This window comes from Comamonas sp. 23, assembly GCF_049601575.1.
Taxonomy (GTDB): domain Bacteria; phylum Pseudomonadota; class Gammaproteobacteria; order Burkholderiales; family Burkholderiaceae_C; genus Comamonas; species Comamonas squillarum.
Map to the genome: position 1 here is coordinate 4,722,144 of NZ_CP187127.1, position 55,847 is coordinate 4,777,990.

The window sequence follows — 55,847 nt, forward strand, 5'->3', positions numbered from 1 at the left end:
CAGCTGCTCGGCATACAGGCCCAGCGGCGCGACCTGCGGCGAATTGCGCCCCACAGGCAGCGCGCCCGGCTCGGCCTCGGTCGCCCATTCGTTGGCAAAACCTGTCATATAGTGCCGGGGCTCGGCGTTCAAACTGCGCATGCATGTCTCCTTTCAGTCGTTGTTGGGGCGGGTGTGCCGGCCGTGCAGACCTGGCGGTGAAGCGATCACTAGGAATCCCTAGGGAAAATACTGGACGTGGGCGTGCCCTGGGCGCTTCCGCAAAGCGGGGCTCCGTGACATAGTCGCGGTAGCTGTTTTCCCAGCCAGCATTGATACAAAACCAAGGAGACGCGTTGAACACGCCGCTGGACCGTACCTATACCCACCGCCTGCATGCACTGGCCAAAGTCACCGACCGCACCACCCAGATGGTGTACGAGGAAGAGGTGGGCATTCCTATCAGCGAGGCCCGCTGCCTGGCAGCCATTGGCGCGTTCCATCCCCTGTCGGTCAATGACCTGGCGATGCGCGCCAACCTGAACAAGGCCCAGGCCAGCCGCTCCACCCAGGCACTGGTCGAGCAGGGCCTGGTGCTCAAGCAAGCCAGCGAAGTCGATGGACGCGGCGTGGTGCTCAGCCTCACGCCCAAGGGCTGCGAATGCTGGGAAAAAGTGATGGTGGTCATCGCCCGCCGCAATGAAGAGATTCTCTCGGCGCTGACGATCGACGAGCGCGAGCAGCTCAGTGTGCTGCTCGACCGCCTGCTGCAGCACGCGCGCCAGACCAGCCTGCCCGAGTAGCGCCGCCCTGCGGCCCGCAGGGCTGCATGCACGGCGCCGCAGCGGCTGCGTCCGCCGCAGGCATGCATGCAGCCTGGCCGTCATGCAGCGGCCTCCGGCTCGGCCACGGCATCGGCCTGCGTCTGGTAGAGCGAGGCCACGTTCTGGTCAATCGCGCCAAACAGGCTGTGGCCGTCCTTGCCCTTCATCTCGATGCGCACCGTGTCGCCAAACTGCATGAAGCCGGTGGTGCTCTTGCTTTTTTGCAGCACTTCCATGCTGCGCTTTTCGGCAATGCAGCCGTAGCCCTTGGGCCAGTCCATGCGGCCGTGCTTTTCGGCGCCGCTGTTGCTGACGGTGCCGCTGCCCAGCACGGTGCCGGCGCGCAGGTGGCGCGTCTTGGCGGCATGGGCGATCAGCTGGCCAAAGTGAAAATCCATCTCCGGGCCCGCATCGCACATGCCGACCTTGCGGCCGTTCCAGCTGGTCTGCAAGGCCAGGTGCACCTTGCCGCCGCGCCAGGCGTCGCCCAGTTCATCGGGGGTGATGGCCACCGGGCTGAAGGCCGTCACTGGCTTGCTCTGCACCAGGCCCGCGCCCTTGTCCTGCTCGGCCGCCTGCAGCTGGCGCAGGCTCACCGGGTTGGCCAGCATCAGCAGGCGCACGCTGTCGAGCGCATCTTCGGGGCTGCTGTCTTGCTTCACATCGCCGGTGATGACGGCCAGCTCGGCCGAGAAATCAATGCCCATGGCCTCGCTGGCCACGACGATGTCGTCGCAGGGGCCGATGAAGGCGTCGCCCGCGCCTTGGTGGACCAAGGGATCGGTCTTCAGCGCAGCGGGCAAATCCTCGCCCGGCGCCTGGCGCAGCAAGGCCACATGGCTCAGGTAGGCGGCGCCGCAGAGCCACTGGTAGGCGCGCGGCAGCGGTGCCATGCACTGGGCGGGGTTGAAATCAAAACTGTGGCGCGCGCGGTCAGCATTGAGCGCGTCGTACAGATCCTGCAGCTGGGGGGCGTAGAAATACCAGTCGTCGAGCACCTGCTGGAGGCGGTGCGCAATTCCGGAGGCGTAATGGGCCGTGCGCAGGTCGCGCGAGACGACGACCAGCTGGCCGTCGCGCGATCCGTCTTTATAGCTTGCAAGCTTCATACCGGTGTCTCACAGTCAAACATGCCTCTATCGTGCCAGATTGCCCCCGGGCTGGGTGCTTGGCGCAGCCCTTGCACATGCCGATGGCCATGCTTTATGCTGCCAAATTACGATTAGTAAAACGCATTCCTTTTTTTTAGAATACCTTAAACTACCGCCATGGACAAGGATCGTGCAGGCATTCAGTCAGTCGAGGTGGGATTTGCGCTGTTGCAGGCGCTGGTGGAGGCCCGTGGGCCGCTGGCACTCAAAGACCTGGCGCAGGCCGCTGCGATGCCGGCAGCCAAGGCCCACCGTTATCTGGTGAGCTACCAGCGCAGCGGCCTGGTCAAGCAGGAGGCGGCCACCTCGCGCTACGACCTGGGCCCGATGGCCTTGCAGCTGGGGCTGGCGGCACTGCGCCGCAGCGATGCGGTGCGGCTGGCGCGCGAGCGCATGCCCGATTGGCTCGACCGCCTGGGCCACACGGTGGCGCTGGCCGTCTGGGGCAACCATGGCGCCACCATCGTGCACTGGGAGGAGCCGCCCCACGGCACCACCGGCCACCTGCGCCTGGGCGATGTGATGCCGCTGCTCTCATCGGCTACCGGGCGCTGCTTTGGCGCCTGGCTGCCCGCCGCACGGACCGAAGCCGCCCTGGAGCGCGAGCTGGCCCAGGCGCGCCTGGCCGGGCGCAGCGACCTGCCCCAGACCGCCGCCGCCGCGCACCAGCTGTTCGCCCAGGTGCGCAGCCAGGGCACCGCCTGCGTGGTCGACACCCTGCTGCCCAGCGTGGTCGCACTGTGTGCGCCTGTCTTCGATGCGCGCGGCCAGTTGGTGCTGGGCATCACCAGCCTGGGCACGCAGGCCACATTCGACCCCGCCCCCCAAGGCGCGATCGCCCAGGGCCTGCAGACCATCGCCGCCCAGCTCTCGCACGCGCTGGGTTACAGCGGCACTGAACCAGGCGGCCAGGCCCTGCAGCCAACCTAATCCAGCTGCCCTGTGGGCCTGCGCAGCAGGCACTACACTGGGCGTCTCATGCGCCAACGCCCCCTCATCCTGCTGACCTTTGCCGTGCTGGCCGCCCATGGGCTGCTGCTGGCCTGGCCCGGGGTGCAGGAGGCGCTGAGAAAGGCGCGCATCACCGGCAGCACCCCCAAGGAGCTGCGCTTTGAGGTGCGCCAAATAGCCCCGCCGCCCCCGGCTGCCGTGCCGCCTGCACCCACGCTGGCCTCCAGGCCCAGCATGGCGCAAGCGGCGCCTGCCGCCCCCCGGCCCCAGGTCCAAAAAGCGCCGCCAGAACAGGCGCCCGCCAGCCGCGCGAGTGTGGGCCCCAAGTTCCGGGAAGCGTCCACCGAAAAACCAGCCACCTCGGAGGCAGCGCCCACCACAGAAGCCGACGCGGCACCCGCTGCCCCTTCGGCTCTGGACCAACTGCTCGCATCCGGCGAAGCGAGCCCCGCGCCCATGCCGGAGCCCATCCCCGGCTCTGCGGCCGATCTGCAGCCGCTCCATGCCGTTGCAGACCAGGGCGATGCCAGCCCATCCACCTCGGAGGCCAAGGCCGAGACGGAGGCGCCCAGTGCTAGCGCCAGCGAACCCGCGCCCGCGATAGGCATTGGCAGCCCCGGCTATGCCGGCCCGCTGCCAGCGATCAAGCTGCCGCCCTCGGCGCGGCTACAGTTCCAGGCCAAGGGCTCGGCCAAGGGCTTCCAGTATTCGGCCAAGGCGCAGCTGACGTTCAAGTCCGATGGCCAGCGCTACCAGGCCGAGCAGGAGGTGTCGGCCTTTTTGATGGGCAGCCGCAGCCAGACCAGCAGCGGGCTGATTACGCCCCATGGCCTGGCGCCCCAGCGTTTTGTCGACAAGGCGCGCAAAGAGCGCAGCGCCGAGCTCGATGCCCCGGCAGCCCGTATCCGCTACAGCGACGGCGACGAGCCCCAGGCCGTGAGCGCTGGCGTACAAGACCGGCTGTCGATCTTTTTGCAGCTCTCGAGCATGGTGGCGGCCAACCCCGAGCGCTATGCGCCGGGCAGCACGGTGGCGATCAACGTGACCAGCGCGCGCAGCGCCGAGGTCTGGACCTTTGTCGTCGACGGCCCCGAAACGCTGGATCTGCCCGCCGGGCCCACCCCCAGCTTGCGCCTGACGCGCCAGCCGCGCAAGGGCCAGGACCAAACGGCCCACCTGTGGCTGGCCCCGTCGCTGCAGTACCTGCCGGTGCGCATCCGCCTGTCCCAGTCCAATGGCGATTTTGCCGATCTGCAACTGCAGGCGGCAACGGTGGACAGCCCGCCTTGAACCGCCGCGCTGCGCGGCTTTGTACGACAAAGCCTGCGCGATACGTCCCTGATTTGCGACGTTTGGCCGTAAAAAGGGCGCCAATTGCCAGGAATGCCATCAAAACCTGCTACAACGGACATGTGGACGCAGACTTGCAAATTCGCAAACTGCCACCACCTGCACTTCACAAGGAGGAACATCATGCAAATGATTTACGACTCGGACTCTTTTGTGGTGTTGCACCTGACGCCAGAGCTGCCCCTGTCCAACGATGGTGCTTCCGTCACCAACCCCACCGTTACCGAGCCGCTGCGCCATCTGCAGCGTCAGGGTTTTGAGATTGTGGACAAGCGCAGCGGCAAGGAGCTGTACCTCGATGGTGCCTGGGCAGAAATGTTCCACCAGCAAATCCAGGCCTGGCAAGCCAATGCGCCGACGGAAGAAGAAGTCGAGGCCACACTGGACCGCTATACCGGCCTGGCCCAGCAACCGGTGATCGTGCACTAAACGCCGCACCTCTCGCCCCCCATCCCCGCTGTTTGCGTACCCTCCAGGCGCAAACAGTTTTTTTTGCCCAAAAGCGGCGGCGACGCTTGACTTAGAGTGCGCTCTAACTTCGACAATGCCTGCATGGAACCACCCCTCAGCATTGAAGAAGCATCGCAACGCACCGGGCTGAGCGCCCACACCTTGCGCTATTACGAACGCATTGGCCTGATTGCCGCCGTAGCGCGTGCAGCCGGCGGCCAACGCCGCTATGCCGCAGCAGACCTGGCCTGGCTCGCCTTTCTGACCCGCCTGCGCACCACCCGCATGCCCATCCAGAAGATGCGCCTGTTCGCCCAGTTGCGCAGCACCGGCGATGCCACCGTGCCAGCGCGGCGCGCCATGCTGCAAACGCACCTGGCCGAGGTGCAGGCCGAAATCACCGCGATGCAGCAAGCCGCCCAGGCGCTGCAAGACAAGATTGCCCACTACCAGGCGCTGGAAAGCGCGGACTCTGCGCCGCCCCGCAAAAACGCCGCTCCAAAGAAGGACCCGAACCATGGCTGAAACCTCCCGCTACCAACGTGGCCTGGACAAGCTGCGCGAGATAGATGGCCATGCCGGCGAACAGGTGGTGGCCAGCCTGGCCGGTATCGCGCCTGACTTTGCGGATTACCTGATCGAATTCCCCTTTGGCGACATCTACAGCCGCCCGGGGCTGGACCTCAAAAGCCGCGAGATAGCCACGGTGGCCGCCCTCACCGCGATGGGCCATGCGGCACCGCAGCTGAAGGTGCATATCCAGGCGGCACTGAATGTGGGTTGCAGCCAGCAGGAGGTGGTGGAGATCATCATGCAGATGGCCGTCTATGCCGGGTTTCCGGCCGCGCTCAATGGCCTGTTTGTGGCCAAGGAGGTGTTTGCGCAGCATCCTGCACCTGGCGCCTGATCAGCGGAAGAACCCCGACGGCGTCTGGCCGAACTGGCGCTTGAACATGGTGGCAAAGGCGCCCGGGCTGTCATAGCCCAGCGCCAGCGCCACATCGATCACCTTCTGGCCCTGTGCCAGCCGCTCCAGCGCCTGCAGCAGCCGCGCCTGCTGGCGCCAGCGGGCAAAGCCCATGCCGGTGTCGCGCAGAAAGAGGCGCTGCAAGGTCTTGGGGTCCACCTCGAAAAAACGCGCCCAATCAGCCAAGGTGGCCTGATCGTCGGGCTTGCGCTGGATATGCCCGCAGATGCGCTGCAGCCGCGGGTCGGCCGGGCTGGGCAGGTGCATCGGCAGCACCGGCAGCGCCTGCAGCTCGTCGAGCAGCAGCCGCATCAAGCGGCCATCGCGTGAATCGGGCGCGTAAGGGATGTCGATCTGCATCGCCGCGCGAATCAGCTCGCGCAGCAGCGGCGAGATGCCCACGACCTGCGCCTGTTCGGCCAGACCGGGCGCGGCATGGGGGCGCACAAACAGGCTGCGCATGCGCACCTCGCCGATATGGCGCACCTGGTGCTCGGTACCCGCCGGCATCCAGATGCCACGCGTGGGCGGCACGATCCACTGGCCGCCGTCGGAGGCGACCAGCATCACGCCATGCACCGCATGGATGAGCTGGTGGTGGAAAGGGTGGCGGTGCGTGCCGGTGCTGCTGCCCGGCGCGTAATCGGTGGCATGGCAGGCGATGGGCACAGGGCTGCGCTCCATCTCCTCCAGCGTCTGGAAGTAGTAAGGCATCAAATGTCCGTTTTGCGAAGACTTTAGCCCAAAATGCGCAAGACAGGCAAATGGCCCGGCCCTAGCATGGCGGCTTTGTCTTGAACCGCACAGGCCCATGCCGCCATGAACTCCTCCCTCGCCGCCCATCCCGCCCAGCGCCAAGCTGCCCCGCCCCGCACCGCCTTTGGCGTGCTAGGTGCCATCAGCACCGCCCACATGGTCAACGACATGATGCAGTCGCTGATCCTGGCGCTCTACCCCATCTTGCAAGGCAACTTCCAGCTCAGCTTCAGCCAGATCGGCTTTATCACCCTGGTCTACCAGGTCACCGCCTCGCTGCTGCAGCCGCTGGTGGGCCTCTACACCGACAAGCGCAGCACGCCCTATTCGCTGCCGCTGGGCATGTGCTTTACCTTGGGCGGTCTGCTGCTGCTGGCCTTTGCGCCCAACTACAGCACGGTGCTGGTAGCCGCCGCCCTGGTAGGCACGGGCTCGTCGATCTTCCACCCCGAATCCTCGCGCGTGGCCCGCATGGCTTCGGGCGGCAAGCATGGCATGGCGCAGTCGCTGTTCCAGGTGGGTGGCAACACCGGCACGGCGCTAGGCCCGCTGCTGGCCGCAGCGGTGATCGTGCCTTTTGGCCAGCGCAGCATTGTCTGGTTTGGCCTGGCGGCGCTCGGCGGCATTGCGCTGCTGGCCTGGGTGAGCCGCTGGTACGCCGTGCAGCACCGCGCGGCCAAAGGCGCGCGCACCCCGGTGGCCAATGGCCTGCCGCGCTCGCAGGTGCTGGGCGCCGTGGGCGTACTGCTGGTACTGATCTTCTCCAAATACTTCTACATCGCCAGCCTCTCGAGCTACTACACCTTCTACCTGATGGCGCACTTTGGCGTGGGCGTGCAAAACGCGCAGCTGCTGCTGTTTGTCTTTTTGCTGGCCTCCGCCGTGGGCACGGTGGTGGGCGGCCCGATTGGCGACCGCATCGGCCGCAAGCCCGTGATCTGGGCCTCGATCCTGGGTGTGGCGCCGTTCGCGCTGATCCTGCCTCACGCCAGCCTGGCCTGGACGGTGGTGCTCACCATCATCATCGGCCTGGTGCTGTCTTCCGCGTTCTCGGCCATCCTGGTCTACGCGCAGGAGCTGATTCCCGGCAAGATCGGCATGGTCTCGGGCCTGTTCTTTGGCCTGGCCTTTGGCATGGGCGGCCTGGGCGCCGCCGTGCTGGGCGTTATCGCCGACCGCAGCGGTATCGAACAGGTCTACGCGATGGCCGCCTACCTGCCGCTCTTGGGCATGGTCGCCATCTTCCTGCCCAAGGTGCCGCAGCGCTGATGCCCGTCTGAGAACCTGTTCAAAGCAGCCTGAAAACACCAACGCCCGGTCTTGCGACACGGGCGTTCTTCGTTAGGGGGCAAGGCGCCAGGTTCAGCCCCTGCTTCAGGCTTAGCCGCAGGCACCCACTGCACCACAGGAGGTGCAGTACTCGCAGCCATCTTTGCGGATCACCGCATGGGCGCCGCATTCGTTGCACTTTTTCCCAGCCATGGTCTGCATCGCCTGGCTCACCACGGGGGCGGGCACGGCCGGGGTCAGGGTGGAGTGGCTGATACCTGGCAGGTTCTGCTGGCGGCGGCGCTCCAGGATTTGCTGCACCGCGTAGGCGATGGCGGACACTTCCGAGTCATGCCACATCGGCACATGGGTGCCATCGGCGCGCTGGTAGGTACCCAGGCGCACGGGGCCCCGGTCCCAGGCGACCTTGCGCATGTCGGCCAACGCACGCTCGAGGAAACCACCGCGCGCGGCCAGCGACAGCAGGCGCATGCTGGAGGTAATCCACTGCTGCGACTCGCCGCTCTGGCCCACCGGCATGAAGAACTCCACCGCGCGGTCCACCATGCTCTTGCCGTCGGCGCTGGGCACCGGCAGGAAGGAGACGATGATGTAGAGGCGCTGCTGGCCTTCCTGCGTCCAGTACTCGACCTTGTCGGCCACGGCGCTGAGCTCGCCCTCGGGGCGGCGCTCGATCACCAGCTTCATCGGGTCCACGACCGCCGCTGCCGGGGCCTTCTCGGCGGCTGGGGCCTCGGGCTTGGCGGCCGGCGTGGTCTCCAGCACCGCACCCAGAATGCTGTTGGGGCGGTAGGTGGCCAGGCCCTTCAGATTGGCGCGCCAGGCCTGCAGGTACAGGTTCTTGAAGTCCTCGTAGGGATAGTCGGCAGGGATGTTCACCGTCTTGGAGATGGCGGTATCCACATAGGGCTGCACGGTTTCCATCATCGCCAGGTGCTCGGTGGCCGACATCTCCAGCGCCGAGACAAAGTAGGCAGGCAGCTGCTCCACATCACCGCCCAGCTCGCGGTACAGGCGCCAGCTGTGGTCCTCGACCTGGTACTGGCTCTTGCTTCCATCGGCCTCGCGCTTGTTGCGCGTGTAGGTCCAGGAGAAGGCTGGCTCGATGCCATTGGAGGCATTGTCGGCAAAGGCCAGCGAGACGGTGCCGGTGGGCGCAATCGACAGCAGGTGGCTGTTGCGGATGCCGTGTTTTTGGATGTCGTCCTGGATGTCCTGGGGCAGGCGGCTGGCAAAGGTGCCCTTGGCCAGATAGCCCTTGGCATCGAACTTGGGGAAGGCACCCTTCTCTTTGGCCAGGCCGACCGAGGCGCGGTAGGAGGCATCGCGCATGCATTCGGCAATGCGTTTGGCCATGTCACGGCCTTCCTGGTCGGAGTAGCGCAGGGTCAGCATCGTCAAGGTATTGCCCATACCGGTAAAGCCCACACCAATGCGGCGCTTGGCGGCCGACTCCTCGCGCTGCTGCTCAAGCGGCCAGAAGGTGGCATCCAGCACATTGTCCAGCGCACGCACCTGGGTGGCCACGACCTGCTCGAAGCTGTCGAAATCAAAGCTCGGCAGGCCGCCAAAGCCAAAGGGGTTGCGCACAAAGCGGGTCAGGATGATGGGGCCCAGGTCGCAGCAGCCGTAGGACGGCAGCGGCTGCTCGCCGCAGGGGTTGGTGGCGGCAATGCGCTCGCAGTAGCGCAGGTTGTTGTCGTCGTTGATGTGGTCGAGGAACAAAATGCCCGGCTCGGCAAAATCATAGGTCGAGGTCATGATCGTGTCCCACATCGCCCGGGCACGCACCGTCTTGTAGACCCACTGGCCGTCATCCCGCAGCACCGCGCCTTCGGCGCGCAGCTTGGCATTGGGCTTGCCGCTGTGCACCAGCTGCCAGTCGGCATCGTCCACCACCGCCTGCATGAAGGCATCGGGCACACCCACCGACACATTGAAGTTGTTCCAGCGGCCCGGCGTGCGCTTGGCGGTGATGAACTCCATCACATCGGGGTGGTCGATGCGCAGCACGCCCATTTGCGCGCCCCGGCGTGCGCCGGCCGATTCCACCGTCGAGCAGCTCTGGTCAAACACATTGATATAGCTGCAAGGGCCCGAGGCCATCGAGGCCGTACCCTTGACCTCGGCGCCCCGGGGGCGGATGCGCGAGAAGTCATAGCCCACCCCGCCGCCGCGCCGCATGGTCTCCGCCGCTTCGCGCAGCGCCTCGTAAATGCCGGGGTAGCCTTCGTCGTCAAAGCCCTGGATACAGTCGCCCACCGGCTGCACAAAGCAGTTGATCAAGGTGGCCTGGATGTCGGTACCGGCGGCCGACATGATGCGGCCCGCGCCAATGGCGCCGGCATGCAGGTTGGCGTAGAACCTGGCTTCCCATTCGGCCTGCAGCTCGGGCTTTTCCACCGCCGCGAGCGCGCGTGCGACGCGGCTGTACAGGTCTTCGATGCTGGACTCATCACCCTTGAAGTACTTCTCCTTGAGCACATCCAGGCTGATGGCCTGGGGTGCCTGGGCAGCCAGGGCCTGGGGAGACGGGGTGATGGTGTCGCGTTTCATCTGTTAAATCCTCAAAAAATCGGTCGTGTGCCCGCAGATCACGGCGATGGCCGCCCCTGGGGCAGCACTGGCGCCAGACGACCCGCACCCCGGCCCCATGCAGCGGGACATGGCGCTCGGGCATGCCCACGGTCAGGGCGGCAGTTTGGTGAAATCGATAGGCCAATCCAAACTCACTTGGGGTTGGAGACCAACTGCCAATCTACCCCCAATTGCCGAACATGAAAACCACGAAACCACCCTTGTGGTGTGGCTGCATACCCGCTTGGACTGATTGCGGAAATGCCGTGCTGCCAACGCCTGGAAAGCGAGGAAGCGCTTATCCACCATCCTCTTCAAAGCCGCACGGGTTCTGGTCGATGTCTTTGATTTTCTGCAGTTTTCCGGGTCAGCTGCTTGCCCAGATAACCACAGGATGACAGAACAATAAATTTATAATCTTGACGTTTATTTACAAAGTCGGAACCTCGTTTTACCAGGGTATAAAACCAAATCCCGACTGGGGAACTCCCCAAGGGATCCTCGGCAAAAATCCCTGCCATGGTCTGAATGCGGGCTCGGGCGATCCGCTGCGTTGCCTTCCTTGTCAATAGCTCGCTATTGACTGCGAAAGACGCCTTGCGCCTCATCCCGATCCGCATCCATCCCATTGGGCGAGGGTTTTACCGAGGATCCCGGGCCAACGCTGCGACAATGGCAGGTTATGACCAACGCTTACATCCTCACTCTCTCGTGCCCTGATCGCCGGGGGCTGGTCCACGCGGTATCCGGATTCCTGCTGGAGCACGGCAGCAATATTGAAGAAGCCGCCCAGTTCAACGACCCGGCCACTGGCCTGTTTTTCATGCGCGTGCGCTTTGCCAGCACCGGCGCTGCCAGCCAGCTGCGCGAAGACCTGGATGCCTTTGCAAAGCCTTTTGAGATGCACTGGCGCCTGCATGCGGCCGATGAAAAAATCAAGACCGTCATCATGGTCAGCCGCCAGGGCCATTGCTTGAACGACCTGCTGTTCCGCTGGAAGGAAGGCCTGCTGCCGATCGACATCCGCGCCATCGTCAGCAACCACCGCGATTTCTACCAGCTGGCGGCCAGCTACAACATCCCCTTCCACCACATCCCGGTGACGGCGGCGACCAAGGCCCAGGCCGAGGCCAAGCAGTTCGAGATCATCGAGGCCGAAGGCGCCGAGCTGGTCGTGCTGGCGCGCTACATGCAGGTGCTCTCCAACGACCTGTGCAGCAAGCTGTCGGGCCGTGCGATCAATATCCACCACAGCTTCCTGCCCAGCTTCAAGGGTGCCAAGCCCTACTACCAGGCCCATGACCGGGGCGTGAAGCTGATTGGCGCCACCGCCCACTATGTGACGGCCGACCTCGACGAAGGCCCGATCATCGAGCAGGATGTGGCCCGCGCCTACCACACCGACACCGTCGAAGACCTGACCGCCCGCGGCCAGGACACCGAGAGCCAGGTGCTGGCCCGCGCAGTGAAGTGGCACAGCGAGTACCGCGTGCTGATGAACGGCCACAAGACGGTCATCTTTCGCTGATGCCCCCCCGGGGCGCTGCCGGCAGGCGGTTGCCCCGGTGACCGGCACGCTGCCCGCAACTTGCTACAGTGTGGGCATGAGCCAGGTTGACCTCTCCACCCCCCCAGCGGCCTTGACCGAGCGCGCAGAACGCCAGCGCGAAGTCGTGGCCGCCCTGCGCAAGCTGCTGCCCGACGACTGCCTGCTGTGGCACGACGAGGACACCACACCCTATGAATGCGATGGCCTGACGGCCTACCGCCAGCGCCCGCTGGTAGTAGCGCTGCCCGAGACCTATGCCCAGGTGCAGGCGGTGCTGCAGGCCTGCCATGCGCTGCAGGTGCCCGTGGTGGCGCGCGGCGCAGGCACCGGCTTGTCCGGCAGTGCACTGCCGATTGCGCTGGGCGTGACCCTGTCGATGGCGCGCTTCAACCAGATCCTGCACATCGACCCGGCCGCCTGCACGGCGGTGGTGCAATGCGGCGTGCGCAACCTGGCCATCAGCGATGCTGCGGCACCCTACGGCCTCTATTACGCGCCTGATCCATCGAGCCAGATTGCCTGCACCATTGGCGGCAATATTGCCGAGAACTCCGGCGGTGTGCACTGCCTCAAATACGGGCTCACGGTGCACAACGTGCTGCAGATCAAGGGCTTCACCGTCGAGGGCGAGCCCATCGAGTTTGGCAGCCAGGCGCTGGATGTGCCGGGTTACGACCTGCTGGCCGCGGTGATCGGCAGCGAGGGCATGCTGGCCGTGGCCACCGAGGTGACGGTCAAGCTCATTCCCAAGCCGCAGCTGGCGCGCTGCATCATGGCCAGCTTTGACGATGTGCGCAAGGCGGGCGATGCGGTGGCCGCCGTGATTGCCGCCGGCATCATCCCGGCCGGGCTGGAGATGATGGACAAGCCAATGACTGCTGCCGTCGAGGACTTTGTGCATGCCGGCTATGACCTCAGCGCCGAAGCCATCTTGCTGTGCGAGAGCGACGGCACGCCCGAAGAGGTGGCCGAAGAGGTCGCCCATATGAGCCAGGTGCTGCGCGCCGCAGGCGCCACCGCCATCAGCATCAGCCAGGACGAAGAAGAGCGGCTGCGCTTTTGGAGCGGCCGCAAGAACGCCTTCCCCGCCAGCGGCCGCATGAGCCCGGACTATATGTGCATGGACTCGACCATTCCGCGCAAGCGCCTGGCCGATATCCTGCTCGCCATCCAGCAGATGGAGAAAAAGTACCAGCTGCGCTGCGCCAATGTCTTCCATGCCGGCGACGGCAACCTGCACCCGCTCATCCTGTTCGATGCCAACGACCCCGACCAGCTGCACCGCTGCGAGCTGTTTGGCGCCGACATTCTGGAGACCAGCGTTGCCATGGGCGGCACCGTCACCGGCGAGCATGGCGTGGGCGTGGAAAAGCTCAACAGCATGTGCGTGCAGTTCTCGGCCGAGGAGAACGCGCAGATGCTGGCCTTGAAAGCCGCATTTGACCCGCAGGGCTCGCTGAATCCCGGCAAGGTGATCCCGACCCTGAACCGCTGCGCTGATTACGGCAAGATGCTGGTGCGCGCGGGCAAGCTGTCCCATCCAGATTTGCCACGCTTTTAAGCCGCTGCAGGCGTACCGCCATGTCCGCCCTTCGCTGACAGGCGGTACAGCCACGCCCAGGCACAGTCAAGGCAGATCCATGACTGCAAAGGACTGCCTTGAAAAACCACACCCCCACCCTGAGTGCCGCCGTGCTCTGCGCCGCGCTGCTGTCGGCTACTGCGGCCCATGCGCAGCACCCCGCGCTGCAAAAAGCAGGTGATGTGCAGTATGTCTGCGGCGGCATTGGCATTGATGAATCGACCGCGATGCGTGCGGCGATGAAGGACTACCCGCTGTCGCTGCTGTTTGCGACCAAGTCGGGCGACTACCTCGCAAAGATCCAGGTGGTGATTGCCGATGGCAAGGGGCAGGAAGTGGCGCAGTTCCAGGCCCAAGGGCCCGTCTGCCTGCTGCGCCTGGACAGCGGTCGCTACACAGTCAAGGCCAGCGCCGATGGCGGCAAGACGATCGACCAGGGTGTCGAGGTGGGGCCAGCCGGTACGCCCGGCAAGACACTGGACTACCGCTTCTGATCGATCAGACGGCAGGGCCCAGGCTGCCGGAGATCGCACTGATACGGCCCTGGCCGTCCAGATCGGCAACGATGCGGTGTGGGCCATGCTGGCCGGTGATGCGCGAGCCCGTCTCCTGCACGCTGAAGCCCTTGGCCGGCAGGTAGTGCTGCAGCAGCACACGGTGGTCCAGCTCGAAATCGCTGATCAGTTGCGACACGACGGTCGGCACACGTTCGGGCTGGGGCGCGGTCGTGGGCAGGCCATGGTCGGGATCGATCAGCGCCAGCAAGATGCCCTCGCCATAGTTGCCCAGGTAGTAGCCAGCGCTGTTGTCGGCGCCAGCGGCAATCAGGCCGATCACATGCAGGTCTTCCTGGCGCAGCGCGGTGCGCGGCTCGGTGAACAGCGCCAGGTTCTTGGCCGCGCCAAAGCCTTGCAGCTGGCGTGCCACTTCGGTAAAGGCGGGCGCCACCTCGGCCTGGGTATGGGCCCAGATCCACAGCCAGGTGCCTGATTGGAAGGAGTAGGAGCCCAGCACCTGCATGCGAAAACGCAGGTCATCGCCAAAGGCGATCAGGCCCTGGGCCGTATCGGCCGACCAGGGGCGGTCACCCACCCTCTCGGCAAAATCGAGTTGGCGGTCCCAGGCCATGCCGGCATAGGCGGACAGCGCCTCGCGCAGTGCGGGATCGGCAATGGACGGAGGGACTTCGGCTTCACGGGCCGCTGCGGCCTCGAACAGATCGGCCTGCGGGCTGGGCGCTGCCTCGGCTGCTAGATGGGCAGCGGGTGCTGCGGGCACATCGCCAGCGCTGGGCATGCCGACCAAGGGCGCAGCCAGCTCGGCCGCCGGGTCAAAGGCCGGCTCACGCGTGCCGCGCGCAGGCTCCTGCGGCGTACCGCCTGCCGCTGCGGCGGGGTGCGGGGTCGGGGTTTCAGCGGGGGCAGCCGTTGGCGCAGAGGGGCTCAGCCAGCCAAACAGTTTTTGCCACAATCCCATGGTGTTGATTCTCCTGCGGTAGCGGCACGCCCCATGCGCCCCAAGCGTCAAAGACCACAGCTTTGGGCCTATTGACGCTCAAAATGGGCACCTGCGCGCACCCATCGCCGCTTTGCTGCTATCAGTATAGGTGCAAACCACCATACCCCTGTTTTGCAGTTGCAACGGGGTGTAGGTCCACTACTTTACAGGAAGGGCTGGGCCGCTGCCCAAAAAACCGGCCCTCGCCTACCAGCACCCGCCGCGCCAGTGGGGCTCAGTTCAGCGCCATGCTCAGACGGCGGCGGTAGCTGCTGAGCAATGCACCCACCTCGTCCTCCTGCTTGCTGGCCTTGCCCGTCAGCGCAATGCCGCCGGCCGTAGTGCCGGGCACCGTGTCTGCGGCCTTGGGCTTGGGCGGGGTCAGCAGCTCCAGGATGGCGACAAACAGCTTGCGTGCAGCCTGGTCGTTCCAGGTTTTGTCACGCATGATGATCTCCAGCAGCTCGTCCATGCTGGCGGTCCACTGGCCTTCGGCCATCAGCGCCTGCGCCTTGGCAAAGCGCGTGTCGAAGTCGCGCTTGTTGGCGGCAATGGCCGCGTCGAACTGCTCGAGCGGCCAATCGCCCCGGTCGTCCTCGTGCACAAAGCGGATCGCCTGGGCCCAGGCCTTCAAGGCCACAAAGCGCAGCGGCTGCTGGATGCGCTTGAGCGGCTCCTCGATCTGGGCTTCAGCCTCGGTCACCGCGCCCGTCTGGATCAGCAGGCGGGCATAGTCAAAACGGGCATCGTCATTGCTGGGGTCGGCCGCCAGCGACTCTTGCAGCATCTGCAGCGCGGCCTGCACATCGCCGCTGTCCAGCAGTTGCTGGGCCTCATCGGCGCCCGCTTCGGCGGCCATGGCTGCTTCCGACGGCAGATGCTTGTCCAGAAACTCGCGCAGCTTGCCTTCCGGTTGGGCGCCCATGAAACCATCGACGGGCTTGCCGCCGATCATCAGCACGCAGGTCGGAATGGAGCGGATGCCGAACATGCCTGCCAGCTGCTGCTCCTGGTCCGAATCGATCTTGACCAGCTTGAAGCGGCCGCCGTAGTCGACTTCGAGCTTATCCAGCAAGGGGCCCAGGGTTTTGCAAGGGCCGCACCAAGGTGCCCAAAAGTCCACCAGCACGGGCACCTGCATGGATGCCTGGATGACTTCGGCTTCAAAATTCTCAATGGTGACGTCGATCATGTCGCTAAAAATCCGTGTTGATCAGGCAGCTTCACTGCAAAAAGTAAAATGGCGGGTTCCACCCTGGCGCGGGGCCGGCATTCTTGCCTTAGACACCCGCCAACCCACACTATGACACCCATCCAAGTTGGCGTGGTCATGGGCTCCAGCAGCGACTGGGAGACCATGCAGCACGCAGTAGCCATTCTCCAGCAATTCGGTATTGCCTTTGAGGCCCAGGTGGTCTCGGCCCACCGCATGCCTGACGACATGTTCCGTTTTGCCGAGAGCGCCGTAGAACGGGGCCTCAAGGCCATCATCGCCGGCGCTGGGGGCGCAGCCCACCTGCCTGGGATGATAGCCGCTAAAACCCCGGTGCCCGTGCTGGGCGTGCCCGTGGCCAGCCGCCACCTGCAAGGCGTTGATTCGCTGCATTCCATCGTGCAGATGCCCAAGGGCGTGCCCGTCGCCACCTTCGCGATCGGCCAGGCCGGTGCGGCCAATGCCGCCCTGTTTGCCGTGGCCATGCTGGCCAATGAAGACCCTGCGCTGCGCGCCAAGCTCGATGCCTTCCGCGCCGAGCAGACCGAAGCGGCCCGCAACATGACCTTGCCGGTGAACGCATGAGCACCACCAGCCACAGCGCCTCGGCGCAAGACCAGGCCCAAGCCATTTTGCCCGGCGCCACCCTGGGCGTGCTGGGCGGCGGCCAGCTGGGCCGCATGTTTGCCCATGCCGCCCAGTCGATGGGCTACTTCACCGCCGTGCTGGATGCGGATGCGACCAGCCCGGCCGGCCTGGTCAGCCACCACCATGTGCGCAGCGGCTATGAAGACCCGCAAGGCCTGGCCGAGCTGGCGCGCCTGTGCGCTGCGGTGACCACCGAGTTCGAGAATGTGCCCGCCGCCGCGCTGAACCAGCTCGCGCAAAGCCTGCCGGTGTCGCCCGCCGGCGCATCCGTGGCCATCGCCCAGGACCGCGCTGCGGAAAAAGCCCACTTTGTGAAATGCGGCGTGCCCTGCGCACCCTATGCGGTCATAGAGACGGCCGAGCAGCTGGCCGCCGTCAACGACGCGCTGCTGCCCGGCATTTTGAAGACCTCCCGCATGGGCTATGACGGCAAGGGCCAGATCCGCGTCAAGACCCGCGAGGAGCTGACTGCGGCCTGGACCGAGCTCAAGCAGGTGGCCTGCGTGCTCGAGAAGATGCTGCCGCTCGCCCATGAGTGCTCGGTCATCGTCGCGCGCAGCCGCAAGGGCGATATCGTGCACCTGCCGGTGCAGCGCAACCTGCACCGCGAAGGCATTCTGGCGGTGACCGAGGTCTATGCCGGCAACCTGCCTGCCGCGCAGGCCGAGCAGGCCATTGCGGCGGCCCAGTCGGTGGCCCAGGGCCTGGACTATGTCGGCGTGCTCTGCGTGGAATTCTTTGTGCTCGATGGCGGCCAGCTGGTCGTCAACGAGATCGCCCCGCGCCCGCACAACAGCGGCCACTACAGCCAGAACGCGCTGGATGTGTCGCAGTTCGAGCTGCAGGTGCGCTGCATGGCCAACCTGCCCTTGGTGCAACCGCGCCAGCACAGCGCTGCCATCATGCTCAACCTGCTGGGCGACCTGTGGTTCAAGGACAGCGCCAGCGCGCAGACCCCCGCCTGGGACCAGGTGCTGGCCCTGCCCGGCTGCCACCTGCACCTGTACGGCAAGGTCGATGCCAAGCGTGGCCGCAAGATGGGCCACCTGAACATCACGGCTGCCACGCCCGAGCAGGTGCGCGAGACGGCCCTCAAAGCTGCTGCCATCCTGGGCATTGCCGCGTTCTAAGAGGACTACACGTGATTCTGGATGGAAAGCTCGACGCCTCGGTGCGCGCCGCCGCGCTGGCGCTGCAGGCGGGGCAACTGGTTGGCTTGCCGACCGAGACGGTCTACGGCCTGGCCGCCGACAGCGACAACGACGCCGCCGTGGCGCAGATCTTCAGCGCCAAGGGCCGGCCTGCCGACCACCCGCTGATCGTGCATGTGGCCGATGCCGCAGGCGTGCAGCGCTACGCCAAGGCCGTGCCGGTGTTTGCCCAGCAGCTCATCGATGCGTTCTGGCCCGGGCCCCTCACCCTGATCCTGCCGCGCCTGCCCGGTGCGGCGATGGCATCGACGGCCGGACAGGACAGCGTGGGCCTGCGCTGCCCCTCGCACCCGGTGGCGCAAGCGGTGCTGCAGGCCTGCCAGCAGCTCAGCCCGCCCGTCTGGGGCGTCTCGGCGCCCAGCGCCAACCGCTTTGGCCGCGTCAGCCCGACCACGGCCGCCCATGTGGCGGCCGAACTGGGTGACGCACTGCTGGTGCTCGACGGCGGCGCCTGCGATATCGGCATTGAGTCGACCATTGTCGATTGCACGCGTGGCGTGCCCGTGCTGCTGCGCCCCGGCGCCATCACGCGCGACGATATCGAGCGCGCCTGCGGCACCCGCCCGCTGTCGATGCAGGAGCTGACGGCCGATACCCCGCGCGCCTCGGGCACCTTGCTCGCGCACTATGCGCCCAGCGCCAAGGTCAGGCTGATGGATGCCAAGCAGCTGCAATCGGCGCTCGATGTGCTGGGGGCCGACGCGCGGCATATCGCCATCTACCACCGCGGCCCACTGCGCAGCGCCAGCCCCCATCTGCGCCTGCAGCCCATGCCCCATGCGCCGCTGGCTGCGGCCCGCGAGCTGTTTGGCCTGCTGCGCGACTTGGACGACTGGGGCGCCAAGCTCATCTGGATCGAAACCCCGCCGGAGACGGCAGATTGGGAAGGCGTCAGCGACCGTCTGCAGCGCGCGGCGGCGGCTGGCTGAGCCGCCTAGCCCCTGGCGTTTTACCTCTCTTTACCTCATCACCTTGGTGGCCTGGATCAGCCTCGCTACACTACGCTCTACTTACTGGAGAACTCACATGGCAGCAAATTGGATGCGCCGTACCGTGTTGACCGCCGTGGCTGGTGCCTCGGTGGCCATGCTGGCGGCCTGCGGATCGAGCTCAACCGCGAACTCGATTCGCCCCGACAGCATCATCACCTTTGGTGATGCAATGACCGACCTGGGCCAAAACCCCAATGGCCGTCCCTACTCGGTCAGCAACGGCAGCTACAACAACTGGACGCGTGAAATCGCCTACCGCTATGACCTGACGATCACCGCGGCCAAGGATGGTGGCACCGCCTATGCCTACGGCAATGCCCGCGTCTCCCAGCCCGATGCCACCGGCGTGACCAATGCCCCCTCCATCACCGCGCAGATCGACAGCTACCTGGCGGCCCACCCAACCTTCACCAGCAACCAGTTTGTGCTGATGAGTGGCGGCATGAGCGACGTGATCGCCGGCTACAACGAATACGCCGCCGGCACCAAGACCCGCGACCAGTACCTGGCCGACATGACCACCGCTGGCCAGCAGATGGCAGCGCAGGTGCGTCGCCTCAACAGCGCAGGCGCCCCCCGCGTGCTGACCGTGGGCACGCCCAACCTGGGCCGCACGCTGTGGGCCACCAGCCTGGACAACGCGCAACCCAGCGCCGACCCCAAGCCATCGAACACGCTGGAAGCGGCCACCACCGCCTTCAACAATGGCCTGCTGAACGCCTTGTATGGCCTGTCGGGCACCGAAGTGCTGTACGCCGACGTGCAGTACTACTTCAACTCGATGACCGGCAACCCCGGCAGCTACAGCTTCACCAACTCCACTGATCCGGCCTGCACCACCGCAGATGCCACCAATGGCCTGAACATTGGCGTCAACCAGATCAACTCCTCGCTGTGCACCGCCGACACCCTGGTGGAAGCCTCCAAGGTCGACCAGTACCTGTTCTCCGACCTGGTGAACTACACGCCCCAGGCGCACCGCCGCTTTGGCGATTGGGTCTATGACCGCATGAAGGCGAATTGGTAAGCTGCTGTCCTTGGCAAGCGCTTAACGAAAAAATGGACACCAAGGTGTCCATTTTTTTTATGGCCGCCTCAACACGGCTGCGGCATCTCAGACCCGCCGATCAAGCCCGCATGCTGCCAAACTTGCCGCTGTTGAAGTCATTGACCGCCTGCACGATCTCCTGCTGGCTGTTCATCACAAAGGGGCCGTAGCCGACGATGGGCTCGTCAATCGGCTCGCCGCTCATCAGCAGCAAGGCGACATCGCCATTGGCCTCCAGTGTCAGCTTGCGGCCTTCCTGGGCCATCACCACCAGCTGCGCCTCACGCGCCACATCGTTGCCGTTGACCAGCACCGTGCCCTGCACGATGGCCAGCGCCGTGCTCCAGCCTTCGGGCAGCTCCAGCTCCAGCTTTTCACCGGGGACCAGGCGCAGATCCCAGACCTGCATCGGCGTGAAGGTCTTGGCAGGGCCCTGCTGGCCTTGGTAATCGCCGGCAATCACGCGCAGCTGGCCGCCGCCAGGCAAGGCCACCGCAGGGATCTGCGACTGGACAATCGCCTGGTAGCCCGCGGGCGCGCCCTTGTCCTTGGCAGGCAGGTTGACCCACAGCTGCAGCATGCGCAGCGTGCCACCATGGGCGGTAAACGCAGGCGAATGGAACTCCTCGTGCAGGATGCCAGCGCCGGCCGTCATCCATTGCACATCGCCAGGGCCTATCTCGCCGCCCTGGCCGGTCGAGTCGCGGTGCGCGACCTCGCCGTCATAGACGATGGTCACGGTCTCAAAGCCCCGGTGCGGGTGCTGGCCCACACCGCGCGGCGCGCTGGCAGGGGCAAACTCGGCCGGGCCGGCAAAATCGAGCAGCAAAAAGGGGCTCAGCAGCTTGCCGTGGCTTTGGTAGGAAAACAGTGAACGCACAGGAAAGCCGTCGCCAACCCAGTGCTGGCGGGGTGCGTCTTGGACATGCTGTACGTTTTTCATCGGGGATTCCTGTCTGGCCTCCAAGCTAGGTGTCGGAAGGCTGTACCGTTATTGTGGGGTTGAAACACTGCGAGCGGTAGACGGCATAATTCGCCTTGATAGTTCTATTTTTTGAACGATAAGACCATCCCGCAGAGCACCCCATGCAGACATTCGACCTCAATGACCTGTTCTATTTCGTCCAAGTCGTCGACCATGGCGGCTTTGCGCCCGCCGGGCGCGCGCTGGGCATGCCCAAGTCCAAGCTCAGCCGCCGCATTGCGCTGCTCGAAGAGCGCCTGGGCGTGCGCCTTTTGCTGCGCTCCACACGCAAGTTCGCGGTGACCGAGCTGGGTCAGACCTACTACCAGCACTGCAAGGCCATGCTGGTCGAGGCCGAGGCCGCGCAGCTGAGCATCGAGGCGGTGCAGTCCCAGCCCCGGGGCGTCGTGCGCCTGAGTTGCCCCATCACCTTGCTCCATGAACTGGTCGAGCGCATGCTGACCGACTTCATGGTCATGTACCCCGAGGTGACGATCCAGCTGGAGGCCACCAACCGCCCGGTCGATGTGATTGGCGAGGGCTTTGACCTGGCGATCCGCGTGCGCACCATGCCGCTGGAGGACAGTGACCTGTCGGTGCGCATGCTTTCTGTCCATGCCCAGCACCTGGTGGCCAGCCCCATCCTGACCGCGCGCCAGGGCATTGTGCGCAGCCCTGCCGATCTGTCGCAGTGGCCCAGCCTCTGGCTGGGTTCGCCCGAGCAGCAGTTTGTGTGGAAGCTCGAACACGACAGCATGCCCAGCATCCAGGTCCCGCACACGCCTCGCCTGATCACGACCGACATGGTGGCACTGCGCAGTGCGGCGATGGCCGGCCTGGGTGTCGTGCAGTTGCCGATGATCATGGTGCACGAGCAGCTGGACAAAGGCACCTTGGTCAAAGTGCTGCCCGAATGGGGCCCGCGCAAGGAGGCAGTGCATGCGGTATTCGCCTCGCGCCGGGGCATGCTGCCGGCGGTGCGGGCATTGATCGACCATCTGGCGGCCGCATTCGCCAAAGTGCCCGGCTGCTGAGGCGGCCGGGCACGGGTTGGCTAGGTCGCAGCGCTCAAGCGCTGCGCGCTTACAGCATGCGCCTTCTGCGCGCCATACCCAGGCCCGCGATCAGGCCCGTCAGCACCAGATAGGCCCAGGGACTGCCCACCGGCACCGCGCGCAGCTTGCCGTTGTTGCCGCCATCGATGGGGTCAACCACGCTGCCGTCACTGGTCAGCGGATTGCTGACGCTCAGCGCCACATCGCTGCCAGCAGGTATCACCACCGGGTTGGCGCTGTACACCGGCGCCCCCCACTGGTAGCCCGCAGGCGCTGCGGCCTTGCCCGTCTCAGTCACTGTGCAGCTGGCATTCGCAGGCAGATCGGCCAAGTGGACGCTGGCTTCTTGCCCATTGGCTACCGTAACGCTGGCGGTGTGCATGCCGTCCGGGCCGCAATCCAGGCTGAAGTCGAAGCTGCCATTGGCGGCTGCAACGCCTGCTGCCGGGCCGGTGATGCGCTTGGTCAGTTGCACACCGCCCGTCAGCCGCTGCAGGCGGTTGGTCACCGTAAAGCCCTGGGCCTGCTCGGCAATCTCTGGCGCACCGCTCCAGCCATAGCCCGCAGGGGCCGCCGGCGGCGTGTCTTCGGTGGCCGTGCAACTGTCGCCTTCAAACACCGTCAGTGCTGCGCTGGTGCCGCTGGTCGCGCCTGCGGCGACCGTGGCCGTCCAGGTTTGCGCAGGCTGCGTGCCGCAGCGCAGGCTGCCACTGAAGGTCATCGCCTGGGGCAAGCCCGTCGCCAGGCCTGCAATGCTCTTGGTCACCGTCTTGGTGGTCGTCGGTGCAAAGATCTGCAGGTTCACATAGCTCTCGTTGGACGCAAGGATGGGGTCAATCACGCCAGCAGGTACCGCCGCATAGGCGGTATTGGTGTAGGTGCCCGGTTGGCCACCCGCGGTGGTCTGGATGACAAAGCGCACCGCGCCGCCATTGCCCAGCGACGTCACCACACTGCTCACGGTGCGGGTGGCCGGGTCATAGTCGACCGTTGCGCCGCACTGTGCAGGCGCCACCAGCACGCTGCAGCTGGCATCGCTGAACACCACGCCAGCGGGCAGTGGATCGGAGAAGACCACATTGCTGGTGTCGGCCGGGCCGGCGTTGTGCATGTCCACCGCGTAGGTCACCTGCGCGCCGCTGGTGGCCGTGACCGGGTTGACCGATTTGTTGACCGACACGTTCGAGCAGCTAAAGCGCTGCATGGTCGTCGTGGCCACGTTGTCGGAAGGCACCGCCTCTTCGACGCCATCGCCAGGGTTGGCCGAGAACTCGTTGACCAGATAGCCCGATGGCCAGTCACAGCTGCTTTGGGAATAGCTGTAGGTCAGGCTGTAGCCGATGGTCAGACTGCCACCCACCGGCAGCTGTGGCACCTGCGCCTGGAAAGGCCAGGAAAACCCGCTGATGCTGCCCGTATAAGGCGCAGGAAACACTGAAGCGTCCGGGCACACGGCACCACCGGCTGCTGAGCAGCTGATCGCAGACGATTGCACATCCAGGCGGTTGGCCAACTCAAACGTGATCAGACGATCGGCGATGGACGCACCATCGGCAGCTGCAGGGCCCTTGTTGGTCACGGTCATCGTGTAATGGACGGGCACACCCGGCTGGTACAGGTCCGCGCTTTGCGTCTTGGTCACCGCCAGATCCGTTCTGGGGCATGCCGGCGTGGCCGGCACCAGGATACCCACCGACGCCACGTTGTTGCTGGTGTTGGAGTCGGTCATGTTGTCGGGCGGGTTCGCCGAGAACTCATTGTTCAGACCACCCAGGGTGCGCCCGCATGGAATGCTGCCATTGAAGCGGGTTTGCACCTGGTAGATGATGGTCAGCCGCCCGTTGACGGGCAAGACCGGCACCTGGGTATTGAACAAGCTCACATACGAGGCATTGCCGCTCGGCTCCAGGAACTCCGAGGACGGTGGGCAGACTGCGCCCCCTTCGGCGAAGCAGCTTTGAAACTGCGTGTCGACCGCGAAGTAATTGGCCGAGCCGCCATGGGTGCGGATGATGTCCGCGATGCTGGCGCCGTTGGCCGCGTTCGGGCCAGCATTGACCAAGGTCATCGTATAGGTCACCAGATCCCCCATGGCAGGCACCGGCGGGTCCTGGGTCTTGCTCACCTGCAGATCCGTCGTGGGACAGGCGGGCGTGCCGGGCACCTGCAAAATGGCAGTCTGCTGGTTGTCGGCCGGGGTGGTGTCCACCATGCCATCGAGCAGCTGGAGCGAAGCCTGGTTGAACAACTGGCCGGCGGGGCGACCGCAGGCGGCATTGGGCACCAGATAAGGCGTCATCGTATAGGTGACGACCACCGCGCCACCAGGCGGCAACACTGGCACCGTGGCGTTGAACACCGGGCTGTAGTCGTTGGCACCGCTGTGGTTGGGGAAGCTGGCATTGTCCGGGCATTGCGCGCCACCGCTGGCCGTGCACTGGTTGAACACCAGATCTGCCCCAATGTGGCTGATAAAGCTGTTGCTCAGCCGGTCGTACAGCGCCACGCCATCGGCAGCGCCCACGCCGTTGTTGCGCAAGCTGATGGTGTAGGTCAGCGGCACGCCGCTTTGGAAGCTGTCGCTGCTTTGCGTCTTGGTGACGGCCAGGTTCACCTCATAGCGCATGGCCGTGCTGATCGAGCTGCTGTTGGAGCCCGGCACCGGATCGGAGGTCCCTGCCGGGGCACTGATGGTCGCTGTATTGGTCAACGTGCTGGGGCCCGTCACGCCAAAACGGGCCTGGATCTCCAACCGCACCTTGCCCTGGTTGGGAAAGCTGGCCAACGTGCCAGACACCACGCCACCGGCCAAGGCCAGATCGGCCGGGCAGGTCGCACCACCCGTGGCCAGCGTACAGGCCAGCGTGACATTCGCCAGACCGGCGGGCAACACGTCCTCAAAACGCGCGCCATTCGCCGCGTTGGGACCGTTGTTATCCATCTCCAGCACATAGCTCACCGGCGTGCCACCCACGGCCGATGATGGGCCGGATTTGGTGATTTGCACGTCAGCCACCTGGGCCAGCGCGTACAGCGGCGAGGCAGCCAACAGCAGCACCGCAGCCTTGGCCTTAGCGCCGTGCAGCAAAAATGGCCACCATGATTGTTTGAGCATCATTGTTCTTTCCACATAAATAATAAAAAACAATTTGCGATTGAGAAAACGCATTAATTCAGGAAAAAAATTTCCTGGTTTCCGAATTCTTCAAAAAGCAGCAAGTACCCACATAAAAGCACTTCTCTCAGCAAAAAACCAAAGACGCAATTATCTGCAACCTGTTAAAAAATGTACCGACCGCTTGGTTAACAAAACATTAAGAAACATTTGTTGTGAATCTACTAACAGTTCATTGACAATTACCCTTGGGTAAACCCCAGGTGGCACCGGGCGAGGAGCGCAGGCGGTTTGGATCGCCATGGCGTGCAAGAGGTCGTTGGCCATGGGGGCGTTGCTCTGGATAACAGCGACCGTGCAGCCGATGGCGCACCACCGCGTTACCCCCCGGCAGAGAGGTCTGCCGCGCGGCCCACGCCCCGCATACGCAAAAAGGGCTCCTGTCGGGAGCCCTTGGTGGGATGGGATGGGAGCGGCGCAGCATTCGCCGCTGGCCGATTACAGCCCCAAAATGCGTGCCGCATTGCCATGCAGCAGCCTGGGCAGTACGGCCTCGTCAAAGCCCAGTGCCAGAAAGTCCTCAATGCTCTGGCCGATGGGGCGGAAGGGGTAGGACGAGCCAAACAGCAGCTGGTCGCCCAGGAACTGGTTGGCCGCCTGCACATAGGCCTGGTGGCCGGGCTGGAACACATACATGTCCGGCACCAGGTAGACATTGGCGTAGCGGAAGGCCAGGCCAATGGCCTCCTGCACGCGCGGCCAGTAGCCGTGGTAGACGACCAGCGGCAGATCGGGGAAGGCCTGGGCCACCTTGGCCAGGCGCGCCGGGTCGTTGAAGCTCGGGTCCGGCGTGGTCGGGCCGCTCATCAGGAACACCGGCACACCCAACTCCCGCGCGCGCTCATAAACGGGCCAGTACACGGGGTCGTCGGGATGGCGGGCCGGGTCGCCAAAGCCGGGCTCCAGGTCGATGCCGCGCAGGCCCAGCACCTTGATCGCACGCTCGATCTCGTCGAGCGCCGCCTGCTCGCCCTGCAGCACCGGGTCGACCCCGGCAATGCCCAGCAACTCGCTGTGGCCCTGCACGATCTGGTGGATCGTATCGTTGGGCAGGTGCTGCGAAGGCGTGTGCCGCCCCACGACCACGGCCTGGCTCAGGCCGGCATCGCGCACCGCCTTTAAAAAGCCCTCCTGGGTCAGCGATTCCTCAAAGTGCTTGTCGCTGCCGCGCGTGCCCACGCGCCGGTTCAGCCAGCGGGCGGTGTCATGCTCGGGCGAGCCGGGCGTTGCGCCAAAAAAGTTGTGCAAGAACGCTGGCCGGCAGCGCATATCGATCACGGGCAGGCTCATGAAGCCGACTCCTTCCATTGTTGAACACCACGAACATCAAACGCGCCGCCAGTCTGCGAGCGCGCGGTGGTCACGCTCTTCTTGCCCAGCAGCGGAAACACCAATTCGGCAAAGCGGATCGACTCCTCCAGGTGCGGGTAGCCCGACAGCACAAAGGTATCGGCACCAATGTCCATGTACTCGCGCAGGCGCTCGGCCACGGTGGCCGCATCGCCCACCAGCGCGGTACCGGCACCGCCGCGCACCAGGCCGACACCGGCCCAGAGGTTGGGTGCCACCTCCAGCTTCTGGCGGTTACCGCCATGCAAGGCCGCCATGCGCGCCTGGCCGACCGAGTCCATGCGCGCATAGTTCTGCTGCGCTTTCGCAATGTCCTCGTCGGTCAGCTTGCTGATCAGGCGCTCGGCATCGGCCCAGGCCTCCTCGTTGGTCTCGCGCACGATCACATGCAGGCGCACGCCCAGGCGCAGCTGGCGGCCGGCAGCTGCGGCACGTGCCCGGATATCGGCAAACTTGCGCGCCACGGCCTGGGGCGGCTCGCCCCAGGTCAGGTAGGCATCGACATGCTTGGCCGCCAGGTCATGGGCGGCGTCGGAGGAGCCGCCAAAGTACAAAGGCGGATACGGTTTTTGCACTGGCTCGAAAAAGTTCTTGCCCTGCTTGACCTTGAAGTACTTGCCCTCGTGGTCCACCGTCTCGCCGGCCAGCAGGCGCCGCCAGATGCTCAGAAACTCATCGGCATAGGCATAGCGCTCGTCATGGGCCAGAAACACGCCATCGGCCTCCAGCTCGGTGGCATCGCCCCCGGGCACCACATTGAGCAGCAAACGCCCGGCGAGCGCCTGATCCAAGGTAGCGGCTTGGCGCGCACTGGGCACCGGCATGCCCAGCGAGGTGCGCAGCGCCACCAGCAGCTTGATGCGCTGGGTGACCGCGACCAAGCTGGATGCCACCACCCAGGGGTCGAGGCACGAACTGCCGGTCGGAATCAGCAGCCCGTCATAGCCCAGGTTCTCGCTGGTCGTGGCAATGCTGCGCAGGTACTCGGGCGTGGGTTGGCGGCCAAAGTCCGAGGCGCCCAGGTAGCGGGTATCGCCGGAGGTAGGCAGGAACCAGAACAGCTCCGGTGGGGATGAGGTAGAGGCCATGGCAAAGGGTCAGGATGGCTGCAAGGCAAGGGGCGTGCAGCAGACGCCGCAGGGCATGCTGCGCCAGCCCGACCGCAGCGTATGCAGGCGGGTGGCGTTTGAAAAGAAGCCTGAACGCGCTTAAGCGGCCTGGCGCTCCAGCGCATGCAAGGCAGGCTGGCTGCTGCGCTGGCTGTGCGCCAGCGCGCTGAGCACCGGCACCGCCAGGCTCACCGCCAGCGAGATATGCTTGTGCAGCGCCTCGCTCACCACCACACCGCCCTGGATGTCTTCGGGCGTTGCATAGACGCCGATCGGCAAGGTCAAGGCCGAGAAAAAGCCGAACAGCGGGCGCAGCTGGTGGTCCAGCACCAGCGAATGGCGTGGGCTGCCGCCGGTGGCAGCCAGCAGCACGGGCGTGCCCTGCAGCGCATGCTGGTCCACCAGGTCAAACAGGTGTTTGAGCAGGCCCGGCAGGCTGCCCCGGAACACGGGCGAGCCGACGATCAGGAAGTCCGCGGTCTCGATCGCTTCCAGCGCATCACGGGCGGCGGCGGACAGCGCATCCTTGTACAGCACCGGGCCGATGTCGGCCACCAGATCGACCAGGTCGATATGGCGCACATCCAGGCGCACCGCCTGGGCCGACTGGCCCAGGGCCTGGCCCAGTTGCAGATGCAAGCTGTCGAGCAGGCTGCGGGTGCGCGAAGGCTTGCCCAGGCTGCCATTGACGATGACGGTTTTCAAGATGCGGCTCATGTTCATTCCAGTCGTTCACACGCAAGGGGCCAGGGCCCGGCCTATCCGGGTCGCTGCCTCCAGCGTCAAGACAACCATTACAACCACTGCGCCGCCGCAGGCCAAGGAATGAAATCTCATGTTCTTATGCGTTTTTTGCTGCGAGCCCCACCTGCCAGAAGTAGACCGGCTCGGCGCCGTTGAGCAGCATGTCGCCCACCGACTTGGCCTTGTAGATGACCGGGTTGTGCGAGGCCAGCGTGCGGGCATTGCGCCAGTGGCGGTCCAGCCGCAGGTCCTCGGCCAGCGCGCTCGACCCGCCCACATCAAACATGCGCGTGGCCGCCTGCAGCACCGCATCGACCACCGCCACCTGGGCCTGAGCGGCACGCAGCTCCAGCGCATCGAGCTGGGCCTTGTCCGCGCGCTCATGGCCAGCCTCGGCGCTGCGCAAGATCGGGCCCAGCGCCTGGGCCACATCGCGCACCACCAGCTCGCTCATATAGGCGGTGCTGGCCAGCTGGCCCACAATCTGCTGCACCAGCGGATCGTCCTTGGGCAGGGCGGCCGCGCCATGGCTGAACACGCGGCGGCGCTGTTGCACATAGGCCAGCGTGTCGCGGCTCAGCGCGCGGGCAATGCCCGCCAGACTCGCTAGGTGGAAGAGCTGCGCAAAGGCCACGATGGGCGAAGGCTCGCCCGCGCGGAACTGCAGCACCGCATGCGCTGGCACCGGCACATCGCGCAGCACCGTGGTGCCCGATCCGGTCAGCCGCTGGCCAAAGCCACGCCAGTCATCGAGCCGCTCCACACCATCCGCACCGCCCGCTACCAGCGCATGCACCGTCTGGTCCGGCTGGCCGGGCACCACCGCGCGCGCCAGCACACTGATCCAGTCGGCATACAAGCTGCCGGTGCTATAGAACTTCTGGCCATGAAGCCGCCACTGGCCAGGCACCGCTGGGTCGGGCACCAAGGTGGTCTGCAGGCTGCCGACGGCCCCCTCGCCCACCTCGGTCGTCGCATTGCCAAAGGTGGCGCCCTGGGCCACCAGCGGCAGCCAATGGCGCTGTGCCTCGGGGGAGCCCTGGTAGAGCACGCGGTCGACAAACAGAAAATGCGGCCGCAGGATCTGGGTCAGGTTGGGGTCGGCCTCGGCCAGGTCCACCAGCAAGGCCACCAGCTGCTCCAGCGATGCGCCACTGCCGCCCAGGCTTTGAGGCAGGCGCAGGGCAGTAAAGCCGCTCTCGCGCAGCCATTGCAGCGGCGCATGGGCGAGAGTGCGGCTGTGCTCGCGCTCGGCAGCACCTTCGGCAATGCGCGCAAACACCGGCGCAAAACGCTGCTGCAGATCGGCCAGGCGCGGGGCCTTGGCATCAGCAACCTCGGGCACGGGGCGTGTCAGTGTGGCCTCGGTCATGGCGCGGCCTTCGCGGCGTTCTTCCAGGGCAGCGAATAGAGCTTGGCGTCATCGGCAAACGAGGCGCTGATCTGCTTGGCCACCGCGGGCGACGCCTGGTAGAGCTGCACAAACTGCGCAATGCGCGGGTCCTGCTTGCGGTCGCTGCGGGCCACAAAGCGGATCGCGTAGTACAGGTCATCGACGGTCGAATACAGCAGCGCGCGGCTGGCCAGCTCGCGCTGGCCGGCGTTGACCAGGTGGGCCGGATAGCCCTGGGCGAGGGCCACATCGTCAAGCGCACGCACCAGCTGCGGGCCTTCGACCTCCAGCAGCTTGAGCTTGCGCGGGTTGCCGACGATGTCGTTCACGCTGGCCTTGGCGCCCACGCCGGGGCGCAGGCTGATAAGCCCGGCCGTTTGCAGCAGCAACAGGCCCCGGGCCTGGTTGACCGGGTCATTGGCCACACCGACCGAGGAGCCGGCGGGGATATCGGCCAGCGCCGCATGCTTTTTCGAATACAGACCGATATTGGGCAGCAGGCCCACGCCCACGCTCTCGATCTTGTAACCCCGGTCGCGGATCGCATTGTCCAAAAAGGCCTGGTGCTGGAAGTAGTTGATATCGATATCGCCGGCATCCAGCGCGGTGTTGGGCGTGGTCCAGTCGGTGAACTCGATCACCTGCACATCCAGCCCGGCCTGGCGCGCTTCCTTGGCAGCGACCTGGACCGAATCGGCGAGCGAGCCAGGCGTGACCCCGATTTTCAGCGGGGCTGCCACGGCGGTGGCCGCCATAGCGGTGGCCATAACGGCGCCGGCGCCCAGCGCCAGCAGGTATTTTTTCAGCGCAAATGTCTTCATCGTCTTTCCTTGGGTAGGTGGCTGGCTCACTTCAGCCAGGGCAGGCTGTAGAAGCGGCTTTCATTGGCGTACGAGGCATGGATCTGCTGGCGCACCGCCTGGGATTGCCGGTAGATATCAATGAACTGGCGCACCCGCGCGTCCTTCACGTTATCGGCCCGGGTGACAAAGTGGATGGCCCAGAAGGCATCCGTGCCGACGCTGTAGTACAGGCCCTGGCGGGCGGTCTCGAGCTGGCCCGCCTGCAGCAGTCCACCCAGGCTCACCACGGTGATGTCGGCATCATCGAGCGCCCGCGCCAGCTGGGGGCCGGCCACTTCGATGAACTTGAGCTTCTTGGGGTTGCTGGCGATGTCGTCGATCTGGGCCAGCTGCGGCGCATTGGCGCGCAGGGTCACCAGGCCCGCATCGCGCAAGGTGGCAATGGCACGTGCCTGGTTCGAGGTGTCATTGGCCAGCGCCACGCTGGCGCCGGTGGGCAGGCTCGCCAGGCTTTTGTAGCGCTTGGAGAAGATGCCGATATTGCCGCGCGAGCCCACGGCCGCCGCGCGCAGGTCCTGGCGGTTTTCGCGGTTGAAGGTATCGAGGAAGGCCTGGTGCTGGTAGTAGTTCAGGTCCAGATCGCGGTTGACCAGCGCGGTATTGGGCAGGGTCCAGTCGGTGAACTCGACGATCTGAACGTCGAGCCCCTGGGCCTTGGCTTCGCGCGCCGCGATCTGGGCGGAATCGGCGAGCGAGCCGGGCGTGACGCCGACGCGCAGTGGCTGGGCCTGGGCGGCGCCCAAGGTGGCGAGCGACAGCAGCAGGGCTGTCAAGGAGGGGAAAAACTTCATGGCTGCTTTCAAAAAATCTCGGTACTTAGAGCCGGTAACACGACCCAGCAAACCGAAGGTTTGCGGTTGAGACTAGGCGTCCTGCCGCAGGCAGTACAGTAGTACGACAAGGCAGGGCAACGACGTATCAAGGGTTGTGTTAGCGGCTCTTATCGGCGCTGCTGCGCGCCGGGGTGGTTGGCGGGCAGACCATCCCCACGGCCAAACAGCTTGTGGCGCAGGCTGCCCTCTTCGTAGCGCGTGCGGTAGCGGCCGCGGTTTTGCAGCTCGGGCACGGCCAGGCTGGCAAAGTCCTCCCAGGTCTCGGGCACGACGATGCGGGTGAGATTGAAGCCATCGATCTCGCCGACATCGATCCAACGCTCCAGCGCATCGGCCACCTGCTGCGGGTCGCCGACGATGGTGTTGTAGCGGCTGCCCAGGCTGAACTGTTCGAGCAGCTTGCGCCGCGTGGTCAGGCCCTGCTGCTGGGCGGCCTGCACGGCCGACTGGATGGCATTGCCCTGGCCGTAGACGATGGGCTCGTCGAGGTCGTACTGCGCAAAGTCCACGCCGGTGCTGGCGGCAAAATGCGCCAGTCCCCCTTCGGCACTGGCATAGGCCAGGTAGTCGGCGTATTTCTCCTCGGCCTCGGCCTGGGTGGGCGCCACCACCACGGCTGCGCCCACATAGATCTTGATGTCATCGGCCCTGCGCCCAGCGGCCATGGCGGCCGCACGCAGCTTGCGCGAGGCACCCCTGGCCGCCTCCGGCGTGCGCGCACCGATAAAGATGCCCTCGCCATGCTGGCCGGCAAACTGCAGCCCGCGCTGCGAGGTGCCCGCCTGGAACAGCACCGGCGTGCGCTGGGGCGATGGCGCACTCATGTGGATCGCATTGGCGCGGTAGAACGGGCCGTCATGCACCACAGGGTGTACCTTGTCCGGCAGGGTATGGATGCGGCGCGCCTTGTCGGCGATCACGGCGCCGTCCTCCCAGCTGCCTTCCCAGAACTTGTAGGCCAGCGCCAGAAAGTCGTCGGCGCGGTCATAGCGGCTGTCATGGTCGGCCAGGCCATCCTGGCCCAGGCCACGCGCGCCGCTGTCCACATAGCCGGTGACGATGTTCCAGCCAATGCGCCCGTTGCTCAGCTGGTCCAGGGTGCTGACATCGCGGGCAAAGGTGTAGGGCTGGTGGGCGTTGACGGTAGCGGTCAGGCCAAAGCCCAGGTGCTCGGTCACCGCCGCCATCGCCGACACCAGCAGCCAGGGGTTGTTCACCGGCAGCTGGATCGCCTCGCGCAGGGTCAGGTCCACGCCGCGTTGGTAGACGTCGTAGTAGCCCACCACGTCGGCGATAAAGATGCCGTCGAACAGGCCGCGCTCCAGCAGCTTGGCGATATCGGTCCAGTACTTGAGCGTGTGGTACTGGGTGGACTGGTCGCGCGGATGCGTCCACAGGCCGTGGTGGATATGTCCGACGCAGTTCATGTTGAACGCGTTGACATGCATGATTTTTTTGTCAGTCATAACCAGTGCGGGTGAGCGCAATCAGTGAATGCCAGGTGTAGCGACGCCGATCACCACGAAGGGATGACCACGCCATTGAAGGCCTGCTGGATATAGCTGCGCACCTCGTCGGTGCGGTAGGCGGCCACCAGCTGCGGCACCCAGGGGGCGTTGCGGTTTTTCTCCTGCACTGCTATCAGGCAGACATAGGGGCTGTCCCCGCCCTCGACCAGCAGCGAGTCCTTCGTGGGGTTGAGCCCCGCCTTGTAGGCATAGTCGGCATTGATGGCAGCCAGCTCCACATCGTCCATCGCGCGCACCAGCATGGGCGACTCCAGCTCGACAAAGCGCAGCTTGCGCGGGTTGTCGGTGATGTCCTGGGTCGAGGCAAACACGCCCTTGATCGGGTCGATGCCGGGCTTGAGCTTGATGAGACCGCCCTTCTCCAACAGCAGCAGCACGCGCCCACCATTGGCCGGGTCATTGGGCAGCGCAATCTGCGCGCCCACCGGCACGTCTTCGAGCCGCTTGTAGCGCTTGGAGAAAAGCGCAATCGGGCCCACCCAGGTGCGGCCAAAGCCCACCAGCTTGTAGCCGCGTGCACGGATTGCCGCCTGCAGGAAGGGGCCGTGCTGGAAGCTGTTGGCATCCAGGTCACCCGCATCGAGCGCGGCATTGGGCATCACATAGTCGCTGAAGGACACGATCTCGATCTTGAGACCATAGTCACGCTCGGCGACCTTTTTGACGGCCTCGAACACCTGCTCATGCGGGCCCGAGGTCACCCCCACTTTCAGCACCTTGGTCGTTACCGGCACTGCGGCCTGCGCCGTGCTGCGCCAGGCGCCCGTGGCCAGCGCGGCGCCAGCGGCCAGCGACGAGGACAGAAAACGCCGGCGTTGGCCTGGCAGCGGAGAAGAAGGGTTCTGGGACATGGGGTTTCCTGGATGGCGCTCAGGCCAAGGCCTGGGAGCGGGGTGTGGAGAGGGATGGAGAAGCAGCAACGCTGGCGCCACCGACGGAGGGCTGCTGGCGAAACTGCTGCGCATGGTGGTGGGCCGGCAGGCGGTCGCCCTGGCCAAACAGCTTGTGGCGCATGCTGCCGGGCGCATAGGCGCTCTTGTGCAGGCCCCGCGACTGCAGCTCAGGGACGACCAGGTCGATAAAGTCGCCAAAGCATTCGGGCACCACAGTGCGGGCGAGGTTGAAGCCATCAACACCAGCCTCATCCACCCAGGACTGCATCTCGTCGGCAATCTGCTGGGCATCGCCCACGACGGTGGCGTAACGCCCGCCCAGCGACAGCTCATCGAGCAGGTCGCCCAGGCGGTAGTCCTCACGGCCATTGGCCAGGCGCTTGATCGAGTTCTCGATGCCATTGCTGCGGTGCTGCTGCAGCAGCGGCGTGTCGCGCTGGTAGGTCGAAAAATCAATGCCGGCCGTGGCCGACAGATGCGCCAGCGCGGCCTCGGGGCTGGCATAGCGGCAGTACTCCTGGTACTTTTCCTGGGCCTGGCGCGCGGTGGCGGCCACCACGGGCGTCATGCCCACCAGCACCTTGATGTCGCCGGGCTGGCGGCCGGCACGCACGGCTTCGGCGCGCAGCTGGCGCACCAGCGTGGCGGTGGCGGCCTTGTCCTGGATGGCCATGAACACGCATTCGGCATGGCGCGCGGCAAACTGCAGGCCCCGGCCCGAGCTGCCCGCCTGCAGCAGCACCGGCGTGCGCTGTGGCGAGGGCTCGCTCAGGTGGTAGCCATCGACCTGAAAATGCGGGCCGCTGTGCTGCACGCGGCGCACCTGCTGCGGGTCGGCATAGATGCGGCGCGTGCGGTCGCGCAGCACGGCGCTGTCGCTCCAGCTGCCCTCCCAGAGCTGGTAGAGCACGTCCATAAACTCATCGGCGCGGTCATAGCGCGCATCGTGCGCCAGCTGCTGGCGCTGGCCCATGGCGCGCGCGGCCGAGTCCAGATAACCAGTGACAATGTTCCAGCCAATGCGGCCTTGGGTCAGGTGGTCCAAGGTAGAAAAGCGCCGCGCCAGCAGATAGGGCTGCTCGTAGCTGAGGTTGACCGTTACGCCAAAGCCCAGGTGCTCGGTCACCGCCGCCATCGCGGGCACCACCAGGGTCGGGTCGTTGATTGGCAGCTGCACCGACTCGCGCAGGGTCACATCGACCGACTGCTGGTAGGTGTCATAGACGCCGATGATGTCGGCGATGAAGAGCCCATCGAACAGGCCGCGCTCGAGCTCCTTGGCCAGGCCGGTCCAGTAGTCCAGGCGGTGGTAGTGGCTCGATTGGTCGCGCGGATGCGTCCACAGCCCATGGTTGATATGGCCGACGCTGGCCATGTTGAAGGCATTGAGGATGATGGGCGCCCGCGCGCCGGCAGCGGTGCTGGCCATCACAGTGCTCCGTGGCGCGGGGGCAGCACGCCGCTCAGCGCATAGTTGCCGATGGCATGGTATTTCCAGCGCACGGGGTCATGCAGGGTGTGGGTGCGCACATTGCGCCAGTAGCTGTCAAAGCCGTGCTCGGCAAAGGTGGCCGAGGTGCCACCCAGCTCCAGCAGCTTGTTGGCCGCCAGCAGGCCGGCCGTATGCGCCAGCGCACGTGCCTGCGCCACGGCCACCGAGGCCGCAGCCACCGTGTGCGCTGTGGGCTCCTGCTGCGCGGCATCGACCAGGCTGCCCGAGCGCCGCAGCAGCGCCCGCGCCGCATGCAGGCGCAGCTCCACATTGCCCAGCGCCTGCAGGGTCAAGGGGTCGTCGCTCGCCTGCACCACGTCGGCATCCACCCAGGCGCGCGACTGGTTGCGCACAAAGGGCAAGGTGGCACGCAGCGCGCCCTCGCCAATGCCCAGGTCGATGGCGGCATGGATGATCTGCGCAAACGGCCCGATGGTGCTGGGGCTGTCGAAGCTCGATTGGAAAGGCACGATCCAGGCCTCATCGATGGCGACGTTCTCCAGCAGCACCGAGCCGCTGCCGGTGACCCGCTGGCCCATGCCGTCCCAGTCGTCGATCACCGTCACGCCCGGCGCCGTGCGCGGCACAAACACCATCACGCTGACGGGGTCCTGGGCCTCGTCGATCACCTGCATGGTCTGCACCGGAATCCAGTGCGCAAAGATGGCGCCGGTGCAGTAGAACTTGCGGCCATTGAGTACCCAGCCCGAGCCGCCCCGCTCCAGCCGCGAGCGGCGGCGGTAGTCGCGGTGGCCGATCTCGGACAGTGCATTGCCAAAGCGCTCGCCCGCCTGCACCCGTTCGTAGAAAAAGCGCTGCTGCGCCGCGCTGCTGCCCACGCGCAGCACCTCCAGCGCATAGAAATGGTTCTGCGGAATATGGCCCAGCGATCCATCGGCCGCCGCCACGGTGGCGATCAGCTGCGCCACCGTCCAGGCGCTGGCCTGCAGGCCGCCGTAGGCGCGCGGCACGGTGATGGCCCAGAGGCCGCTGTCGCTGTAGGCCTCGATTTCTGCCCAGGGCAGGCGACGCTCGCGGTCGCGCAGTACCGCATCACCGGCCCAGGCATCGGCCAGCTGCTGGGCCTGTTGCAGTGCGGCCTGCTCGCTGGCAAACACGGGGGGGCGCTGGCGTGGTGCGGGGGCGGGGGCCACCGGGCTGGCAGCGGCGATCACAGCGGGAGAGGTAGTCATGGTGGTGGCTCATGGGCTTGGCAGCAGCATGGCGCTGGCCTGGCCCTTCAAAGTCGTTGTGCGTTGCGGCGGCTCAGTTCCACTGGTGGCGGCGCGGGGCGCGGCCATTGAGCAGGTAGTTGCCCAGCAGGTGGTATTTCCAGCGCACCGGGTCGTGCAAGGTGTGCACGCGGGCATTGCGCCAATAGCGGTCCAGGTTGTAGCCGGCGCGGGCCGATGAGGTACCGCCCAGCTCCAGCAGGCGTTCGCTGGCGTTCAGCGCCGCCTCGGTAGTCAGGATCTTGGCGCGCGCCACGGCCACCGAGGCCTCGGCGCTGCTCTCGTCGGTGACGGGCTGGGCAGCGAAGGCATCCAACTGCTGCGCGGCATCGAGCAGCACCTCGCGCGCGGCATCCAGCTCCACCTGCAGCTGGCCAAACTCCTGGATGATGTAGGGGTCCTGCCAGGCATGCTCGACACCCGAGTGCACCCAGGCACGGGTCTTGTCGCGCACAAACTGGCGCGCCTCGTCAAACGCGCCCTGGGCAATGCCCATGTCGATGGCGGCCTGCAGAATCTGCGATACCGGGCCGGACAGGGTCGGCCGGTCCTTCAGGTCATGCAGCGCAATCACATCGCGCGGCTCGACCTCAACGTCCTTGAGCACCACACCACCGCTGGCAGTGGTCTTCTGGCCAAAGGCGTTCCAGTTGTCGATGATCTGCAGGCCCGGCGCCGTGCGCCGCACCCAGACCTGCACGGGGCGCTGCGCCTCGTCCTCGGCGCGGAAAGGCACCCAGTGGGCAAACAACGATCCGGTGGAGTAGTAGCGCGTGCCGTTGACCAGCAGCCGGCCATCGGCCGCCCGGCGCAGGCTGGCGGTGGCATCGCTCAGCTGGGCGGCGCGGCCCTTGCGCTCAGGTCCAGCATTGCCCAGCCGGTGGCCGCTCAGCACATCGGCAAACCAGCGGCTTTGCTGCGCGGGGCTCGCGGTATCGCGCAGGTTCTGCACCAGCGCAAAGTGGTTTTGTGGAATTTGCCCCAGCGAGGCATCGGCCGCGCTGATGGTCGCAAACACCTGCACGACGGTGTGCCAGCTGGCCTGCAGGCCGCCATGGCTACGCGGCACGGTGATGCCGCCCAGGCCGCTCGCGGTATAGCGCTCGATCTCATCCCAGGGCAACAGGCGTTCGCTGTCGCGCCGGGCCGCGCCGCCGCGAAAGCTCTCGGCCAGCGCAGCGGCCACCTGCAAGGCCTCGGCCTCGCTGCGGATCTGCGCGGGCTGGCTGGGCGGCAAAGGCAGACGGGGTGGGGAATCGGGGGGCAACGCTGCGCCCTGGGCAACCGCTGAAGTCATTCGGTGCTTTCTGAAAGGGGTTCGGAGAGAGACAGGCCAGAGACACGCCCTGGCCTGCAGACCACGGCACTGCGCCGTGGTGGGCCGCGATAACGCGGACGGTCAGCGGCTGCGCAGCCAGTGCGCCACGCGGTCGCCGGCGGTCTGCACGATGGTGACCAGCGCAATCAGCACCGCGATCACGATCAGCATCACCTGGGTGTCAAAGCGCTGGTAGCCGTAGCGGATCGCCAGGTCGCCCAGGCCACCCGCCCCCACCGCACCGGCCATGGCCGACGAGCTGATCAGCGCCACCAGGGTGATGGTGAAGCCGCCGATGATGCCGGGCAGGGCCTCGGGCAGGTAGACATGGCGCACGATGTCCCACTTCTTGCAGCCAATCGCCTGCGCTGCCTCAATGAGGCCGGGATCGACCTCACGCAGACTGACCTCGGCAATGCGCGCAAAGAACGGCGTGGCACTGATGGCCAGCGGCACAATCGCCGCCCAGACGCCAATCGTCGTGCCGGTGACCAGACGGGTGAACGGAATCAACGCGACCAGCAGCACGATAAAGGGCGTGGCCCGGAAGCCGTTGACGACGCTGCCGACGGCGCGGTTGGTGCGGGGCGATTCGAGAAAGCCACCAGGCGCCGTCACGATCAGCAAGATGGCCAGCGGAATGCCCGCCAGCAGCGCGATACCGGCCGAGGTGGACACCATGATGAAGGTGTCGGCCAGCGCTTTCCAGTAGCGGTCGATGGAAATACTCAGTTCAAACAACATAGCCCAGTACCCTGATTTCATGTGCAATGGTGGCGGGGCCTTGCGTCAGCGCGGCCCAGTCGTTGCGGGCGGCAGCACCATCGATGGCGATGATGAGCTGGCCCTGGGCATGGCCCTGGATGCGGTCCACACCGCCGTGCAGCAGGCGCACCTTGGCGCCCAGTGCCTCGGCAATGCGGGGAAAGTCCGGCTCCAGCCCGTCATGGCCGCTGTAGCCCAGCTGCAGTACTTGCTCAAAGCGGCCGGTGCCGGGCGCTTGCGGCTGCAGGCGCTGCTGCAGGTCATCGGGCACGCCGTGGCGCAGCGGTGCCAGCAGGGCCTGGGTGGCGGCATGGCGCGGGTTGCCAAACACCTGCCAAACCTCGCCCAGCTCGGCAATCTCGCCCTTCTCCAGCACCAGCACCTGGTCGGCAATCTCGCGGATCACGCTCATCTCATGGGTGATCAGGATCACCGTGATGCCAAGGCGGCGGTTGATATCGCGCAGCAGCGCAAGAATGGCCTGCGTGGTTTCCGGGTCCAGCGCCGAGGTGGCCTCGTCGCAGAGCAGAATCTCGGGCCGGGTGGCCAGCGCCCGGGCAATGCCCACGCGCTGCTTTTGCCCGCCCGAGAGACGGCTGGGGTAGGTCTTGTGCTTGTCCTGCAGGCCCACCAGGTCGAGCAACTCGGTCACGCGCTGCTGGATCTGCGCAGCCGGCACACCTGCGACCTTGAGCGGCAGCGCCACGTTCTCAAACACCGTCTTGGCCGACAGCAGGTTGAAGTGCTGAAAAATCATGCCGACGCGGCGGCGCAGTTGCACCAGGCCCGCTTCATCCAAGGTGCCAATATCGACACCATCGACCAGCACCTGGCCGCTGCTGGGCGCTTCCAGCCGGTTGATGGTGCGCAGCAGGCTGGACTTGCCCGCGCCACTGCGGCCGATGATGCCGAAGATGCTGCCCGCAGCAATGTCCATGGTGATGTTCTGCAGCGCAGGCACCTCACCCGCCGATGAGCGGTAGACCTTGCCCAGATCACGGAATACCACGGTGCCCAAGGGGGCGGCGGCTACCGGCGCCTGGCCGCTTGCGGCGGTTGGTACCGCTGCGCTGGCGCGCGCAGCACGGCCCTCGGCGGCCGGCTCGGCCTCGGCGCGGAACTGCTTGCGCAATACATTGGATACGGCGGAAAGGGCCATGTGCGTCTCCTGGTGTCCTGCCCTTACCAGGGCAAGGTGTAGAGCTTGGGGTCGTTGTTGAACTGCTGGCTGATCGCCTGCTTGACTGCCGCAGAGTTCTGGAACACCTGGACAAATTTGCGCAGCTTGGGGTCGTCGGCACGGCTGGCCTGCGCGACAAAGCCCATCGCATAGAAGCGGTCGGCAATGCCCGAATAGGCCAGGGCCTTGCTGGCCTGCTCCTTCTTGCCGGCGCTGACAAAGTAGCTCGGCCAGAGCACGGCCAGGTCCACATCGGGCAGCGAGCGGATCAGCTGCGGGCCTTCGACTTCATAAAAGCGCAGCTGCTTGGGGTTGTCGCTGATATCGGCCACCGTGGCGCCAGGTGCATCACCGGTGCGCAGGCGGATCAGGCCCGCCTTTTGCAGCAGTGCCAGGCCCCGGCCCTGGTTGACCGGGTCATTGGCAATCGCGACCTTGGCCTTGGCCGGCACATCGGCCAGCGACTGGTAGCGCTCGGAGTAGATGCCAATGTTCTGCAACAGGCCCAGGCCCACAAACTTGAGCTGGTAGCCGCGCTCCTTGATGACGTTGTTCAAGAAGGCCTGGTGCTGGAAGAAGTTCAGGTCCACATCGCCGTTGTTGACGGCCTCGTTGGGCACCGTCCAGTCGGTGAACTCGACCAGCTCCACATCCAGGCCCTGGCTCTTGGCGTCGGCCACCACCGCCTTGATGGCATCGGCCGTGGCCCCCGGCGTGGAGGCGATGCGGATCTTGTCCGCTGCCTGCGCCAGTTGCCACCCTCCCAGCATGGCCGCTGCTGCAATCGCAGCCACCACGCGTCTGTTGATCTTGTTCGTCATGTTTTTCTCGCTTGCTTGATGAAAGGTCTTGGTACGCGGCTTACTTCTTCAGCCAGGCCAGCGTGTAGAGCCGGTCGTCATTGCTGAAAGACTTTTTGCTGACCGTGCGCACGGTCTCGGAGTTCTGGTAGATGCGGATGAACTTCTGCACCACCGGGTCGTTGACCCGGTCCTTCTTGACCACGAACTGAATGGCGAACTGTTGGTCCTCGATGCCCGAGTACGCCAGGCCGCTTGATGGATCAAAGGCTTTGGCTGCCACGATGAAGTGCGGGTAGCCCTGGGCGATATCGACATCACCGGTGATGCGCACCAGCTGCGGCCCTTCGACCTCGACAAAGCGCAGCGACTTGGGGTTGCTGGCAATGTCGTTGATGGAGCCCAGATAACCGACACCCGGCTTGAGCGTGATCAGCCCCACCTTTTGCAGCAGCAACAGGCCCCGGCCCTGGTTGACCGGGTCACTGGCAATGCCCACCTTGCCGTTGTTGGGCACATCGGCCACGTTCTTGTGCTTGAGCGAATACAGGCCGACATTCGCCAGAATGCCGGTGCCGGCGCTGGCCAGCGCGTAGCCGTTCTTCTTCACCGCGTTGTCCAGAAACGGCTGGTGCTGGAAGTAGTTGATATCGATATCGCCGTTGTTGACCGCCACGTTCGGTGTGGTCCAGTCGGTGAACTCAATCACCTCCACATCGATCCCCTGGGCCTTGGCATCCTTGGCCGCCGCATTGATGGAATCGGCATAGGCACCGGGCACGACAGCGATCTTGAGCTTGTCTGCCGCCACAGCCGGCAGCACCGCCACAGCAATGGCAGCGGAGATCAGCACACGCTTGAAACTCTGAAACATGGGACGTCTTTCTGGAGGTAAAGACTGCGCCATCACATGGCGGCAGCAGCAACGAAGCCTCCATTGGAGCTTTTGGGCTGGCTTTGCACCACGAAGAATTTCAAATATGGATATGAGAAGTCTGTGCTGGGGGGCGTTGTTGCATAAACACCGAGCATGTGCTCTGTAGGCTTCGTGCATGAGCCAGCCCACACCTAAGAAACGTTATCGCACCACCAATTGGAAGCAGTACAACTCATCCCTAAAGGCTCGTGGCTCCCTGACGATTTGGTTGGACAAGAAGATGTCTTGGTTTGCCGCAGCAAGCGGCAAACGCGGGCGTAGCTCGAAGTTCTCGGATGCTGCCATCCAGTTTTGCTTGACGATGAAGAACCTGTTTGGCCTGGCCCTGCGGCAGAGCACGGGACTGGTGCAGTCCGTGCTGCAATTGTCGGGGCTTGCTTGGCCTGCCCCTGACTTCAGTACTTTGTGCAGACGCCAATTAGGGCTGAACGTTCAGGTGCCATACACACGCAGCCAAGGCGGGTTGCATCTGCTGCTGGATTCGACGGGAATCAAGTTCCTGGGCGAAGGCGAGTGGAAGTGCAAAAAGCATGGGCCTGAACGTCGCCGCCAGTGGCGCAAGCTGCACATTGGCATTGATGCCCAGACATTGCAGATCAGGGCAATCTGCGTGACTTCCAACAATGTCAGCGATTCTGCTGTGTTGCCTGACTTGCTGCAGCAGTTACCGGAGGATGAAGCGCTTGAGAGCCTGACAGGCGACGGAGCGTATGACACACAGCCTGTGTATGAGGCGGTGATTCAGCGGGGCGCCATCCCCATAATTCCTCCGAGAAAGAACGCTTGGATACGCAAAGGCGATGCTTTCGCGTATCGCAATGCGGCGCTCGTTGCATGCAGACGTTTGGGTCGAAGGATATGGAAAGTGTGGGGTGGTTATTACCGGCGAAGCCTGGTTGGGACCAAGATGAACTGCAGCAAGCGGCTGGGTGAACGAGTGATGTCACGCACGTTCGAGCGGCAGGTCAACGAACTGCACATTCGAGTCGCTATCCTCAATCGGTTTACTGAGCTGGGTTGCCCGCAGACAGTAGCTGTGGCATAGCCACGTCTGGGGTTGGGAAAGTCTGGCCTGAGGCTGATTTATGCAACAACGCCGAGACGAAGATGAATTGCTTCAAGCGCCTGGGCGAGAAAGTGATGACCAGGACTTTTAAGTGCCAGGTGGCCGAGCTCAACATCCGAGCATCTATTCTCAATCAATTCACCGAACTGGGTACGCCCCGGACGGTGGCCGTCGCATAAATCTGTCTCGGGTTTGGGTCACTCGGCCTCAAGTCGATTTATATAACAACGCCGTGCTGATCTGTCGCATTTAATGACCCAACGCTTCACACACCATAATGCCATTTCATAAAAATTGGAAGACCAAGATCAATTCCAAGCCCCAATGCAATGGGAATAATTAGAAAAATTGATTTACACTTCATCAATCTCATTGAAATAACTACGAAAATAATAAATATTAACATAGAAAACCACCACCCCACCATCAGAGCCTTGGGAAACAAATATCCAAAAATCACAATCTGGATTGGCAGGGTAATGAGATAAATTAAATAATTTATTACTTTTAGAACACTCTATGCAATAGTAGGCCTATACCTAGGATCAGGATACTTCCTTAGAAAATCGAAATTTTGGCAAGAGTCGGGCACTGACCAAGGCAGGCCATACGCAATAGCGACTGCACCAAGCCCAATGTCTGGCTCAAGGGCTGGCCAAACAGGCTCTTGATGGTCAGGCCACACTGGATGGCCGCACCTGAGAACTTCTGGCAACGCCCACGCTTGCCCGTAGGCGGGGCTAACCACTGCATGTCCCTATCCAACCAGATGGTCAAGTCCCTTCGCGCCTCAACGCTGCGTTGTACGCCTTCCATTGTTGTGCGACCGCCCCCTACTCATCTCAATCATCTCCCCAGCCTACGCTAGCGGAAAACGGCATTTGCGCAACAACGCCCATCGGACCAGCAAATTCAATGCAAAGAGATCTAACTACCTCCAATTTTATTTACATTAAATTCAGAATCAACCCCATGTCATGCATTAATTTGATTTTCACACTTTGTCTATCGATGCATTATTGAATCCATTTCTCTTATTATCTCCAAACAAGAAATCATTATCAATTGTCTAAATTCCAATTCTATTTTCATTAATTCATAGTCACTACTTTTCAAGAATTTTTCATCACAAAGTAAACGCAAATCACCCAATGGGGTATCCACTGGAATTTTATTTAGAAAATCACCCAGTACGCGAAATTTTTCATCGTGATTTAACTCTAATAATTGCAAATTATGCAGCAATCTACTAACACCAACGCTTAGGCCAACCTCTAGCGTCACGATTTTTGTCGCCCATAATCTAGCCTTATTGGCTCTATATTTAATACGGTCTATATCCATAAAATCACCATTACTTTCCAATTCTTATCTTTTGGACGGTATTCTTTCCAATCTTAAAATCAACAGCTGGCTTACCAATCCAAGCATGATCTATACCTCCACCGGTAGCAGTGTAAAACAAATATGATTTATCACCCTTCGTTAAAATATCTTTCCCATCTTTTGTTGTCGAATGTTTATAGCCGTTGCTTTTCAGTGTTTTAATCATGTCATCTTTAGCTGTATGCGCAACAAATGTAGGCGTGCTTTTTTTGATTTCTTTTTTTAGAAATTCAATTGGGGTATAAGGTGGATGCTTGTTTATTTTCTTGGCAAATCTCAATCCCGGTATTTTTGCCCAGTTGAATGGATTTAAACATTCCTTCAAACAATCGCCAAGCGTTCTAGGATCACACTCATTTTGAATTGCGGCAAGTAACGCGTCAGTCGCCTTGCATTCTCCAACGCAGGCAGCTGTAGCCACAGCTCAACGCCTTGCTCTGCACCGGCAGCCAGGTCCATAGGCCAGCTTAGCTGGTCGCCGCTTTGCGCGGCAGCGGGCTTGGACGACAGCAGCTGGGCGCCGTTGCCCAAGGCCGTGCTCAGCGTGAGCTGGCGGGCCTTGTCGTCGCCATTGTGGATGACAGTCTTCAGGTACACGCTGGATTGGGCGAGCATCGGGTCTACCAGTTTGGGCGTACTCAGCACCATCTGGGCCTGGAGCCATGCCGTCCATTCCGTGCCGCTCAGCGGCTCAGCCAGGCTGTCAAAGCCCATCGCCAGCACCTGACCCTTGCCGTAGCTGCTGCGTGCTGCGGCGGTTTCTCCGGTCGCATAGCGCAGCTCGCTGGTCGCCTGCGCATCATCCGCCAAGGCCCAGCTTGGGCGGGTCAGCGGCAGCGCGTTAGCGCCCAACTGCAGTGCAGCATTGGGCAACGGCTGATCGGCATAGCTGCCCCACATATCGGCAATGGCACGCAGATGGGTATCGGCAGCGCCATCCACCACCAGCGAGGCACCACGCAGCACGGCAGCGCGCACTTCCTCCTGCAGGTGGGCGCCCAGATCGCTGAGCGACCCGCTCAGCCACAGCAGGCTGAAGTCGCCAGCACGCAACGCCTTTTGGAAGGCAGCAGCTGTCTCAACGATCTCGGCCTCATCGTCATACGTGGCCAGCACCGTTTGCGCGGCCTGGCGTTTTTGCGCGGCGCAGGCGGTGTCTGCGCCGCAGCCGATATAGGCCAGCACGCGCATACCCTGGTCTGCTGTTTGCGTGGCAGTCACGGCCTCGCTGCTCTGAATACGGATCAAGGTAGAGGCGCTGTTGTTGCTGCTGATATCGTCCTTGGTGGACGAGCCGATACGCGCAGCCACGGCAAACTCCTTGGCGCTGCTGTCCTTGTCGGTTTGCACTTCCAAGGTCAGGATCGCGGTGGAACGCGTTGCCATATCGCCCAGGGTCCAGACGCCATTGGCATAGCTGCCCACAGCGGCCGATGGGCTCAGCACGGTTAAGCCCGCTGGTATTTCCACATTCACCGTGGTCGCCACAGACGTAGCCGGGCCCAGGTTTTCTGCGGTGATCGTGACGGTGGATTTGTCGCCTCGCTTGACGGTAGCAGGGCTGGCACCTGCAGCTACTGCCAGGTCGGCCTTGGGCTCGAGGTCGGGGTTGTCGGGCGCGGCGGCACGCTTGGCAAACAGATAGCCGGCTGCAGCGGAGCCAGCAGTCAGCTCAATGCTGCTGAACTTGCCCGCCTCGCTCTGCCCACCCGCAGAGCCCGCCAGCGCCGCGCCATCCACCAGGCCATCGCTGACACCAACGACCAAGGTGTAGACGCCTGGCTTGAGGTTGGTGAAGTGGAACGCGCCTTGCGCATCGGTATACGCCGTTTGCAGCTCGGCGGCGCCCGTGCTGGCTTGGGTGCCGCTCAGTTTGACCTCGGTCACGGGGATGCCCGGCTCGCCACTGTCGCGCAGGCCATTGGCATTGCTGTCCCGGTACACGAGGCCCGCGATGCTGGCCTCGGCCGCGCCGGCCACAAAGCCAATGCTGTACTGGCCGCTGGTATTGGCATCGAAGATATTGAGGAAGTAGCTCCAACTCAGGTCTTCATTGCGCTCCTTGGACAACCAGACGTTTTCTGCAGGCACGATATAGCCATCCGACCGCGTGACCTGCACCGGCAGCTTGGCGCCGCGCGCCGGATCGGGCACGCGGGCATAGGCAAAGCCCTGGGCTACAGGGCTAAAGCGCAGGCTGGCGTTGTTGCCCTGCACGGTCATCTGTGCCGACGCCGTCTGGTTCTGCACCTCGGTGTCTGCGCCATCGGACTCGTAGACCCGATAGACGTCGCCATCCTTGGCGAGAAAGTCGCGCACCTTATCGCGCCCTGCCAGATCCACGCGCACATCCTGGACCAAGGTATGCGTGCGCACTTCCTTGATCAGCGAGGTGACCGCCCCCCCCAGGGAATCGGCATGGGTGAAGCTGGCATTGAACTCGACAAATTTGCCTGCCAGACTGGTGACCATGGACCAGCGGCCCATTTTGGAAGTGCCTGACTCTATGTCGCCAAAGTCCAAAAGCAGGCTCTTGCCTGCTGGTTGGTCGCCGACATAGCCGCCGAGAATTTGAAAGCTGATCGCCAGGCCCTGCCGGTTCTCCACAATGCGGGGCTGGGCGGTGTCGATCTTGGTCTTGTGGGATGTGCCGCCGCCCTGGTTCTTGATGCGGACGCCCAGGGTAAAGGGCTCTGCTGCTTCGGTCTCTGGCGTGAAGGCGTCGTCGGCATAGACATCGCGCGGCAAAAAGTAATCCAGCACCAGCTCGGGCTGGGGGCGTACCACGATGGATTCTGGCGCCACGTCAACGGAATCTGCCTTGCCGTCGAGCGTGTAGCTGACCTTGGCACCCACGTAGTACACAGCGCCTTGCGGGTTGCTGCCACCACTGCCCGCTGCGGGGATGATGAGCCAGTTGATATGGGCCACCGCCTTGGGCGCGATGACACCACCCTGGAGACTGGTGATGCCTGTCACCTGGTCAGTGCGGTAAAAGAACGTCGCCCCCTGGGCATTGGGGTCCGAGGTCGCAACCACCAGGTTGTTGTTGGCATCGAGAAACTTCAGCTCGATGGAGACGTTCTCCAGCTTCTGGTCCGCCAGGCCATTGGTGATGACCATCTTGGCATCAAAGGCCTGGCGCTCCAGCGAAAGCTTTTGTTCAATGACAATTTTGACTTCGGCACACACAGCGTCTGCCGCCTGCGCAAAGGCACTGCTGATCGAATACAGCAGCCCCAGCACCAACATGCCCACCACCGTTGCCCAGCTGGTAAACAGCGGGCGGCCCCTCTTTTTTTGATACATGCCGTGTGTCCATCTGTAGTCGGCCCAGGTCCATGGATGCACCCCTGGTCCTCCACTTCACTTGATATCCGTCAATTAACAACAATAATTTACTTATGTCAATTGATAGCTTTATTTCATCTTGAAGCGCATTGGAATGAACACTGCTTACAGGAAGCTGACAGATAGTTAGGCAAATGCAACAGTCACCTGAAAGGTGGGTACTGACTACCTCCAGTCGCTTGGCGGGCAAAGCATGCCAAGCATTGCCTCATGGAAGAGAAGCGGATCGAGGAGCAGTAGCAGGAAGGCAGCGCAGTGGCCCGCCCGGGTTCGCGCTGAAACCCGGGCAATGCGCTGTGCAACGGATCGTCAGGCCAGCCGCGGCTGGCGCAGCTGCTGCATGCGGTAGATCAGCCCCTGGGGCAGGCGCCGGGCGAGCGCGATGTCGACCGCGTCGCGGCCTTTGAAGTCAGCTACCGAGACGTCGGCGCCGGCGTCGAGGAGCAGCTCCAGGGTCTTGAGGCGACCGAGGCGTGCGGCATAGAAAACAGGGGTTTCGCCGTGCTCGCGCAGGTTGAGGAGGGGCTGGGCCTGCAGCAGCGCGCGGCACATGGCCTCGTCATCGCGCCACACGGCGGCCCACAGCGAGTAGCTGGCATTGGCGCCGTGCGAAAGCAGCAGTTCGACCAGCGGCAGGTTCTCGCCCCGGGCCACGGCAAACCACAGCGCGGTGGCGCGGAACTCGCCATTGCACTCGCCCATCGGGGCTTCGGCCTCCAGCACTGCGCCGGCGGCCAGCAAGGTGGCCACGGTCTCCAGGCCGTTGGTATCGGCAGACTGGGTGTTGTGCGCGGATACGCCACAGGCCACCTGCAAGGCGGTACGTCCCTTGCCATCGACCGCCTGGGCCCACTGCGGCGCCTGCGCCAGCAGCTGGGCCACCAAGGCGGCATCCCAACGCTTGGCAGCAGCAAACAGCGAGGTCTTCGAAGGCAGACTCATGCAGGGCTCCTTATGGCTTGTGACCATGCTCCAACGCGCAATGTACACCGATACCGCCGCAGCCCAACCTTGGTGGCAGGCAGGTTTTTCCCGACCTGCCTGCGCCTCTGGGGTTACTGGGCCGCCACCCAGTCGATCAGCGCATCCCAGGCGGGGCGTGCCTGCGGGGCATTGTCGCTGTTGGCCATGGCCACAACCACCCAGCGGCGCCCATCGCGGCCATTGACATAGCCAGCAATGGCCGAGGCATCGCGCAGCGTGCCGGTCTTCAGGTGGGCGCCACCGGTATGGGCGCTTTTGCTGTTTTTCATCGTGCCGTCCACACCCACGATCGGCATCGAGGCCATCAGCTCGGGCATGACGTTGGAGTTCCAGGCGACCGAGAGCATCTTGGCCAGCGACCCGGCGGTGATGCGGGCATCGCGCGAGAGGCCAGCGCCATTGTCGATGGTGGGCTGCGCCATGCCGGGTACGCGCTCGCTCCACCACTGCGCCACCGCCTGGCGGCCGCCTTCAAAGGTGCCGATGCCCGCGCGCTCCTTGCCCAGGGTCAGGAAGACCTGCTGGGTCATCACGTTGTTGCTGTACTTGTTGATATCGCGCACCACCTCGCCCAAGGTGGGCGAGCTGAAGCTCATCAGCGGCTGCACGCCGTCAGGCGTGGTGCCCATGCGCACCTGGCCAGTCACCTTGCCGCCCAGCTCGCGCCACATGCCTTCAAACACGCGGGGCGCAAAGCGGTCGGGCGCGGCGGGCGCCACGGCCCAGCTGTTCTCACCGCAAGCGGCCGGGTAGCCTCCCAGAAACTGGATCTGCGTGGCATCGGCCATCTGCGCCTTGAGCGCGCCGCGCCAGTCGCCACAGGCATTGCCCTTGGTCTTGAGCAGCGGCACCGTGCTGGGCAGGCGCAGATGCGCGACGGCCGGCTCGTAGGCGATGCGGGCCACGCCAGCGGCGGCATCGGGGATAAAGCGCATCGTCAGCGACTTGTAGTTCAGCAGCAGCGCATCGGGCACGGCGTTGTAGGGCCGGTAGGGCTCGTTGTCAAAGCGTGCGGGGTCGATGGGCGGCAGCGCGAAAGCCGAGCGGTCCAGCACCACATCGCCAACCACGACCTGGATGCCCTGGCCCAGCAGGCGGCGCTGCAGCAGCCACAGGCGCTCCATCACCAGCTTGGGGTCGCCCGAGCCCTGTACATAAAGATTGCCATTGAGGGCACCCTGGGCGACCTGGCCGTCGGTGGCAATGCGGGTGTCCCAGGTGTAGGCGGGGCCCAGGATCTCGAGCGCTGCATAGGTGGTCACCAGCTTCATCACCGAGGCGGGGTTGCGGCCCACATCGCTGTGCACATCAAGGAGCGGGCGCTGCGCGCCGCTGACATCCATCACCACCACGGAGACCGCATCGGACGCGACCTTGCCCCGCTGCAAGGCCGCTTCGACCTCGGCCGGCAAGCGGCCGGCGGGCCAGGCGTTGGCCGGGGCGGCGAGGGCTGCAGGTGCTGCAGCGATAGGTGCGACGGAGGCCGGTGCCTGGGGCGCCCCAGCGACCGGCTGGGCCAGCCGGATGGGCGTGGGCGTGGGGTCGCTAGAGGGGGCGGCCGGCGTCTGCGCGCAGGCCACCTGGCTCAGCGCAATCGCGACCGGGAGCAGCCAGCGGCCGCTGCTGCCAGGCAGGCCAGCGCTCAGCCGCGCCAGGGACAGAGAAAGGGGCGCCATCGAAGAAATCTGTTGCATGGGCAGCAGTCTAGCGGCTATGCCCAAGCCCGGCATGCAGCCTTGGCTTTGCCCCGATAATGGCAGGTTGCCACCCCTCTACAGGGGCTGAAACCGGGCGCCAGCATAGCGCCCGTGCGCGCCCTACCCCATGAACCTGCTTGCCCTCGAATCCAGTACCGACACCCTCTTTATTGCCACCGCGCGGGATGACCAGCGCTGGCTGCACAGCGGTGCCGGTGGCCAGCACACCTCCAGCCAGTTGCTGCCGGCGCTGCGCGGCCTGATGGCCGATGCAGGCCTGGGCTTTGATGCGCTGGACGCGATTGTGTTTGGCCGGGGCCCGGGCTCGTTCACCGGCTTGCGTACCGCCTGCGCCATTGCCCAGGGCCTGGCCTTTGTGGCCAAGGGCGGCCAGGGCGTGCCGGTGCTGCCGGTCGATACCTTGATGACCGTCGCTGAAGAGGCCCGCCTGCAATACGGCTGCACCCAGGTGCTGGCCTGCCTCGATGCCCGCATGGACGAGGTCTACAACGCCGTTTACCAGTATGTGGATGGCCACTGGCAGACCTTGGGCGATCTGCAGGTCTGCCCGCCGCAGGAGGTGCAGGTGCCCGCGGGCTTTGTCGTGGCCGGCAATGCCCAGGCCATATATGGCGAGCGCCTAGCGCCCGGCGCCACCCATCTGCAGGCCATGCCCACGGCCCGGGCCTTGCTGAGCCTGGCGCCTTATTTGCTGGCGCAAGGCCAGGCAGTGGCTGCGCAGGATGCGCTGCCGCTCTATATCCGCGACAAGGTCGCCAAGACCACGGCCGAGCGCGAGGCAGAAAAACAAGCCCAGGCCGCCGGCAGCCCAGGCAGCGCGCCATGAGCCTGCCGGCCTCGCCCCAGCTGCGCTGGTCCGCGCTGCGCATTGATGACCTGGATGCACTGCTGGCGGTGGAGAACCAGTGCTACACCCACCCCTGGACGCGGGGCAACTTTATCGACTCGATGGCGATGGGCTATGCGATGCAGCTGCTCTGGGCCGACGAGGAGCTGATCGGCTACTTTATTGCGATGCAGGGCGTCGATGAGCTGCACCTGCTCAACATCACCGTCAACCCGCGCCACCAGCGCCAGGGCTGGGCCAAGGTGCTGCTCGATCAGCTGCGCAGCTGGGCCGTCAGTGCGCGCGCGCAGGCGATCTGGCTGGAGGTGCGCATCAGCAATCTGCGCGCACAGCAGATCTACCTGGCGTTTGGTTTTGAATCGGTAGGGCTGCGAAAGCGCTACTATCCGGTATCCCATGTCGAACGCGAGGACGCCATGGTCATGCGTTATCTGCTGCCTACCACCCCATGAGCCTGAACCTGGACGCCCGCCAACGCGCCATGCTGCAAGAGATGGGCCACCCGCTGTGGTGGCCCGAATCGCCCGCGCCTGCCGCCCAGGCCGCGCCTGAGACATCTTCCGCTCCTGCGCCAGTGGCTGTACCGCCATCGCGCGCGGAGGCGGTGCCTGCCCCAGCTGTTGTGCCCACGGCAGCGGCTGCAGCAGCGACTACAGGAGCTAATGCACCTACTGTTGCACCCGCTCCAGCGGCGATGCCGGCTGCTGCGCTCCCAGAAACGGCCGTGCCCGCTGCCGCTATTGAGCCAACGCCAGCGCCTGCAGCAGCTGCACGCCCCACGTCCCCACAGGCGCTGCCCGCCGGCTTTCCGCGTGTGCGCTTTGCGCTGCGCGCGCCAGTCCTGCTCGATCTGCAGGGCAAGCAGCAGCCCGCAGTGCCCCCCACCCAGCCGTCCTGGCTGGTGGTGGCCGAGCTGCCCGAGGGCGCGCCCCAGCAGAGCGAAGCCTGCCAGCTGCTGGTGCAGATGCTGCGTGCCATGCGCCTGACCGATGCCCCCGTCTACTGGGTGCCGCTGGCCCGCATCCCTGCCAACCAGGAAGGCGATGATGGCCTGCCCAGCTTCAGCATCGAGGCGCTGGTGCAGGAATGCCAGCCGGCCATGGCGCTGCTGCTGGGCCTGCCGGCGGTGCGCCACCTGGTGCCGGGTGACCTGCCTTTCTCCAGCCTGCGCCAGCAGCTGCACCTGCTGGGCGGCTGCCAGCTGCCTGCCGTGGTCAGCTACGACCCCAGCCACCTGCTGCGCACCCCCCAGGCCAAGGCAGCAACCTGGGCCGATCTGTGCTTTGCACTGGCCCAGGCCGGGCGTTAATTTTCTTCACCAACCTGCCAATCTGCCGCCATTTAGCCGCCAAATAGCCGCCATTTGGTGAGTGTAGGCGCCCACTGACAGGCTGTGGCGTGGGGCGTTGACAACGCTGCGCGCGGACAAAGCGCATCGTCATGCGCAGCGGATGCGGGAATGCCATAATGGCGCCCATTCACAAACCGGAGTCTCTCCTTGGATCCCTACCCTAGTTGGTAGCTTCCACCCTGGCAAGCACATGGCTGCACAAGGGTCGGAAGCGCCCCCCGCCCCCCTTTTGCAGACCAATAACAACAAGGAAGTGAGCCCATGCTCAACATCTTTACGCTTGCCAATGGCCGTCTGGTGCAGGAAGAGATCGAGTCTCTCCAGGACCTGGCCCGTTTTCAGCCTATCTGGGTTGACCTCGAATCCCCCACCCTCGAAGAAAAGCGCTGGATCAAGCAGCACTATGGCCTGTCCATCCCCGAAGACGCGATGGACCAGGACATCGAGGAATCGGCCCGCTTCTACGAAGAAGACAACGGCGACCTGCACATCCGCAGCGACTTCTTGATCGATGACGAAGACGACCCGCGCAGCGTGCGTGTGGCCTTCATCATGAACCTGCACAACGCCGCGCTCAAAAGCTATGGCGTGCTGTTCTCCATCCACGATGAGGATGTGCCGGTGTTCCGCCTGCTGCGCCTGCGTGCGCGCCGCGCGCCGGGCCTCATCGAGGACAGCAAGGACGTGCTGCTCAAGCTGTTCGACGCCGACGCCGAGTACTCGGCCGATACCTTGGAAGGCATCTACGACGACCTGGAAAAAGTCAGCACCCAGGTGCTGGCCGGCAATGTGACCGACACCCACGCGAGTGAAGTGCTCTCGGCCATCGCGCGCCAGGAAGACTTGAACGGCCGCATTCGCCGCAATGTGATGGACACCCGCCGCGCGGTGAGCTTTGTCATGCGCAGCAAGATGCTCAACTCCGACCAGTTCGAGGACGCGCGCCAGATCCTGCGCGACATCGAATCGCTGGACAACCACACCGCCTTCCTCTTTGACAAGATCAACTTCTTGATGGATGCGACGGTCGGTTTCATCAACATCAACCAGAACAAGATCATCAAGATCTTCTCGGTGGCCAGCGTCGCGCTGCTGCCACCCACCTTGATCGCCAGCGTCTACGGCATGAACTTCAAGTACATGCCCGAAATCGACTGGCAATACGGCTATGCCTACGGCATTGCGCTGATGGTGGGCAGCGCGCTGATACCGATGCTGTACTTCCGCAAGCGCGGCTGGCTCAAGTAAGCACGGAGGCGCCCACTACACCTGCTTGGGCCGCAGGCACCACAGGGCCGTGCCGGCGATCGATGCGGCGAGCATCAGCACCCACAGCGCGCCCAGCTGCCACTGCTCCAGCGCCAGACCAAACAGAAAAGGGGCGCTGGCCTGGGTCATGCGGGCAGGCACCATCAGCAGGCCCTGGCGCTGGCCATAGCCTTGCGCGCCAAACATGGCCAGCGGCAAGGTGCCGATCACCACGGTCATGATGCCGTTGCCCAGGCCAAAGGCCAGCGCATAGACCCAGGCGCCCGAGGCACCCAACAGCGCCAGCGCGAGCGCCGCCACGGGGTAGGCGATGACGGCAATGCGCGCCGACCACAGCGGATGGGCGCGGCGCAGAAAAACATAGTCGGCAATGCGGCTGGCCACCTGGGCCGGGCCCACCAGCGCCGCCGCAGCGACCGCTGCCGTCGCCGTGGCGCCGCTGACCATCAGCAGGCGCGGCAGGTGCGACATCATCGAGGTGCCGATGAACCAGATGGCGGCAAAGGTCAGCGCCAGCAAGACCAGGCTGAGCCACTGGCCCCGCAGGGCAGCAGCTGGCGCTGCAGGCACGCCCGCTGGGTCGGCTGCCACATCGGTACGGGCGCGAGCCGGAGCATGGGGCAAGCTGGCATGCAGCGGCAGCAGCACCAAGAGCTGCACCGCTGCCCAGACCAGGCAGGCCTCGCGCCAGCCCCAGCTGTGCAGCAGCCAGGTGGTGAGCGGCCAGCTCAGGGTGCTGGCAAAGCCGCCAAACAAGGTGATGCCGACAATGCTGCCGCGCGCGGCCTTGCCATACAGGCGCACCGAGGTGGCAAAGGCTGCCTCGTACAGGCCCGCCCCCATCGCCAGCCCCAGCAGCCACCAGACCGCAAACAGTTGGCCCTGGGTCTGCACCTGCGACAGCAGCGCCAGGCCCAGCGCAAACAGCACATTGGTGGCCATCAGGAGCGGCCGCCCGCCCCAGCGGTCAATCAGCCGCCCCGCTACCGGGCCAGTGAGCGCCATCATCAGCAGCGCCACGGAGAACGCCGCAAAGATGCGCGATGGCGCTATGCCCAGACTCTCGCCCATCGCGCCGGCCAGGATGGCGGGCAGGTAGAAGGCCGAGCCCCAGGACAGCATTTGCCCCAGGCCCAGCTTGCAGGTGGTCAGCACCTGGCCGGGCGCAAAGGAGTGGGCGGGAAAAAGGGGCATGGTCGGCAAAACAGCGCATCAAGGCAGCGCGCCATTGTGACGAGGCTTGCCGCAGTGCACAGTCACCCGCGCTACCGGGTAGCCGATTAACCTCTCGCCAAGTTCCGCAGCAGGCTGCCGATGGTGTGCTGCGCGTAGCGGCTGGCAATGCTGCGGATAAAGCGCGGAAAGTCCAGGTGCGCGCTGTCATCGGCCCGGTCGGAGATGCTGCGCATGGCCGCAAAGGGCAGGCCATGGTCGGCGCAGACCTGGGCGACGGCAGCGCCTTCCATCTCGACGGCCAGCGCCTCCATGCCTGCGCCCTGCAAGCCGCTGCGCAGCGCCTGCACTTCGGCGGCGCTGCTGACAAAGCGGTCGCCGCTGACGACCAGGCCCTGGTGCATCTGCGGCGCGGGCAGGCCCAGCTCGGCCGTCCAGGCTGCGGCGCCCCCGGCCAGGCACTGCTGCACCGCTACGGCCAGCTGCGCGCTCAGGGTAACGTCGCAGTCAAAGCGCGCGCGGCCATAGCCCGGCACCTCGTAGCGCGGAAAGATCGGCGAGGCATCCATGTCGTGCTGCGCATAGCTGCTGGCCACGACCACATCGCCCACCTGCACGCCCGCGCCCAGGCCACCGGCCACACCGGTAAACACGATGCCCCGGGCGCCAAAGCGCTCGACCAGGGTTGCGGCCGTGCTGGCCGCCGCCACCTAGCCAATGCCCGACAGCGCCAGCACCACCGCATGGCCGTGCAGCTGGCCGCAGGTGTAGCGGCGGCCGGCATAGTCGCTGGTGCGGGCATCCGCCAGCAGCGCGGCAATGCCGGCCTGCTCCTCGGGAAGGGCACTGAGAATGGCAAGGGTCACGGGGGAATCCCAAAAAACAGCAAAGCAGAGATTGTCGCTGCAATCTCCGCCCTCTGCGCTTTCGCTACTGTGTCGGCGGCAGCACTGCTGCGGCGCAGTGCCGCTGCAGCACTCAGGCTTTGGTCGTTTCGTCGCGCAGCTCGCGCCGCAGGATCTTGCCCACCGGGGT

Annotated in this window: 50 protein-coding genes and 3 pseudogenes (2 of these 53 cut by a window edge); 21 read left to right on the plus strand and 32 right to left on the minus strand. The window is 64.6% G+C overall.

From position 1 onward, the window contains the following. A protein-coding gene (hmgA, locus tag ACPEE1_RS21310) for a homogentisate 1,2-dioxygenase (protein WP_116926159.1) crosses the window boundary here: on the minus strand, window positions 1-141 show its beginning. Its footprint begins 1,170 nt before the window's first position; 141 of the gene's 1,311 nt are visible here — the first part of the coding sequence; it begins with the start codon at window positions 139-141; the stop codon falls past the left edge of the window. A 194-nt stretch (window positions 142-335) separates the two neighbouring features. Between hmgA and ACPEE1_RS21315 the strand changes: the two genes are divergently transcribed. Continuing rightward, window positions 336-782 carry a MarR family winged helix-turn-helix transcriptional regulator gene (locus ACPEE1_RS21315; protein ID WP_021025643.1) on the plus strand — a complete coding sequence of 149 codons (447 nt, stop codon included), beginning with the start codon at window positions 336-338 and terminating at the stop codon, window positions 780-782. A gap of 80 nt (window positions 783-862) precedes the next feature. Here ACPEE1_RS21315 and ACPEE1_RS21320 read toward each other — a convergent pair whose 3' ends face one another. After that, window positions 863-1,912: a fumarylacetoacetate hydrolase family protein gene (locus tag ACPEE1_RS21320; protein WP_260718748.1), complete on the minus strand. Its 1,050-nt coding sequence runs from the start codon at window positions 1,910-1,912 to the stop codon at window positions 863-865. A 159-nt stretch (window positions 1,913-2,071) separates the two neighbouring features. Between ACPEE1_RS21320 and ACPEE1_RS21325 the strand changes: the two genes are divergently transcribed. The 5 genes from ACPEE1_RS21325 to ACPEE1_RS21345 all read left to right on the plus strand — a co-directional run bounded on the left by ACPEE1_RS21325 (window position 2,072) and on the right by ACPEE1_RS21345 (window position 5,612). Further along, window positions 2,072-2,884 (plus strand): IclR family transcriptional regulator, encoded by an 813-nt coding sequence (locus tag ACPEE1_RS21325; RefSeq protein ID WP_116926157.1) that lies wholly within the window; start codon window positions 2,072-2,074, stop codon window positions 2,882-2,884. 48 nt (window positions 2,885-2,932) lie between these two features. Continuing rightward, window positions 2,933-4,195 carry a DUF3108 domain-containing protein gene (locus ACPEE1_RS21330; RefSeq protein ID WP_423934803.1) on the plus strand — a complete coding sequence of 421 codons (1,263 nt, stop codon included), beginning with the start codon at window positions 2,933-2,935 and terminating at the stop codon, window positions 4,193-4,195. A gap of 183 nt (window positions 4,196-4,378) precedes the next feature. Then, complete coding sequence (locus ACPEE1_RS21335) at window positions 4,379-4,684, plus strand: BTH_I0359 family protein (protein WP_021027590.1); 306 nt, start codon at window positions 4,379-4,381, stop codon at window positions 4,682-4,684. Between the two features lie 123 nt (window positions 4,685-4,807). After that, window positions 4,808-5,230, plus strand: coding sequence for a MerR family transcriptional regulator (locus tag ACPEE1_RS21340; RefSeq protein ID WP_182344771.1), 423 nt, complete (start codon window positions 4,808-4,810; stop codon window positions 5,228-5,230). Then, the gene (locus ACPEE1_RS21345) at window positions 5,223-5,612 is read left to right on the plus strand and encodes a carboxymuconolactone decarboxylase family protein (protein ID WP_116926154.1); all 390 of its coding nucleotides are present in this window, start codon (window positions 5,223-5,225) and stop codon (window positions 5,610-5,612) included. The genes ACPEE1_RS21340 and ACPEE1_RS21345 overlap by 8 nt, the downstream gene beginning before the upstream one ends. Here the strand turns inward: ACPEE1_RS21345 and ACPEE1_RS21350 are convergent, their stop codons facing one another. Beyond that, a complete protein-coding gene (locus ACPEE1_RS21350) occupies window positions 5,613-6,386 on the minus strand; it encodes an AraC family transcriptional regulator (RefSeq protein ID WP_116926211.1) in 774 nt (257 codons plus the stop codon). A 105-nt stretch (window positions 6,387-6,491) separates the two neighbouring features. Between ACPEE1_RS21350 and ACPEE1_RS21355 the strand changes: the two genes are divergently transcribed. Then, window positions 6,492-7,697: an MFS transporter gene (locus ACPEE1_RS21355; protein ID WP_423934806.1), complete on the plus strand. Its 1,206-nt coding sequence runs from the start codon at window positions 6,492-6,494 to the stop codon at window positions 7,695-7,697. A 111-nt stretch (window positions 7,698-7,808) separates the two neighbouring features. On the opposite strand, the gene ACPEE1_RS21360 is transcribed toward ACPEE1_RS21355, so the two are convergent. Beyond that, complete coding sequence (locus tag ACPEE1_RS21360; RefSeq protein ID WP_116926152.1) at window positions 7,809-10,274, minus strand: adenosylcobalamin-dependent ribonucleoside-diphosphate reductase; 2,466 nt, start codon at window positions 10,272-10,274, stop codon at window positions 7,809-7,811. Window positions 10,275-10,977: 703 nt separating this feature from the next. Here ACPEE1_RS21360 and purU point away from each other — a divergent pair. From purU to ACPEE1_RS21375, 3 genes are all read left to right on the plus strand, one after another. Then, window positions 10,978-11,823 (plus strand): formyltetrahydrofolate deformylase, encoded by an 846-nt coding sequence (gene purU, locus ACPEE1_RS21365; RefSeq protein WP_116926151.1) that lies wholly within the window; start codon window positions 10,978-10,980, stop codon window positions 11,821-11,823. Between the two features lie 76 nt (window positions 11,824-11,899). Next, entirely contained in the window at window positions 11,900-13,405 is a 1,506-nt protein-coding gene (locus tag ACPEE1_RS21370) for an FAD-linked oxidase C-terminal domain-containing protein (RefSeq protein ID WP_423934808.1), read from the plus strand. Between the two features lie 98 nt (window positions 13,406-13,503). Then, complete coding sequence (locus tag ACPEE1_RS21375) at window positions 13,504-13,920, plus strand: carboxypeptidase regulatory-like domain-containing protein (protein WP_232539502.1); 417 nt, start codon at window positions 13,504-13,506, stop codon at window positions 13,918-13,920. A 4-nt stretch (window positions 13,921-13,924) separates the two neighbouring features. Here ACPEE1_RS21375 and ACPEE1_RS21380 read toward each other — a convergent pair whose 3' ends face one another. Both ACPEE1_RS21380 and trxA read right to left on the minus strand, forming a co-directional pair. Next, window positions 13,925-14,902, minus strand: a complete 978-nt coding sequence (locus tag ACPEE1_RS21380) for a DUF6882 domain-containing protein (protein ID WP_182344767.1) — start codon at window positions 14,900-14,902, stop codon at window positions 13,925-13,927. 256 nt (window positions 14,903-15,158) lie between these two features. Beyond that, a complete protein-coding gene (gene trxA, locus ACPEE1_RS21385) occupies window positions 15,159-16,115 on the minus strand; it encodes a thioredoxin (RefSeq protein WP_116926147.1) in 957 nt (318 codons plus the stop codon). A 111-nt stretch (window positions 16,116-16,226) separates the two neighbouring features. Between trxA and purE the strand changes: the two genes are divergently transcribed. From purE to ACPEE1_RS21405, 4 genes are all read left to right on the plus strand, one after another. Continuing rightward, window positions 16,227-16,721 (plus strand): 5-(carboxyamino)imidazole ribonucleotide mutase, encoded by a 495-nt coding sequence (gene purE, locus ACPEE1_RS21390; RefSeq protein WP_116926146.1) that lies wholly within the window; start codon window positions 16,227-16,229, stop codon window positions 16,719-16,721. Next, window positions 16,718-17,914: a 5-(carboxyamino)imidazole ribonucleotide synthase gene (locus ACPEE1_RS21395; RefSeq protein ID WP_423934811.1), complete on the plus strand. Its 1,197-nt coding sequence runs from the start codon at window positions 16,718-16,720 to the stop codon at window positions 17,912-17,914. The genes purE and ACPEE1_RS21395 overlap by 4 nt, the downstream gene beginning before the upstream one ends. A gap of 11 nt (window positions 17,915-17,925) precedes the next feature. Next, a complete protein-coding gene (locus ACPEE1_RS21400) occupies window positions 17,926-18,924 on the plus strand; it encodes an L-threonylcarbamoyladenylate synthase (RefSeq protein WP_116926144.1) in 999 nt (332 codons plus the stop codon). A 97-nt stretch (window positions 18,925-19,021) separates the two neighbouring features. Beyond that, window positions 19,022-20,014, plus strand: coding sequence for an SGNH/GDSL hydrolase family protein (locus ACPEE1_RS21405; RefSeq protein ID WP_116926143.1), 993 nt, complete (start codon window positions 19,022-19,024; stop codon window positions 20,012-20,014). A 100-nt stretch (window positions 20,015-20,114) separates the two neighbouring features. Here ACPEE1_RS21405 and ACPEE1_RS21410 read toward each other — a convergent pair whose 3' ends face one another. Then, the gene (locus ACPEE1_RS21410) at window positions 20,115-20,978 is read right to left on the minus strand and encodes a pirin family protein (protein WP_423934812.1); all 864 of its coding nucleotides are present in this window, start codon (window positions 20,976-20,978) and stop codon (window positions 20,115-20,117) included. Between the two features lie 143 nt (window positions 20,979-21,121). On the opposite strand from ACPEE1_RS21410, the gene ACPEE1_RS21415 reads away from it, so the two are divergent. Beyond that, on the plus strand, window positions 21,122-22,033 hold the full coding sequence (locus ACPEE1_RS21415) for a LysR family transcriptional regulator (protein ID WP_423934814.1): 912 nt from the start codon (window positions 21,122-21,124) through the stop codon (window positions 22,031-22,033). Window positions 22,034-22,082: 49 nt separating this feature from the next. On the opposite strand, the gene ACPEE1_RS21420 is transcribed toward ACPEE1_RS21415, so the two are convergent. The 16 genes from ACPEE1_RS21420 to ACPEE1_RS21495 all read right to left on the minus strand — a co-directional run bounded on the left by ACPEE1_RS21420 (window position 22,083) and on the right by ACPEE1_RS21495 (window position 41,604). Next, entirely contained in the window at window positions 22,083-25,169 is a 3,087-nt protein-coding gene (locus ACPEE1_RS21420; RefSeq protein ID WP_423934815.1) for a DUF5979 domain-containing protein, read from the minus strand. Between the two features lie 498 nt (window positions 25,170-25,667). Continuing rightward, a complete protein-coding gene (locus tag ACPEE1_RS21425) occupies window positions 25,668-26,519 on the minus strand; it encodes an amidohydrolase family protein (protein ID WP_260718739.1) in 852 nt (283 codons plus the stop codon). Beyond that, window positions 26,516-27,667: an FMNH2-dependent alkanesulfonate monooxygenase gene (gene ssuD, locus ACPEE1_RS21430; protein WP_116926139.1), complete on the minus strand. Its 1,152-nt coding sequence runs from the start codon at window positions 27,665-27,667 to the stop codon at window positions 26,516-26,518. The genes ACPEE1_RS21425 and ssuD overlap by 4 nt, the downstream gene beginning before the upstream one ends. Before the next feature lie 120 nt (window positions 27,668-27,787). Then, window positions 27,788-28,405, minus strand: coding sequence for an NAD(P)H-dependent oxidoreductase (locus ACPEE1_RS21435; protein ID WP_116926209.1), 618 nt, complete (start codon window positions 28,403-28,405; stop codon window positions 27,788-27,790). 124 nt (window positions 28,406-28,529) lie between these two features. Further along, window positions 28,530-29,804, minus strand: coding sequence for an acyl-CoA dehydrogenase family protein (locus ACPEE1_RS21440; protein ID WP_423934817.1), 1,275 nt, complete (start codon window positions 29,802-29,804; stop codon window positions 28,530-28,532). After that, complete coding sequence (locus tag ACPEE1_RS21445; protein ID WP_182345550.1) at window positions 29,801-30,592, minus strand: MetQ/NlpA family ABC transporter substrate-binding protein; 792 nt, start codon at window positions 30,590-30,592, stop codon at window positions 29,801-29,803. Before ACPEE1_RS21445 ends, ACPEE1_RS21440 begins: the two co-directional genes overlap by 4 nt. Window positions 30,593-30,672: 80 nt before the next feature. Then, window positions 30,673-31,479, minus strand: coding sequence for a MetQ/NlpA family ABC transporter substrate-binding protein (locus ACPEE1_RS21450; RefSeq protein WP_423934819.1), 807 nt, complete (start codon window positions 31,477-31,479; stop codon window positions 30,673-30,675). Between the two features lie 149 nt (window positions 31,480-31,628). Next, window positions 31,629-32,987, minus strand: coding sequence for an LLM class flavin-dependent oxidoreductase (locus ACPEE1_RS21455; protein ID WP_182344751.1), 1,359 nt, complete (start codon window positions 32,985-32,987; stop codon window positions 31,629-31,631). Window positions 32,988-33,037: 50 nt separating this feature from the next. Next, entirely contained in the window at window positions 33,038-33,901 is an 864-nt protein-coding gene (locus tag ACPEE1_RS21460) for a MetQ/NlpA family ABC transporter substrate-binding protein (RefSeq protein ID WP_116926135.1), read from the minus strand. Between the two features lie 19 nt (window positions 33,902-33,920). Then, the gene (locus ACPEE1_RS21465; RefSeq protein ID WP_423934822.1) at window positions 33,921-35,372 is read right to left on the minus strand and encodes an LLM class flavin-dependent oxidoreductase; all 1,452 of its coding nucleotides are present in this window, start codon (window positions 35,370-35,372) and stop codon (window positions 33,921-33,923) included. Beyond that, window positions 35,372-36,628 (minus strand): SfnB family sulfur acquisition oxidoreductase, encoded by a 1,257-nt coding sequence (locus tag ACPEE1_RS21470; RefSeq protein WP_423934824.1) that lies wholly within the window; start codon window positions 36,626-36,628, stop codon window positions 35,372-35,374. Before ACPEE1_RS21470 ends, ACPEE1_RS21465 begins: the two co-directional genes overlap by 1 nt. Before the next feature lie 73 nt (window positions 36,629-36,701). Next, window positions 36,702-37,964 (minus strand): SfnB family sulfur acquisition oxidoreductase, encoded by a 1,263-nt coding sequence (locus ACPEE1_RS21475; protein WP_423934826.1) that lies wholly within the window; start codon window positions 37,962-37,964, stop codon window positions 36,702-36,704. Window positions 37,965-38,066: 102 nt separating this feature from the next. Beyond that, the gene (locus ACPEE1_RS21480) at window positions 38,067-38,729 is read right to left on the minus strand and encodes a methionine ABC transporter permease (RefSeq protein ID WP_021026291.1); all 663 of its coding nucleotides are present in this window, start codon (window positions 38,727-38,729) and stop codon (window positions 38,067-38,069) included. Beyond that, window positions 38,719-39,909: a methionine ABC transporter ATP-binding protein gene (locus ACPEE1_RS21485; protein WP_423934827.1), complete on the minus strand. Its 1,191-nt coding sequence runs from the start codon at window positions 39,907-39,909 to the stop codon at window positions 38,719-38,721. Before ACPEE1_RS21485 ends, ACPEE1_RS21480 begins: the two co-directional genes overlap by 11 nt. Before the next feature lie 23 nt (window positions 39,910-39,932). Next, window positions 39,933-40,751, minus strand: a complete 819-nt coding sequence (locus ACPEE1_RS21490) for a MetQ/NlpA family ABC transporter substrate-binding protein (protein ID WP_423934829.1) — start codon at window positions 40,749-40,751, stop codon at window positions 39,933-39,935. Between the two features lie 40 nt (window positions 40,752-40,791). Then, complete coding sequence (locus tag ACPEE1_RS21495; protein WP_021026289.1) at window positions 40,792-41,604, minus strand: MetQ/NlpA family ABC transporter substrate-binding protein; 813 nt, start codon at window positions 41,602-41,604, stop codon at window positions 40,792-40,794. A gap of 178 nt (window positions 41,605-41,782) precedes the next feature. Between ACPEE1_RS21495 and ACPEE1_RS21500 the strand changes: the two genes are divergently transcribed. Both ACPEE1_RS21500 and ACPEE1_RS21505 read left to right on the plus strand, forming a co-directional pair. After that, a complete protein-coding gene (locus ACPEE1_RS21500; protein WP_423934830.1) occupies window positions 41,783-42,712 on the plus strand; it encodes an IS5 family transposase in 930 nt (309 codons plus the stop codon). A gap of 50 nt (window positions 42,713-42,762) precedes the next feature. Next, window positions 42,763-42,912, plus strand: a pseudogene (locus ACPEE1_RS21505) (IS5/IS1182 family transposase); the annotation flags it as partial. A gap of 418 nt (window positions 42,913-43,330) precedes the next feature. Here the strand turns inward: ACPEE1_RS21505 and ACPEE1_RS21510 are convergent. The 6 genes and pseudogenes from ACPEE1_RS21510 to dacB form a co-directional block, all read right to left on the minus strand. Further along, window positions 43,331-43,527 (minus strand): annotated as a pseudogene (locus ACPEE1_RS21510) (transposase); the annotation flags it as partial. A 211-nt stretch (window positions 43,528-43,738) separates the two neighbouring features. Next, a complete protein-coding gene (locus ACPEE1_RS21515; RefSeq protein ID WP_423934832.1) occupies window positions 43,739-44,077 on the minus strand; it encodes a hypothetical protein in 339 nt (112 codons plus the stop codon). Between the two features lie 10 nt (window positions 44,078-44,087). After that, the gene (locus ACPEE1_RS21520; protein WP_423934834.1) at window positions 44,088-44,444 is read right to left on the minus strand and encodes a hypothetical protein; all 357 of its coding nucleotides are present in this window, start codon (window positions 44,442-44,444) and stop codon (window positions 44,088-44,090) included. Beyond that, a complete protein-coding gene (locus ACPEE1_RS21525; RefSeq protein WP_423934836.1) occupies window positions 44,441-47,428 on the minus strand; it encodes an SdrD B-like domain-containing protein in 2,988 nt (995 codons plus the stop codon). Before ACPEE1_RS21525 ends, ACPEE1_RS21520 begins: the two co-directional genes overlap by 4 nt. A gap of 351 nt (window positions 47,429-47,779) precedes the next feature. Then, window positions 47,780-48,412: an ankyrin repeat domain-containing protein gene (locus tag ACPEE1_RS21530; protein ID WP_182344726.1), complete on the minus strand. Its 633-nt coding sequence runs from the start codon at window positions 48,410-48,412 to the stop codon at window positions 47,780-47,782. A gap of 113 nt (window positions 48,413-48,525) precedes the next feature. Continuing rightward, window positions 48,526-50,148 carry a D-alanyl-D-alanine carboxypeptidase/D-alanyl-D-alanine endopeptidase gene (dacB, locus tag ACPEE1_RS21535; protein ID WP_423934838.1) on the minus strand — a complete coding sequence of 541 codons (1,623 nt, stop codon included), beginning with the start codon at window positions 50,146-50,148 and terminating at the stop codon, window positions 48,526-48,528. A gap of 130 nt (window positions 50,149-50,278) precedes the next feature. On the opposite strand from dacB, the gene tsaB reads away from it, so the two are divergent. From tsaB to corA, 4 genes are all read left to right on the plus strand, one after another. Beyond that, the gene (tsaB, locus tag ACPEE1_RS21540) at window positions 50,279-50,998 is read left to right on the plus strand and encodes a tRNA (adenosine(37)-N6)-threonylcarbamoyltransferase complex dimerization subunit type 1 TsaB (RefSeq protein WP_116926121.1); all 720 of its coding nucleotides are present in this window, start codon (window positions 50,279-50,281) and stop codon (window positions 50,996-50,998) included. Beyond that, on the plus strand, window positions 50,995-51,471 hold the full coding sequence (rimI, locus tag ACPEE1_RS21545; protein ID WP_116926120.1) for a ribosomal protein S18-alanine N-acetyltransferase: 477 nt from the start codon (window positions 50,995-50,997) through the stop codon (window positions 51,469-51,471). The genes tsaB and rimI overlap by 4 nt, the downstream gene beginning before the upstream one ends. Beyond that, a complete protein-coding gene (locus ACPEE1_RS21550; protein WP_423934840.1) occupies window positions 51,468-52,328 on the plus strand; it encodes a uracil-DNA glycosylase family protein in 861 nt (286 codons plus the stop codon). The genes rimI and ACPEE1_RS21550 overlap by 4 nt, the downstream gene beginning before the upstream one ends. A gap of 303 nt (window positions 52,329-52,631) precedes the next feature. Next, window positions 52,632-53,618 (plus strand): magnesium/cobalt transporter CorA, encoded by a 987-nt coding sequence (gene corA / locus ACPEE1_RS21555; protein ID WP_021025633.1) that lies wholly within the window; start codon window positions 52,632-52,634, stop codon window positions 53,616-53,618. Between the two features lie 15 nt (window positions 53,619-53,633). On the opposite strand, the gene ACPEE1_RS21560 is transcribed toward corA, so the two are convergent. The 3 genes and pseudogenes from ACPEE1_RS21560 to ACPEE1_RS21570 all read right to left on the minus strand — a co-directional run. Continuing rightward, window positions 53,634-54,833: an MFS transporter gene (locus tag ACPEE1_RS21560; RefSeq protein ID WP_423934841.1), complete on the minus strand. Its 1,200-nt coding sequence runs from the start codon at window positions 54,831-54,833 to the stop codon at window positions 53,634-53,636. 86 nt (window positions 54,834-54,919) lie between these two features. Beyond that, window positions 54,920-55,678, minus strand: a pseudogene (locus ACPEE1_RS21565) (5'-methylthioadenosine/adenosylhomocysteine nucleosidase). A gap of 112 nt (window positions 55,679-55,790) precedes the next feature. Next, a protein-coding gene (locus ACPEE1_RS21570; protein ID WP_260718717.1) for an AMP-binding protein crosses the window boundary here: on the minus strand, window positions 55,791-55,847 show its end. Its footprint extends 1,632 nt past the window's final position; 57 of the gene's 1,689 nt are visible here — the last part of the coding sequence; its start codon lies off the right edge, out of view — the gene reads right to left on this strand; it ends in the stop codon at window positions 55,791-55,793.

What these genes read in the sequence shown, in the direction of transcription:
- corA (WP_021025633.1), top strand. Translation starts at nt 52,632, where the DNA reads ATGCTCAACATCTTTACGCTTGCCAATGGCCGTCTGGTGCAGGAAGAG.
- ACPEE1_RS21525 (WP_423934836.1), bottom strand. Translation starts at nt 47,428, where the DNA reads ATGTATCAAAAAAAGAGGGGCCGCCCGCTGTTTACCAGCTGGGCAACG.
- trxA (WP_116926147.1), bottom strand. Translation starts at nt 16,115, where the DNA reads ATGATCGACGTCACCATTGAGAATTTTGAAGCCGAAGTCATCCAGGCA.
- ACPEE1_RS21460 (WP_116926135.1), bottom strand. Translation starts at nt 33,901, where the DNA reads ATGTCCCAGAACCCTTCTTCTCCGCTGCCAGGCCAACGCCGGCGTTTT.
- ACPEE1_RS21425 (WP_260718739.1), bottom strand. Translation starts at nt 26,519, where the DNA reads ATGAGCCTGCCCGTGATCGATATGCGCTGCCGGCCAGCGTTCTTGCAC.
- ACPEE1_RS21530 (WP_182344726.1), bottom strand. Translation starts at nt 48,412, where the DNA reads ATGAGTCTGCCTTCGAAGACCTCGCTGTTTGCTGCTGCCAAGCGTTGG.
- rimI (WP_116926120.1), top strand. Translation starts at nt 50,995, where the DNA reads ATGAGCCTGCCGGCCTCGCCCCAGCTGCGCTGGTCCGCGCTGCGCATT.
- ACPEE1_RS21475 (WP_423934826.1), bottom strand. Translation starts at nt 37,964, where the DNA reads ATGACTTCAGCGGTTGCCCAGGGCGCAGCGTTGCCCCCCGATTCCCCA.
- ACPEE1_RS21495 (WP_021026289.1), bottom strand. Translation starts at nt 41,604, where the DNA reads ATGTTTCAGAGTTTCAAGCGTGTGCTGATCTCCGCTGCCATTGCTGTG.
- ACPEE1_RS21440 (WP_423934817.1), bottom strand. Translation starts at nt 29,804, where the DNA reads ATGACCGAGGCCACACTGACACGCCCCGTGCCCGAGGTTGCTGATGCC.
- ACPEE1_RS21340 (WP_182344771.1), top strand. Translation starts at nt 4,808, where the DNA reads ATGGAACCACCCCTCAGCATTGAAGAAGCATCGCAACGCACCGGGCTG.
- ACPEE1_RS21420 (WP_423934815.1), bottom strand. Translation starts at nt 25,169, where the DNA reads ATGCTCAAACAATCATGGTGGCCATTTTTGCTGCACGGCGCTAAGGCC.
- ACPEE1_RS21330 (WP_423934803.1), top strand. Translation starts at nt 2,933, where the DNA reads ATGCGCCAACGCCCCCTCATCCTGCTGACCTTTGCCGTGCTGGCCGCC.
- ACPEE1_RS21490 (WP_423934829.1), bottom strand. Translation starts at nt 40,751, where the DNA reads ATGACGAACAAGATCAACAGACGCGTGGTGGCTGCGATTGCAGCAGCG.
- ACPEE1_RS21485 (WP_423934827.1), bottom strand. Translation starts at nt 39,909, where the DNA reads ATGGCCCTTTCCGCCGTATCCAATGTATTGCGCAAGCAGTTCCGCGCC.
- ACPEE1_RS21455 (WP_182344751.1), bottom strand. Translation starts at nt 32,987, where the DNA reads ATGACTGACAAAAAAATCATGCATGTCAACGCGTTCAACATGAACTGC.
- purU (WP_116926151.1), top strand. Translation starts at nt 10,978, where the DNA reads ATGACCAACGCTTACATCCTCACTCTCTCGTGCCCTGATCGCCGGGGG.
- tsaB (WP_116926121.1), top strand. Translation starts at nt 50,279, where the DNA reads ATGAACCTGCTTGCCCTCGAATCCAGTACCGACACCCTCTTTATTGCC.
- ACPEE1_RS21410 (WP_423934812.1), bottom strand. Translation starts at nt 20,978, where the DNA reads ATGAAAAACGTACAGCATGTCCAAGACGCACCCCGCCAGCACTGGGTT.
- ACPEE1_RS21350 (WP_116926211.1), bottom strand. Translation starts at nt 6,386, where the DNA reads ATGCCTTACTACTTCCAGACGCTGGAGGAGATGGAGCGCAGCCCTGTG.
- ACPEE1_RS21415 (WP_423934814.1), top strand. Translation starts at nt 21,122, where the DNA reads ATGCAGACATTCGACCTCAATGACCTGTTCTATTTCGTCCAAGTCGTC.
- ACPEE1_RS21335 (WP_021027590.1), top strand. Translation starts at nt 4,379, where the DNA reads ATGCAAATGATTTACGACTCGGACTCTTTTGTGGTGTTGCACCTGACG.
- ssuD (WP_116926139.1), bottom strand. Translation starts at nt 27,667, where the DNA reads ATGGCCTCTACCTCATCCCCACCGGAGCTGTTCTGGTTCCTGCCTACC.
- purE (WP_116926146.1), top strand. Translation starts at nt 16,227, where the DNA reads ATGACACCCATCCAAGTTGGCGTGGTCATGGGCTCCAGCAGCGACTGG.
- ACPEE1_RS21450 (WP_423934819.1), bottom strand. Translation starts at nt 31,479, where the DNA reads ATGAAGTTTTTCCCCTCCTTGACAGCCCTGCTGCTGTCGCTCGCCACC.
- ACPEE1_RS21500 (WP_423934830.1), top strand. Translation starts at nt 41,783, where the DNA reads ATGAGCCAGCCCACACCTAAGAAACGTTATCGCACCACCAATTGGAAG.
- ACPEE1_RS21360 (WP_116926152.1), bottom strand. Translation starts at nt 10,274, where the DNA reads ATGAAACGCGACACCATCACCCCGTCTCCCCAGGCCCTGGCTGCCCAG.
- ACPEE1_RS21345 (WP_116926154.1), top strand. Translation starts at nt 5,223, where the DNA reads ATGGCTGAAACCTCCCGCTACCAACGTGGCCTGGACAAGCTGCGCGAG.
- ACPEE1_RS21325 (WP_116926157.1), top strand. Translation starts at nt 2,072, where the DNA reads ATGGACAAGGATCGTGCAGGCATTCAGTCAGTCGAGGTGGGATTTGCG.
- ACPEE1_RS21550 (WP_423934840.1), top strand. Translation starts at nt 51,468, where the DNA reads ATGAGCCTGAACCTGGACGCCCGCCAACGCGCCATGCTGCAAGAGATG.
- ACPEE1_RS21395 (WP_423934811.1), top strand. Translation starts at nt 16,718, where the DNA reads ATGAGCACCACCAGCCACAGCGCCTCGGCGCAAGACCAGGCCCAAGCC.
- ACPEE1_RS21445 (WP_182345550.1), bottom strand. Translation starts at nt 30,592, where the DNA reads ATGGCCACCGCTATGGCGGCCACCGCCGTGGCAGCCCCGCTGAAAATC.
- dacB (WP_423934838.1), bottom strand. Translation starts at nt 50,148, where the DNA reads ATGCAACAGATTTCTTCGATGGCGCCCCTTTCTCTGTCCCTGGCGCGG.
- ACPEE1_RS21515 (WP_423934832.1), bottom strand. Translation starts at nt 44,077, where the DNA reads ATGGATATAGACCGTATTAAATATAGAGCCAATAAGGCTAGATTATGG.
- ACPEE1_RS21465 (WP_423934822.1), bottom strand. Translation starts at nt 35,372, where the DNA reads ATGGCCAGCACCGCTGCCGGCGCGCGGGCGCCCATCATCCTCAATGCC.
- ACPEE1_RS21355 (WP_423934806.1), top strand. Translation starts at nt 6,492, where the DNA reads ATGAACTCCTCCCTCGCCGCCCATCCCGCCCAGCGCCAAGCTGCCCCG.
- ACPEE1_RS21380 (WP_182344767.1), bottom strand. Translation starts at nt 14,902, where the DNA reads ATGGGATTGTGGCAAAAACTGTTTGGCTGGCTGAGCCCCTCTGCGCCA.
- ACPEE1_RS21435 (WP_116926209.1), bottom strand. Translation starts at nt 28,405, where the DNA reads ATGAGCCGCATCTTGAAAACCGTCATCGTCAATGGCAGCCTGGGCAAG.
- ACPEE1_RS21470 (WP_423934824.1), bottom strand. Translation starts at nt 36,628, where the DNA reads ATGACTACCTCTCCCGCTGTGATCGCCGCTGCCAGCCCGGTGGCCCCC.
- ACPEE1_RS21480 (WP_021026291.1), bottom strand. Translation starts at nt 38,729, where the DNA reads ATGTTGTTTGAACTGAGTATTTCCATCGACCGCTACTGGAAAGCGCTG.
- ACPEE1_RS21320 (WP_260718748.1), bottom strand. Translation starts at nt 1,912, where the DNA reads ATGAAGCTTGCAAGCTATAAAGACGGATCGCGCGACGGCCAGCTGGTC.
- ACPEE1_RS21405 (WP_116926143.1), top strand. Translation starts at nt 19,022, where the DNA reads ATGGCAGCAAATTGGATGCGCCGTACCGTGTTGACCGCCGTGGCTGGT.
- ACPEE1_RS21370 (WP_423934808.1), top strand. Translation starts at nt 11,900, where the DNA reads ATGAGCCAGGTTGACCTCTCCACCCCCCCAGCGGCCTTGACCGAGCGC.
- ACPEE1_RS21560 (WP_423934841.1), bottom strand. Translation starts at nt 54,833, where the DNA reads ATGCCCCTTTTTCCCGCCCACTCCTTTGCGCCCGGCCAGGTGCTGACC.